The sequence below is a fragment of the Pseudomonas sp. fls2-241-TYG-175 genome, assembly GCF_030209155.1.
Lineage (GTDB): Bacteria > Pseudomonadota > Gammaproteobacteria > Pseudomonadales > Pseudomonadaceae > Aquipseudomonas > Aquipseudomonas viridiflava.
On the sequence record NZ_JARVSO010000007.1, the window covers coordinates 1 to 55199 of the forward strand.

Here is a 55199-nt window from a genome sequence, read left to right on the forward strand (position 1 = left end):
GGCAAGCCGCCTCCCACGGGGTATGCATTCAGTCAGTCACTTTCGTTTTGCCCCCCCCGTTTTGCGCGTCTTGCGGACTTGTGCATAACGATGAGCGCAGGAGCGTGGGAATGATCCCTGGATCTGTACGCTTCCAGCTGCGCCTCAATCCCTTTCCAGCAACACCGGCAACTGCGCCACCAGCTTCTGCGCGTTCAGTGGCGAGCGGATGAAGCCGCGCTGTCTGCCATCCGGCCCGATCAGGGCCAGGTTGCCGCTGTGATCGACGGTGTAGCCCGGCTTGCTGGTGTCTGCCGGAATGAACGGAATACTCAGTGCGCTGGCCAGTTTCTGGATGTCTGCAACAGGCGCAGTCAGGCCGATGTAGCGCGGGTCGAAGTAGCCCAGGTACTGCTTGAGCTGCTGCGGCGTGTCGCGGTTGGGGTCGACGCTGACCAGCACAACGCGCATGTTGTCCACGGCTTCCTGAGGCAGCTTCGTTCTGATGTCCCGTAGCTGTGCCAGCGTGGTGGGGCAGATGTCGGGGCAGTAGGTGTAGCCGAAAAACACCAGCGTCCATTTACCCTTCAACTCGTCCACGGCCACCGGTGCGCCGTTCTGATCATTCATGCTCAACGAAGGCAGGCTGCGGCTTTGCGGCAACAGGATGACGCCTGCGTCGATCAATGCCGTCTGATCCCCCGGTCCTTTGCCGGACAGCACGCGGTTGATGGTCAGGCCCATGATCAGGGCAACGACAGCGACAAGGATGAAGACGGTTTTCTGGGTTCGGGTCATGGCATCAACAGTAGGTAATGATCGGCGAGCAGCGCGATGAACAGCAGGAACAGGTACCACACAGAGTACTTGAACGTGTCGATCGCGGCGTGCGGTCGAGTGCCACGGTACAGCACCCAGCTCCATTGCAGGAAGCGCAACCCCAACGCCAGCGCGCAGAGCAGATAAAGCAGGCCGCTCATGTGAATCACGTACGGCAGCAGACTGACCGCCAGCAGGATGCAGGTGTACAGCACGATATGCAGCTTGGTGTAGTGCTCGCCGTGGGTCACCGGCAGCATCGGGATCTCGACGCGGGCGTACTCGGCCTTGCGATGGATGGCCAGCGCCCAGAAGTGCGGCGGCGTCCAGGCAAAGATGATCAGCACCAACAGCAAGGGCTCGGCGCTGACCTCACCGGTCACCGCCACCCAGCCCAGCAATGGCGGCGCAGCCCCGGCCAGCCCGCCGATGACGATGTTCTGCGGCGTGACACGCTTGAGAAAGCCGGTGTAGATCACCGCGTAACCCAGCAGCGATGCCAGTGTCAGCCAGGCGGTCAGGGCGTTGATGAAGATGAATAGCAACGCCTGACCCGACAGCGCCAGCAACAGCGCAAAGCTCAGCGCCGCGACAGGCGGGACGCGTCCCTGAGCAATCGGCCGATGATGAGTGCGCGCCATCTGCGCATCGATACGCCGGTCCACCACATGATTCACCACAGCCGCGCCCGCCGCGCACAGACCGATGCCCAGATTGCCGACGATCAGCGTCATCCATGGCACCGCCGTGTCAGTCGCCAGAAACATGCCGATCATGGACGTGATCAGCATCAGCAGGACCACCTTGGGTTTGGTCAGCTCAAGGTAGTCCTGCCACAGGTTGTACAGCGAACGCTGGCGGGTCAGTGAAGTCATTTCAGGGCATCTCTCGATCGCAGTCCGGTACCGGCGATCTTTACCAGCGCATCGTGTTCGATGCGCGGCAATGACCACGGCACAGCGACGCGATAGTTGATCAACGTCACGCACAGCATCAGAACCGCGCCGCCCGCACTGTGTGCCACCGCAAGGACCAACGGCAGGTGCAATAGCACGTTGCCCAGCCCGAACAGAAGTTGCACCCCGAGCGCCGCCACCAGCAGCACCGCCAGCCTGTTGAGACCGACACGCCTGAGCTGCCAGGCCAGCGCAAGCAGGGTCAGCGAGACAAGCACCGCGCCCATCCGGTGCGTGAGGTGGATGGCCGTACGCGCCTCACTGTCGAGATGGCCACCCTGATAGTTCGGGCCGATGTGCTGGGTCAGATGAAACGCATTGCTGAAGTCTGCCTCCGGCCACCAGCGGCCCTGACACATGGGCAGATCCGTGCAGGCCATCGCCGCGTAATTGGCGCTCACCCAGCCACCCAGCGCGATCTGCAAGGCCACGACGATGAGCCCGAGCACTGCCAGCATTCGCAGGCGCGCAGGTATCCGTTGCAGAGCAGGGCGGACGCCGCTCAGGCGCAGACTCAGCAGGAACGACAGGCTCAAGGTTGCGACGCCACCCAGCAGATGAACTGCGACCACGGGCGGCCAGAGCTGCAGCGTAACGGTCCACATGCCAAACGCTGCCTGCGCGGCCACGATGCCCAGCAGTCCCGCCGCCAGCTTGAACGGATGCCCCGCCAGATGCCGGTGCCTCCAGGCCTGCGCCGCCAGCAGCAGGATGAGCAGCGTCAGGCCGCCCGCGAAATAACGATGGGTCATCTCGCTCCAGCCTTTGTCCGCCTCCACGGGCGTATCCGGAAAACTCAGCTGCGCATGCTCAAGCTGCCGCTCGGTACCGGGCACGCCGATGAAGCCGTAGCACCCCGGCCAGTCGGGACAGCCCAGTCCCGCGTGGGTCAGTCGCGTGTAGGCACCGAGCATCACGACCACCAGCGCGAGGACGGTAGCCATTAACGCAAGACGAAATCCGGGGCGGATCATGACCATCTCCCTTCAGCCGATGTTCGAGAGTTTCAGCAGGCGGCGCAGGTCTTCGAGCAGGTCCTTGCCGTTGACGTTTGCGTCGTAGCGCAGCACCAGATTGCCGTGCGGATCGATGATCCACAGGTAAGGCGTATGCAGGTCCGGCGCGAGCATACGGTAGCGCGACAGGTCCAGCGGGTAACGCAGCAGGCGCGGGTATTCCCGGTTCAGCTTCGCAGCGTAGTCAGCGTCGAGCGGCTGAGCACCGGCCAGCGCATGACTGGCACGGGCCGCGTCCCGCCCCAGCCCGATCTGCACCTGCCGCGCCAGATACACCAGTTGCTGACACGTCGTCTCGCAGCGACCGGGCGCGCTGACCAGCAGTTGCCAGCGCCGTTCTCCAGCCGACACACCCAGATCCATACGGCCCTGGCCATTGCCGATCAGGTAACCGTGATAACTGCGACTCTCGGGCACCCAGAACCCGAAGACATACATGCAGGTGGCCAGAACCATGGGTGCAAAGGCGATCAGCACCACCAACAGCAATTGCAGACGTCCTTTGCGCCGACGCCTTGCATCAGGCATGTCGATGGGGTTCATGGCGGCTCCCATGCTTGTCCTCCTGCGCGGTTCGGCCTAGCACCCGGCCTCGGTACAGATAAAGGCACAGCAGCGCGGTGGACAGCGCAAACCACTGCACGGCATAGCCCACATGCTTTTCAGGGCTGATCGCTACCACCGGCCAGTCGACCCGGAAAGCCATAGGGCCAGGCTCCAGCCTCATCTCATGGGAATAACCTTCACGGCCCAGCTGGCTCCACAGCTGATCGGCAAAGACTGCGTTTACCAGCCTTGGCCAGGAGCCTTGTGGCGCATCAGGCTCCAGTTGAAAGGGCGCACGGGCGGGCACATAGACCCACGCGTCCAGCGCCTGCAAGTGATTGGGCGTATTGACGACCGGCCTCGTGCGTCGGTCCTTCCAGGGCAGCCAGCCGCGATTGACCAGTACCCAGAGCCCGCTGGCGTGATCCATGAAGGGCTGGAGCAGCTCGACGCCCGCACGGCCGTCGCGAATGCTGTTGTCCAGCAACACGCTATGGGCTGAATCGAAGTGGCCACGAATGTGCACACGACGCCAGGCGGGGTCCTCGGCGTACAACAACTCGCCGATGTTGACGGGAGCGGCGGCGCGGCGCTCGGTGAACTGACTGAGCATGGAACGCTTCTGTTCGCCCCGTTCCAGTTGCCAGAACCCCAGAGCAATCAGAACCGGTAGCAGGAGCAACACGATCAACGTCGGCCACAGTCCCGGTGCGAAGCGCTTCATCACAGCCTCCGGTCCGGCATGACGGCCGGACCTATACTCCACTGCATCATCGCGATTGCTCCTGGAGTCCTCTCATGCTCAAAGCAGCGATTGTTCTAATGCTGGCTGCCACGGTGGCCAGCCTGTTCAGCGGCCTGTTCTTTCTGGTCAGGGACGACGATCACTCGACCCGTCTGCTCAAGGTTCTGGCGTTGCGCGTCATCCTCGCCGGGCTGACCCTGATTCTGATCACCTGGGGGTTCTACAGCGGGCAACTGCCGTCACCCTGACGATGATCGTGTCCATGCTCGCATGGGCATGCAGCCTGTGACTCTCTGCGTCACAAAGCGGACGCGGAGCGTGGGAACGATCAGAGCCAGCCGCGTACACAATCGGAAGGCGCTCTAAATCACGTACACGAACACAAACAGCCCGACCCACACCACGTCCACGAAATGCCAGTACCAGCTCGCCGCTTCGAAGCCGAATTGATGCTCGGCGTCGAAATGCCCGCGCAGGATGCGGATCAGCATCACCAACAGAATGAGCGTGCCCATCGTGACGTGGGCGCCGTGAAACCCGGTCAGCAGGAAGAAGGTCGCGCCGTAGATGCCGGATCCCAGTGTCAGACCCAGTTCCTGAGAGGCATGGATGTACTCTTCGACCTGAAAGAACAGAAAGGTACAGCCCAAAAGGATGGTCAGCGCCAGCCAGCGCTTCAGCGCGGAGCGGTGTCCTTTCTTCAGGGCATGATGGGCGAACGTGATCGTCACGCTGGAGCTGACCAGCAGCACGGTGTTGAGCAACGGCAGTTTCCACGGATCAACAATGCCGCTGGGTGCCGGATAGAGTTTCGGGTCCGGCGTATCGAGCATCGGCCACGTGTATTGGAAGTTCGGCCAGAGCATGTTCGAGATCCCGTTCGCCCCTTCGCCGCCCAGCCACGGCCCCACCCAGATGCGCACGTAGAACAGTACGAAGAAGAACGCCAGAAAGAAGCTCACCTCGGAGAAGATGAACCAGGCCATGCCCCAGCGAAACGAGCGGTCCATCTGCGCGCTGTACAGACCTGCCCGACTTTCCTTCACCACTGCGCTGAACCAGCCATACATCATGTACGCCACCAGTAGCGCGCCGATGAAGAAGATCAACGGACCATTGGAATCGGGCCGCTCGGCTTTCATGTCGTTGAACCAGGTACCAAGCCCGAACATCGTGATCAACAGCGCCACGGTGGCAATGATCGGCCATTTGCTCTGGGCCGGAACGTAGTAATGCTCGTGGGGCGTTGCCATTTCAGTCTCCTTTGACCACCGCTCTTTCGAGCCTTTTGGCCACTGGCACAGCGGGCGTGCGGCGCTCGGTGATGTCGAACAGCGTGTAGGCCAGCGTGAGGTTCTTCACCTCTGCGGGCAGGTCGCGATCGACGATGAAACGCACCGGCATCTCGATACGCTCACCCGGTTGCAGCACTTGTTGGGTGAAACAGAAGCACTCGGTTTTGTGAAAATAGGCCGCGGCCTGACCCGGCGAGATACTGGGTACGGCCTGGGCTTTCATCGGTTGGTCGGTCGGGTTCTGCGCCACGAATATCATCTCGTTGACCGCACCCGGATGAACCTCTATCTGGTCCGTCCGGGGATAGAACGCCCAGACCATGCCAGCCGAATTGGATGACAGGAACTGCACTTTCACCTGACGTGTTTCATCGATGACTTGCGTGCCCTGATACTGATCGCCGGTCTTGCCATTGATGCCAAAGGCCTTGCACATCACGTCGTAAAGCGGCACCAGCGCGAAGCCGAAGGCAAACATGACCAAAGCCATCAGCAGCAGGCGGGTGATGAGTCGTTTGAGAGGCAATGTCTGGTTCATGCGCAACTCACTTCACGTCCGGCGGTGTACTGAAGGTGTGATACGGCGCAGGCGAGGGCAGGCTCCACTCCAATCCCTCGGCACCGTCCCAGGGTTTGGCCGGTGCCGGTGCGCCGCCCCGGATGGTTTTGATCACGATAAACAGAAACAGTAGCTGGGTTGCGCCAAAGGTGAAGGCACCAACCGACGAGAGCATGTTGAAATTGGCGAACTGCAGGTTGTAATCGGGAATCCGGCGCGGCATGCCGGCCAGACCGACAAAATGCATGGGGAAGAACGCCAGGTTCATGCCCACGAAAGACAGCCAGAAATGCAGTTTGGCCAGGGTTTCGTCGTACATGTGCCCGGTCCACTTCGGCAGCCAGTAATACGCCGATGCAAAGATCCCGAAGATCGCTCCCGGCACCAGCACGTAATGAAAGTGCGCAACCACGAAGTAGGTGTCCTGATACTGAAAATCCGCAGGCGCAATCGACAGCATCAGCCCGGAAAACCCGCCGATGCTGAACAGGATCACGAACGCCACGGCAAACAGCATCGGTGCTTCAAACGTCAGCGACCCTTTCCACATGGTGCTGACCCAGTTGAACACCTTCACGCCGGTCGGCACGGCGATCAGCATGGTGGCGTACATGAAGAACAGCTCGCCCACCAACGGTACGCCGACCACGAACATGTGATGCGCCCAGACGATGAAGGACAGAAACGCAATGGCCGCAACTGCATAGACCATTGAGGTGTAGCCGAACAGCGGCTTGCGCGAGAACGCCGGGATGATCGAACTGACTGCTCCGAAGGCAGGCAGGATCATGATGTACACCTCGGGATGACCGAAGAACCAGAACACGTGCTGGAACAGCACCGGATCACCGCCGCCTGCCGCGTTGAAGAAACTGGTGCCGAAATGAATGTCCATCAGCATCATGGTCACGCACCCGGCCAGCACCGGCATCACGGCGATCAACAGAAAGGCGGTGATCAGCCAGGTCCAGACGAACAGCGGCATTTTCATCAGCGTCATGCCGGGCGCGCGCAGATTCAGGATGGTCGCCACCACATTGATCGCACCCATGATTGAGCTGATACCCATCATATGAATGGCAAAAATGAAGAAGGTCACGCTTTCGGGTGCATAGGTCGTGGACAACGGGGCGTAGAAGGTCCAGCCGAAATTGGGTCCGCCGCCGGGCATGAACAGGGTTGAAACCAATAACAGGAACGCCGCAGGCAGCAACCAGAAGCTGAAGTTGTTCATGCGCGGCAGTGCCATGTCCGGCGCGCCGATCATCAACGGGATCATCCAGTTGGCCAGTCCGACGAAGGCAGGCATCACGGCGCCAAAGACCATGATCAGGCCATGCATGGTCGTCATCTGATTGAAAAACTCAGGTTCGACGATCTGCAGACCCGGCTGGAACAGCTCGGCGCGAATCACCATGGCGAACGAACCGCCCAGCAGGAACATGCTGAAACTGAACCACAGGTACATCGTGCCGATGTCCTTGTGATTGGTGGTCAGCACCCAGCGCATCAGGCCCTTGGCAGGACCGTGGGCATGCTCATGGCCAAGGTCGTCAATCACTGCACTCATGTCGGTCTCCCGAGGCAAAAAATGTGCTGAATGGACACTGCTTTTGTGGGACGCACCCCATTCATGGCTGTACCTGCTTGAGCGTCAGCACTTCCCTGGGCGTGACCATGTCGCCCTTGTTGTTGCCCCAGGCGTTGCGCTCGTAGGTCACGACGGCGGCGATATCCACCTCTGACAGCTGTTTGCCGAACGCCGCCATGGCTGTGCCCGGCTTGCCGTTGACGACGATGTTCAGGTGATCGGCAATCGGACCAGTGGCAATTTTCGAGCCTTTGAGGGCCGGGAACATCGGCGGCAGGCCTTGCCCTTCGGGCTGATGACAGGCCACGCAAACGGTGTGATAGACCTTGTCGCCCTGGGCGATGAGCTCTTCGCGGGTCCAGTCCTTGCTGGTCAGCTCCTTGAGCCTCGCGGCCTCCTGCTTGCGCTCGGCCAGCCAGTTTTCATAATCGGCGGGCGAGCGGGCATCGACCACGATGGGCATGAAGCCGTGGTCCTTGCCGCACAGTTCGGTGCATTGACCCCGGTAGATGCCGGGCTTCTCGATCCGCGTCCAGGCTTCGTGAATGAACCCGGGTACCGCGTCACGCTTGACCGCAAACGCTGGCACCCACCAGGAGTGGATCACGTCGGCGCCGGTGACCAGAAAGCGGACCTTCTCGCCGACGGGCAGCACCAGAGGCTGATCCACTTCCAGCAGGTAGTGCTCGCCCTTGTCGTCACGGTTGTGGATCTGATGAGTGGTGGTGGCGAGGTTGCTGAAGAACTCGACGTCCTGTCCCAGGTACTTGTAGTGCCATTTCCATTGATAACCGGTGATCTGGATATCGACGTCCGACTCGCTGGCGTCGTACATGCTGATCAGCGTGCGGGTGGCCGGGATGGCCATGGCGACCAGTATCAGGAACGGAACGACGGTCCAGAGGATTTCGACCGTGGTGTTTTCATGGAAATGCGCAGCCTTCTGGCCTGAGGAGCGACGATGCGCAACTATCGACCAGAGCATGGCGCCAAACACCACCACGCCGATCACCACGCAGATCCAGAAGATGGTCATGTGCAGATCGAACACAGCTCCGCTGACCACTGACGCGCCGGGTGACATGTTGGTCGTCCAGTCTGCGTGTGTCTGCTCGAACGCTGACCACAGCAGCAGGCCCATCCAGACCCTTGGATGCCGCATTTCGGGTTCCCCCCACACACTCTTGTTCTACGCGGATCACGCCGCGGGCAAGGCAGTGGGCTACCGACTGCAGGACCGTGACCAGAGGCCACAAGCCGACTTCCTCAGACATCGAGTATAGACACGGCACGAGGAGCGCAACGCAGCGCCGGATGAGTGCACCGTGTCAGACAGCGGGCGCAGTGACCGGTCAAACCTTCCGAAAACGCTCAAAAAGACGGTTTTTAGAGCGAAAGCATATAAATGTGAATCGGTTATGACAAAAACGTCTGAGGTATTTAGTTAATCAAGCTAACGTATGACTTTGATCAATAACACCCACCTGGTTATATGCTTTCAGGAGCCCATACCGTCATGAACACGGCCGCATTGCGCGAGCAGATACAACGAGCACAACAGCACGAGGCCGAGACAGGCCAGCTGCTGCAACAGCTGAAAACTCAGCTTCCGCACCTTCATCCTGCCATCCACCTGCCCGAAGTTGACGCACAGGGCGCATTGACGCGTTTTGTCACCGCTTATATCGACCTGGTCCCCGATCTGCTGGACGCCGCTCACGAAGTGGCGATCGAGGCAGGCATCGAAGGCCAGATCAAACCGGTACTCAAGATTGCCGAGCACTTTTTCACCGCACCCCCTGAAATCATGCAGGGCCACGAAGGACTCGACAGCCTGCTGGATGAGGCCTATCTGGCGCATCGTCTGGTCGAGGAAGTGAACGATCTTTACATCAAGCACTTCGGCCAGCCGCTGATTCCGTCCAATACGACGGTTGCCAGCGTGATTGCTCACCAATTGATCGGCGAACAGTTTGCCAATCAACTGGACGAGGCTGTCCATCACGCGGTTGATCAATTGCTTGATGATGAGGATTTCGCGCTGGACTCGGTCGAAGCCTATCGCGAAAAACTGAGCAGCCCCGACACCGAAGCCGCCTGGAAGCGCTGGCCGAGTCTGTCACGTCAATTGGGTATCGGTCTGGAACTGGAACGTTCCGCGGGCTGATTCGCCACCGAATTCATGTCTTCGCCGCAAAGGAAGGAGCCGGATGATGCTCCGCTGCGCGAAGACCCATCCGGCTCCCTTGTGTCGATCAGCACTTGCACCGATCAACAGCAGATTGAATCAGGCGGCGCCTGAGCCAATCCCCGTGTTGGTGTACACCCTTCCTTCGAGTCGACGCTTCAAGCCCCGAGGTTCAATCACCAGCTTCGTCCCGTGAGCGGCATTCGCACGCCCCCAGTCCTCAAGCAGCTCCAGACAGGAGTGATCGATGTAGGACAGGTTGTTCAACGGCACATGCAACGTGGTACCGACCGGAACAGTGCCCAGCACCTGAGTCAGCGCCGGCACTTTCAGGAACGTCGCAGCACCCACCAGACGCAGCTCGTACTCGTTCTTGCCCGGCAGCTCGACCAGATTGATCTTCAGTCGCGAAGCCTTGAGCGCCAATTTGACGAGGGTCAGACCGAAGCCCACCAGAACGCCGGTCAACAGGTCGGTGAAGATGATCGCGCCCGCAGTTGCAGCGTAGGTGAACATCGGCATGCGACCGTAGCGACCCAGCCCCTTGAACGTCTTCAGATCGACCAGCTTCAGACCGGTGTACACCAGCACACCTGCAAGGCTCGCGACCGGAATGCTTTGCAGCACGCTGGACAGCAGCAGGACGAACGCCAGCAGCCACAGGCCGTGGAAAATCGTCGAGAAGCGGGTGGTCGCACCGGCCTGAACGTTGGCCGAACTGCGCACGATCACACCCGTCATAGGCAGGGCACCCAACAGGCCGCACAGCATGTTACCCACGCCCTGGGCACTCAGTTCCTTATCGAAGTCCGACCGCACGCCGCTGTGCATGCGGTCCACCGCTGCGGCAGAGAGCAGTGTTTCGGCACTGGCGATGAAGGCCACGGCGATGGCCGCGATCAGGATCGCAGGATCGGCCAGGTTCATCAGGTCGGCAGGGCGCAGCCAGTCGATGGCTTCGGAGAGGTTTTCAGGAACCTGCACACGCTTGACGTCCAGCGCCATGAACAGGCTGATGGCGGTCGCAATACCGACCCCCAGCAGGGCACCCGGAACGAAGCGCAGCGACGCAGGGCGAATCTTGTCCCAGCCCCACATGATCAGGATGGTACCCAGGCCCAGCATACCGGCTTGCATACCCGATCCCGGCCCAAAGGCCTGGACCAGCGTCGTCGGGAAACCGATCAGGTTATCCAGCCCGGAGGGTTTCGGTCCGCTGTCGAACATCACATGGGCCTGTGACAGCACGATCAGGATACCGATACCGGCGAGCATGCCGTAGACCACGGCCGGTGCCGTGACACGGAACCAGCAACCGAGCTTGAAGCGGCCGGCCAACAATTGAAGCAGACCTGCCAACAGCAGAATCGGCCCCAACATCGCCATTCCATGCTCGCGCACCACTTCGAAGACCAGTACCGCCAGACCTGCGGCCGGACCGCTGACCTGCAAAGGCGAGCCGGCCAGCCAGCCGACGACTAGACCACCGATGATGCCGGTGATCAGACCCTTGGCTGGTGGCATGCCGGATGCGATTGCGATCCCCATGCACAAGGGCAGGGCTACCAGGAACACGACCACGGAAGCGAGCAGCTCCCGTGGTAAAACGGATTTCAATGCTGTAGCACCCATGACACTTCTCCGGGATTCTTCAGACGAGGCAAAGCTGGCGGCGCGCTCCATGCGCAGCCGCCACCAGCTAAAGAAGGGTGTGCCGTCAGTCGTGACTGATATCAGTCAGCTGAAAAGCGTGCTTTCGGGGAAGCCATCGGTGTCGGGCCCGAGCCGTCGAGCGGCACGAAGCGGTCACTTTCAGCGTCATAGGCCAGGATTTCACTGGTTTCGATGCTGTAGACCCAGCCGTGAATGAACAGCTGACCGCTGGCCATCTTGGCTGCAACCGAAGGGTGCGTGCGCAAGTGATGCAACTGGGAAATCACGTTTTCCTGAGTCAGGACCTGCATGGTTTCCAGCTCGCCACTGCAACTGCAATTCTGTTCAACGACGGTACGGGCAACCTCAGCGTGGCGCAGCCAGGCTTTTACCGTCGGCATCTTGTCCAGGCTGTCGGGATTGAGCACCGCTCGCATGGCACCGCAGTCAGAGTGACCGCAGACGATGATGTGTTGTACGCCCAGCGCAACGACCGCGTATTCCAGAGCCGTGGATACACCACCGTTCATCTGGCCGTACGGCGGAACGACGTTGCCGACGTTACGGGTCACGAAAAGGTCGCCCGGCGAGCTTTGAGTGATCAGCTCGGGAACGATGCGCGAATCCGCGCAGGTGATGAACATGGCTCGCGGCGATTGCGCGGTAGCCAGCTTTTTGAAGAGTTCTTCCTGTTGGGGGAAGACTTCCTTACGAAAATGTACGAAGCCATCGACGATGTGTTTCAACGCTACGTCGGCGCTATCCGAGTGGCTATGTGTGCTGGCCGACGTAGCCGACGGCTGTTTATCCATGTCTCTCATGTCTTCATCCTCTCTGACGGATTGATGTGGATTTCTCATGCGTGCTTAACCAGAGCCGGATGTGATCCCTGTTGTTTGGCCTCACGAACAAATCCTTTGAACGCTACCGCTGGTGTCACTCCGAGTTACAGACTAAACGCCCAAGCTTAAGTGAAACTGAATGCGACCGCTCTGGCATGCGGGTTTGCACGATAGTCCCAAGTTCGTTACAGCAATGACATCTGCCCGCCCGGAGGGCAAAACGCGTCGCAATCGAGCACGAAACTCTCACGCCTGTTCAATCCCAATCGCTTGATCGACATCGCATAACGTTGAGCAAGCAGGTCTGCAAATGGACCTTCACCGCGCATGCGAGTGCCAAACTGGCTGTCGTACAGCGCACCGCCCCGGCTCTGGCGGATCAGACTCAACACATGATCGGCGCGCTGGGGGTAATGCGTCTTCAGCCACTCGTCGAACAAGGGCGCCACTTCAAGTGGCAGACGCAGCATCACATAACTTGCGCTCAAGGCACCTGCCGCTTTCGCCTCGCTCAGCATGGCTTCCAGCTCACTGTCGTTGATCATTGGAATGATCGGCGCGCACAGCACGCCAACCGGCACACCGGCCTGACGCAACACCTTGATCGCCCTCAACCGTGCCTTGGGTGCTGCGGCCCTCGGCTCGAGGATGCGCTTGAGCTCGTCGTCCAGCGTCGTCAGGCTGATGAACACCGACACCAGCCGCAGCCTGGCCATTTCCGCCAGCAGATCCAGGTCACGCAGGATCAGCGAGCCTTTGGTAATGATGCTGACCGGGTGACGATAGCGCAGCAATACCTCCAACGTGGCCCGAGTGATTTTATGCTCACGCTCGATGGGTTGGTAAGGATCGGTATTGGCACCCAGCGTGATTGGCGCGCAGCGGTAACCGGGCTTGGACAGCTGTTGTTCCAGCAACGCCGCCGCGTTGGTCTTGGCGATCAGCTTCGTCTCGAAATCCAGGCCCGGCGACATGTCCCAGTACGCATGGCTGGGCCTGGCGAAGCAGTAGATGCAGCCATGCTCACAGCCTCGATAAGGATTGATCGAGCGATCAAACGGAATGTCCGGAGAGCTGTTGCGAGTGATGATGCTCTTGGCGGTCTCGAAGGAGACTGTCGTGCCCTGAGTCATCGGCACTTCCTGATACCAGCCGTCGTCCTCGGCAAAGGAACGACTGGGTGCAAAGCGGTTGTGCGGGTTGGTGGCGGTTCCGCGGCCGCGAATCGGAGAGGAACTGGACATGGATTGACGCCTGAAATACTGTTTTTATATACAGTACAGCACCAAGCAAATGGCCACTCATTAAATACCCGTCACCCTGACAAACGGCACAGCGGGCAGTTGATGGGCGACGCCCGTTTTCAAATCCGGTAACAGGAAAGCGTTTCCCTTGCCGACGCCATTCCGTTATCACTCGTCCCCGGACGGCTTATGGAAAAGCCCGTCCAGTCTCACTATCCGCACTGAAAAGGATTTCAGGCATGCACACTGTTTTTTCCGTAGCGGCCCTGACAGGCGCTTCAATGTTATCGCTCTCCTTCATGCAGGCCCATGCGGCCGGGCTTTCTGACGGCAGCAAGCCATTTGATCAGTACCACTGGGTCACGACCCACAATTCGTACGAAAAAATAAACCAGAACCTCAAGGAAATGCCCCAGCAGTTATCAGATGGCGTGCGGGGCTTCATGCTCGACCTTTACACGGATCACAAGCAGAAGGGTTTCAACCGAATAATCGTGTGTCACAAGAGCCTCGCCTGCTATGGACCTTGGGGCAATCATCTGAAAAATGAATTCATTCCATTCCTCAAAGCCAATCCAGCTGAAGTGGTCACGCTGTTCCTGGAAAGCTACGTAACCCGCGACGACCTTCAGCAGGTCTTCGCCAGCGTTCCTGAACTGGCCGATTACTCATTCGATCCTGACAACTTCGCGAACGAACAGTGGCCGACGCTGGATGAAATGGCGCGTAGCAACAATCGCCTGATTCTGCTGACAGACCGATCGGAACTGGAAGGCAACTACGCCGTGGGGAACAAAGCCGTCAAAGTGCTTTATGACCAGGACTGGCTGGTACAGAACCGCTGGGACACGCTGGGGGCGGTGGCCACAAGCCTGTTGGCTTTTCATGACTTTTCGTGCCCGACACGCTGGAGCGATGTGCCGCTGAATACCCGAACAGTGGCTCGGGAAACAGGCAAGCGCTGGAACCGGCTGTTTCTGATGAATCAGTTCCACACCGCCACCTCCACGACCTTCGACTCTGGCTCCTTCGACAACAACCTGACCTACCTCAGGCACCGCACTGATAACTGTGGCGTCACGCCAAACTTCATTGGCATCAACAACTATCAGAATGGCGACACACTGGCCTACACACAAGCGCTGACCCAGGGCGGGATCTACTTGTGGGAAGGCCATGGTGCCGACAGGACGCAAGACACGGTGTGCGTGATCCCCAACGGTACACAAACACTGCTTCTGCCCGAAATGGGTTGCGAGAACGATGAGGCTCAATCGCTTTCGCTGTCGGGTATCGCAAAAGGCACACGGATTACCGTTTTCGACAGTCCCCACGCCAGCACTGACGACGACTACGCCACGGTCGACGTCAAACGGGACATCGGTATTTCCGAGCACGTTATCGTTCATGAGTTTGAACGTACGCTTGAGACCGACGACTACCGCGTGAACTACTTCAAGTACAACGGGCTTAATGGCAAGGTTTCCCGGGTGGAAATCCAAGTGCCTTGAAGTGGGCGCTGGAACAAAGGCTCGTCTGATCAGGCGAGCCCTTGATACATGGAAACCAGACTGGCAGCCGCGTACATATTGCCACCTGTCACTTTTGTCAGTAGACGATTTTTTCAGCGAGGACTAGCGTAACTGGACGCCAGATTCAATCCGACGCTGGCCCTTTACCTGACAGCGAGGTGGGTAATGGCCAAGTATGAAATTCGCCTGTCTACCGAGAATATCGAAACGCGAGGCTCCGTCAAAATAGCGATCCGGTTTTATGAAGAAGATGAGCTTCAAGACAAAGCCTTGATCACGTTGGTTACCCGAGAAGATTACAAAATAAAAGGCAGTCTGGGCCAGGATGAGCAAGCGCTCATTGATTTGGCGACGGCATTTGAAAGAAAGATTCTTGAGTTGACTGATGGCTGATAAATACACCGTCCAATACATTTTATGCTGCAAGACCAGATAACATGGAGAAAAAACTATGGCCAGCCGTGAAGTTCGACTTTCAGTCGAAGATTTTGAAAACGATAAAATCCCGGAAGTCGTTATAGAGTTCTATAAGGAAGACGAGCTTCAGTACGCGGCGTATGTCACTTCGTCTGGCAAGCTCGACACCGTCGGAAGTCCGGCTGATGTAGACGGCCAAGCGGGGACTGATCAACGAGATGACGCCATCCTCATTGAACTGGCCAACGCTTTTATAAAAATGAAGCTCGATTGATGCGTTTACCTGCCATGAACAATGAGCGCTTTTCTTCACGTTTGTTCATGGCAGATACCGTTCCACTCAGCTCGGATCAACCGGCTTTTTCAACTTCGGATTCGGAAAGAACTGCACGCCCTGCACCTTCGGATCAGCCGGCTTGACCACCACCTTGTTGACCCGTGTGCCCAGCTCTTTCGGCACCGAAAGCCCCTGCTCGTTGAGCGTATCGCTGTAGCCGCAGTGCACGCATTCGCGGTGCGGCACGTCGTCTTCGCTCCACATCATCAGCTTGTCAGGCTCGCTGCACGCCGGGCAGACAGCCCCGGCGATGAAGCGTTTTTTGGTAACGACCGCAGGTGTATCGGTCATGCTGCCGCGTCCTCACTCAGACCACTGTGGCGCAAGAGTGCGTCAATCGACGGCTCGCGTCCGCGGAAGTCGACGAACAGCACCATCGGCGCCTGCGAACCGCCACGGGCCAGAATGGCTTCGCGGAAAGCACGACCGGTTTCGGCATTGAGCACGCCGTCTTCCTCAAACTTCGAGAACGCATCGGCCGACAGCACTTCAGCCCACTTGTAGCTGTAGTAACCCGCTGCGTAGCCGCCCGCGAAGATGTGCGCGAAGCTGTTCGGGAAACGGTTGTAGGCCGGTGGACGCATGACCGACACCTCGTCACGAATGCCCTCCAGCACCTGCAGCACACTGCGGCCGTCGCCGTGAGTGGCGTGCAGTTCGAAGTCGAACAGCGAGAACTCCAACTGACGCACCATCATCAGGCCGGAATGGAAGTTACGCGCAGCGAGCATCTTTTCCAGCAAGTCCTGGGGCAGCGGTGCACCGGTTTCGTAGTGACCGGAAATCAGCGCCAGGCCTTCCGGCTCCCAGCACCAGTTTTCCATGAACTGACTTGGCAGTTCGACCGCGTCCCATGCCACACCATTGATCCCGGATACACCCGCGTGATCGATACGGGTCAGCAGGTGATGCAGACCGTGGCCGAACTCGTGGAACAGCGTGGTGACTTCGTCGTGGGTCAGCAGTGCAGGCTTGCCACCGACGGCCGGGGTGAAGTTGCAGACCAGATTGGCCACCGGGCTCTGCAGGGTGCCCTCGGCGGTGCGGCGACGGTCGCGAGCGCCGTCCATCCAGGCGCCGCCACGCTTGTTGGCGCGGGCGTACAGGTCGAAGAAGAAGCGGCCGACGTGCTGACCGTTTTCCTTGATTTCGAACAGACGAACGTCCGGATGCCAGCTGTCGAAGCCTTTCTGCTCGGCGATTTCGATGCCATACAGACGCTGAACGATGGCAAACAGGCCGCTCAGTACCTTGTCGATGGGGAAGTAAACCCGCAGGGCTTCCTGGGAAACGCTGTAACGCTGCTCACGCAGCTTTTCGCTGTAGAAGCCGCTGTCCCAGCTTTGCAGATCCGGGCAACCCTGTTCGGCGGCGTAGGCCTTGAGTTCTTCCAGATCCTGCACGGCAAACGGCTTGCTGCGCTTGGCCAGATCGCGCAGGAAGCTCAGCACCTGATCGCTGGACTCGGCCATCTTGGTCGCCAGGCTCAGCTCCGCGAAGTTCGCGTAACCCAGCAGTTGGGCCAGTTCCTGACGCAGGTCGAGGATCTGCTCCATGACCGGGCCGTTGTCGTTGTTGCCGGCATTCGGGCCTTGATCGGACGCACGAGTGCAGTAGGCCGCGTAGACTTCTTCACGCAGCGCGCGGTCTTCGGCGTAGGTCATCACCGCGTAGTAACTCGGGAACTCCAGTGTGATCAGGTAGCCATCCAGCCCCTTGGCCTTCGCTGCGGCCGCCATCTGCTGCTTGGCCGAGTCGGTCAGGCCAGCGAGGGCGGACTCATCGGCGACCAATTTGGTCCAGGCCTGAGTGGCGTCCAGCAATTGGTTGGAGAACTGGCTGCCCAGTTCCGACAGCTTACTCTGCACTTCGGCATAACGTTTCTGCTGCTCGGGCGGCAAGTCGATACCGGACAGGCGGAAGTCACGCAGCGACTGCTCCAGAATGGTCTTCTGGCCGACATCAAAATTCGCCGCTTCAGGACTGTTGGCCAGCGCTTCATAGGCCTGGAACAGCTCGCGGTTCTGGCCCATCTCCGTGGAGTAGGCGCTCAATGCCGGCAGGCAGGATTCATAGGCTTCGCGCAGCTCGGCGCTGTTGCACACGGCATTCAAGTGGCTGACCGGGCTCCAGGCGGCGCCCAGGCGATCATTCAACTCGTCCATGGTCAGCACCAGTCCGGCCCAGGTCGGAGTCGATCCCTGTTTGGCGAGAATATCGGCAATTGCAGCGCGGTTGTCCGCCAGAATCTGTTCGATGGCAGGTTTGACATGCTCGGCACGGATCGCCGAGAAGGGTGGCAGGTCGTACGATTGCAGAAGCGGGTTGTTCGCGCTCACGGTTTTGCACCTTGGCTGGAAGAAACACTCCTGCATCTTAATTACAATCGACGCCGACCGCAGCATCGAAACCCGCTTCACTCACCTATCACTGCCAAAGAAGGAGCCTATCGTGGCCATTCGCAAGTTCCAGGACCACACACCATCGCTCGGCGAACGGGCCTTCGTCGACCATTCGGCGGTGGTGATCGGCGATGTGGAGATCGGTGCCGACAGCTCCATCTGGCCACTGACCGTGGTGCGCGGCGACATGCACCGCATTCGCATCGGTGCGCGCACCAGCGTGCAAGACGGCAGTGTGCTGCACATCACCCACGCCGGGCCGTTCAATCCCGACGGTTTTCCCCTGCTGATCGGCGATGAAGTGACCATCGGCCACAAGGCCATGCTGCACGGCTGCACCATCGGCAACCGGATCCTGATCGGCATGGGCTCGACCATCATGGACGGCGCGGTCGTGGAAGATCAGGTGATCATTGGTGCGGGCAGCCTGGTGCCGCCGGGCAAAGTGCTGGAAAGCGGCTTTTTGTATGTAGGCCGCCCGGTCAAACAGGTGAGGCCGTTGACCGAAAAGGAAATCGCATTCTTCCCTTACAGCGCGACCAACTACGTGAAACTCAAGGATCAGCACCTGGCGGAAGGCTTTGACCAGCCATGCTGAAGAATCTGCAGTTCGAGGCCCCCATGCATTACCAGAACATTCTTTTCGACCTCGACGGTACGCTGACCGATCCGCGTCTGGGCATCACCCGATCGATCCAGTTCGCACTGGCAAAACTAGGTATCGACGAGCCGGATATCACCAGACTGGAACACTTCATCGGCCCACCGCTGTTGCAAGCGTTCATGCAGTTTTACGACATGGACGAAGCCCGCGCGTGGCAAGCCGTCGGCTTCTACCGCGAGCGCTTCCGTGTGACCGGGCTGTATGAAAACGAAGTGTTCGATGGCATTGCCGAAATGCTGGAAACCCTGGGCGGGCAGGGCAGACGTCTGTACATCGCCACGTCCAAACCGTGGGAGTTCGCCCGGGAAATCGCCCGGCACTTCGATTTCGCCAGACACTTCATCGTGATCTACGGCAGCGAACTGGACGGCACCCGCACCGACAAGGTCGAACTCATCGCCCACCTGCTCGCCGAAGAAAAGCTCGACCCGGCGCACACCCTGATGATCGGCGACCGCAAACACGACCTGATCGGCGGCATCCGCAACGGGCTGGACGTTGCTGCGGTGGGATACGGGTTTGGCAGCCATGAAGAACTCACGGCGGAAAACCCGACGTATCACTTTGCGACCGTGGCCGAGTTGCATGAGGCCTTTATGGGCAGATAAACAAAATGTAAGCGTGCCTGGGTTGACGCTCTCGCTATCTGCTCTACACTCTGCTTTGTAGCTACATTGTTGCTACAGAACTTGAAGGTGACACCATGGCAACAATATTGAAAAACACCGACGTCCGGTGCCGTATCGATGTGGACTTGAAAGAGCGTGCCACAGCGATACTGGACGCTTGTGGGCTGAGCGTAAGCGAGGCGATGCGCCTTTTCTTTCGCCAGGTCGTCGAGGTAGAAGGGCTCCCCTTCGAGGTTCGTGTGCCGTCGGCACGGACCGCAAAAGCGTTGCAAGAGGCTCGCGAAATTCGCCAGCAGTACGAGTCCATGGATGAGATGTTGAGTGACCTGAATGGCGAAACCTCTGAAAAAACCCAACCCAAAGCGCGCAGAAAGGCCTAAGCGTTGCGCTTACACAAACACGTTCAACAAAGCCTGGGATCGATACAAACGAGCCGGCATACGCGACATGGCGGCAGCCTCGGACGTTATGGCAATGATATTCCAGGGCAAGACATTGCCAGCGCACTATCAGGATCATGAACTGACGGGCAATTGGGACGGGGCCAGGGAATGCCACATTGGCGGAGATTTCCTGCTGGTTTATCAGCTATCCGCAGACTTGGTCACGTTTGTGGATCTCGGCAGCCATTCCGAGCTGTTTGGCTGAATGTCCAGAGACGAAAAGGTGACTGGAGTCATGCGCTCGGCTCACTGAATTCTCAGTCTGTGCCATGTGTGACGCGGAGCGTCACGGGAGGCAGCCCACGCGGAGCGATGGGCACGATCAGTGTTGAGGCTGACTTGTGCACAACGACGAGCGCGGAGCATGGGCACGAACAGTGTGCTTGAGACCATGATCGTTCCCACGCTCCAGCGTGGTAACGCCGCTCAGGACGCTCCGCGTCCGGCCGTGATGCGAAGCAGCGCGGCGTGGCGCGCTCACGGCATCAATCGCTGCAGAGCCGCCTTGCGTGAATCGGCAGGCAAGCCACCGAGCTTCTCCACTGCCTGGAAGAACGCTTCCCAGTCGCCATTCACTTGCTTGAACAGCGCCTCGAATGCAGGCACCCACTGGTCATAGAGCCCGAAGGGCAGCAGCTTGGCGTTGTTCATCGGGCTGTTGATCCAGCCATCGAAGCGTTTGTCGCCGCCCCATTGCTCATCGCGCAACGTCCGATAGTCACGGCGCATGCGCTCGAACTCGGCCGTCTTGCGTTGGCGCATGACTTCAGGCGTCAACGGCTGGCGATAAAGCGCTTTCAGACGCTCACGCGTATCGAGCACCAGTTGAATGAACTGATCGCGCCGTCTGGACTGCGAAACGCTCTCAGGCGGCAACCCACGTGCCGCACGCCACTGACGCGTACCTTCCTGCTCGACGAAGCTGGCGTACGATTCGTTGAATTCCGTATCGTCCTTCACATAGAAACGCTGATGCGCCAATTCGTGAAAAATCAGCGTGGCCAGCCTTTCATCGCCCCAGCCCAGCATCGAACTGAGGATCGGGTCGTTGAACCAGCCCAATGTCGAATACGCTTCTACGCCACTGAGGTACACATCCTTGCCTGCCTGACGCTGCAAGGCTGCTTCACCGCGAGCGCCACCCGGGCTGTAATAGCCGCGATAAGCCACACAACCGGCAATCGGAAAACAGTGGGTCACCGGATCCAGAGAGAACTCATCTGTGGCAAACACGTTCCATACCACGTAAGGACGGCCCAGATCGGCATACAGGCGATAGCTCTTGTTGTCCGGCAGGTGCAGGTGTTCGCTGGCGAAGGCCCGGGCCTTTTGCGACTGGGCCAGGTGTGCCCGAAGCGTTGGATCGCGACCGGGATCGGCAATGATCTCGTCCACCGGTTCGCGGGCCTGCAACAGCTCCCATTGCCCCTGCGCCAACTGACCGTAATAGGCCACGCTGGAACAGCCACTCAGCAACAAGACCGCCACTACCGGCAAAGCCTGCCAAAGGCGTAAAACAAGGAGTCGTGGCATACACAGCCTTAAAATCGGAACACAGTGCTGTTATGCAGGACAGACAAGACCGACGCAACTATCATCGCCGCCGGTTCAGAAATGGAGCACAGCATGCGCGTCATGACACTGATTCTCGCCCTGACAACCCTTGCAGGTTGCGCCGGTCCATTGCCTGCCGTTGACCCGAACATGGCCTGGGTCGATCTGCGCACCATCACCGGCAAAGTGGTCATGGCGGACAAGCTCGACGGCAAGAACACCTATGACGGCCGCTATTTCCAGGTCACACCCGGCAGCCATTCGCTGCAAGTGCGTTACGACTATGAGTATCGATACGGAAGTCTCGGCCTGATGGGCGACGACTACACCGAAATTACCTGCTTCGTTGAAGTCGACTACGCGCATTTCGCTGCCGGGCAGCGATACGTGCTTGAGGTGAGGTCACTGACCAATGATGTCGATGCGTGGCTGTACGACGCCGAGCGAAAAACGGTCGCGCAGGAGGGGAATATTCACTGCATCTGATCAGCGATCATTGCGCTGATAAATGATTTTTTTTGTGCCGTTCTCACAGCTGCCCACGACCATGTTCTGATCCGTGACTTCGTCATTGGTGACGATTTCCAGCGTGTAGGACGTGACATTGTTCGCCTGGATCCGTGCCTCGATTTCGTCCTTGAGCTCATCACAGGACTTCGGGGCCGCCACAGCATTTACAGCCAGCAGGGTACAGGCCACTGCCAAAGCAAAACGTTTCATGCTTGACCCTCTTCCAATACACATAACCGGCGAAAGGAACACTGTTGTGGGAGGCGGCTTGCCGGCGAATCAATAGCCCATCCAACCTGGCAACGACTGGAACAACGCTATTGTCGGCCAGCCACCTCACACGAAATCTAAACTACCGAATCAGCTCAGCAGGGTAGCGTCGAGCGTGATGTTGGCGTTCAGCACCTTGGACACGGGGCAGCCTTCTTTGGCTTTATTGGTCAACTCGTTGAACTGCTCCTGAGTCGCGCCTGGCACCTTGGCTTTCAGTATCAGATGCACAGCAGTGATCGCGAAACCGCCTTCCACCTGGTCGAGCGTGACTTCAGCCTGGGTATCGATGCTGTCGGCTGTGAAGCCTGCGTCGCCCAGAATCATCGACAGCGCCATCGAGAAGCAACCCGCATGGGCCGCGCCGATCAGTTCTTCGGGATTGGTGCCTTTGCCGCCTTCAAAACGAGCCTTGAAGCCGTATGGATGCTCGCGCAGTGCTGCGGTTTCAGTCGAGATGCTGCCGATACCGGTTTTCAGATCACCAGCCCAGTGTGCCGATGCTTTCTTGACGATGCTCATGGTCGCTCCTTGAAGGAATGGATTGAGTCTTTTGCACGTGACAGGATTCTGAGGATAGACGGCACCGGAAAGTTCAAATCGACTAAAGACCTAGTATTTAAGTAGGTTTTTTTCCGCGTCATCTATTGAAACACCAGGCTTGTGCCCGCACTGTTGTTTCATCGTGGGCAGCTCCTTGAGCCGACCCAACACAATTCGAGGAGCTACCCTGGCCTATGAAACGTCTGGCAGATGTAAAGATTTCCACCCTTGATCTGGTGCCCGTGCGCCACGATAAAGGCCCCGCCGACTCTCTGCGCAACTCGCTGAATCTGGCGCAACACGTCGAAAAACTGGGCTACAACCGCTTCTGGGTCGCCGAACACCACAACATGGACGGCATCGCCAGTTCGGCAACGTCGGTGCTGCTGGCGTATCTGGCAGGCGGTACTTCGACCATCCGGGTCGGCGCGGGCGGCATCATGCTGCCCAACCATGCGCCACTGGTGGTGGCCGAGCAGTTCGGCACCCTGGCGAGCCTGTATCCGGACCGCATCGATCTGGGCCTGGGCCGTGCGCCCGGTTCCGATCAGATGACCGCCCGCGCGCTGCGCCGCGAACGTTCCGGCAGTGCCGATGACTTCCCGGATGACGTGACCGAACTGATGGAGTACCTGGGACCGCGTACACCTGATCAAAAAGTGATCGCCGTTCCAGGTTCAGGCACCAATGTGCCGATCTGGCTGCTGGGCTCAAGTCTGTTCAGCGCTCAGCTGGCAGGGATGCGCGGTTTGCCTTACGCCTTCGCCTCGCACTTCGCGCCGCGCTACATGCACGAAGCGATTCGCGTCTACCGCAATCACTTCCAGCCTTCGGCAGTGCTCGACAAGCCTTACGTGATGCTGGGCGTGCCGCTGTCGGCCGCAGAGACGGACGAGAAGGCCGAATACCTGGCGACGTCGGTGTACCAGCGTATTCTGGCGCTGATGCGTGGTCACAGCCTGATGCAACGTCCACCGGTGGAGTCCATGGACGGCCTGTGGCTGCCGCACGAACGTGAAGCGGTGGCGAGCTTTCTGGGGCTGGCGATGGTCGGCGGCCCGGACAAGATCCGCGCCAAACTGGACGTGCTGCTGGAGCAGACCGATGCCGATGAGCTGATCTTTACCTGCGACATGTACGAGCACGAAGACCGTCTGCGGTCCTACGAAATCCTGGCTCAGGTCGCACACGGCTAAACGCTTGCTGCACAGACACGAAAAAGCCCGCACCATTCGCTGAATCACTGTTCAGCGTAGGGTGCGGGCTTTTTTTTACAGCTTGAACACGGGGTCTGGCACGGGCTGGATTTACATCGAGCCGGCCTGACTATCAACCGCGCTTATAAACGATTTCCTTGGCGCCACCTTCGCAGGTGCCAACCACTTGCAGATCAGCAGCACTGCCTTTCTCGACCACTTCAAGCGTGTAGGAAGAAACACCCTTGGCCTGAAGCTTGGCGTCGATTTCGCTTTTCAGCTCTTCACATGGCTTGCCTGCCGCCAGGGCGGTGCCCGCGATGCTCAACAAACCTACTGCCAACAAAATCTTCTTCATGGGTATCCCCTTTCGTCCGGCCAAATGCAGACGCCATCGGAACAGGCGCCCATTGAACATCCCTACGCCCACCTGTGAGCCATGATGGCTCATGTCAGTGTGTAGCGCAGGTTATGGCAATCGGCCAGCCGAAAGGTTCAAGGACGATCAGCTGCGTTCGATGCGAAAGCCCACTTTCAAGGTGACCTGATAGTGGCCAACCTTGTTGTTGTCCACGATATGGCCGCGGGTTTCGGTCACTTCGAACCATTCAAGGTTCTTGATGCTTTTGCTGGCTTCGGCCAAAGCGTTCTGGATAGCGTCTTCAACGGTGGTGGTGGACGATCCGACGATTTCGACTTTCTTGTACGTGTGATGATCACTCATGGCAGTTCTCCTGAAGGTCTTTGAACACGTCGTTAAAACCAACGCTCCAGACTTCTGTCAGGAAAAAGCAGGTAAAAGTTCAGACTTTGCAAAATGGCATCGCACTTTCCAATGAGCCCGCAGTCGGAATCATCACACGCCCACTCACCATTGCAGGAGAAACACCATGGCTAGTACTTCACTTCGCAAGGCCTCGTTGCAGAGTATGGAAGCGGAGATCGAGAGTCTCTTGAAGTCGCTCGAGGGCCTGAAAGCCGATGCTTCCGACGAGTCGCGCAAAACCCTGAAAAACCTCAAGGCCAATGCTGAAAGTGCTCTGAGCCATTCGCGCAGCCTGCTCAGCGATGTCTACGAAGACGTCAAAGAGAAGACCCGTGAAAATGCGCTGGCCACTCGTGACTACGCTCAGGAACACCCTTGGACCACCGCAGGCGTTGCTGTGGGTGCCCTCGGCCTGCTGGCAGCCTACCTGCTGTGCAAGCGCGGCAACTGATCAGTTTCTGATCGGGTCTTCAGACCGCAGCAGCTCATTTTTCAACCATTGAGCCAACTGCTGTGCGCGGCCATCGGCCATACGTCTGGGCACCCATAACGCCAGTTGCGCCGGGGTTTCGCTGAAACCCCATGGCGCAACCAGGCGTCCGGCCCTGAGGTCATCGACCACCAGCGGCTCGGGCGCAATCGCGATCCCAAGGCCTGCCACGGCCGCCTCCAGCAAATAATACAAATGCTCGAAGCCCTGTCCGAACCGCAATGACTGCGGGTCGATGCCGTTGTGTTGCGCCCAGCTTGGCCATGCCTGCGGCCGCGAGGTGGTCTGCAGCAGGGATTCGTCCAGCAGCGCTTCGGCGGGCGCATTGCACAGGCTGTCGAAACGCGCAAAGCGTGGGCTCAGTACCGGGCCGATTCGTTCGCTGGCCAGCTCGAACACCTGCATGTCGGCAGGCCAGGGCGGTTCGGCGAACACCAGCAGGGCATCCAGACCGGGACGGCGAGGGTCCAGATCGCCCTCGCCTGCCGACAGGTGCAGGCGCAGATCCGGCAACTCCGCATTCAAGCGACTCAGGCGTGGAATGAACCAGCGCGCCAGCAGGCTCCCGGAACATCCGAGCACGAACGGTGCATCGGCGCTGCCCTGGCTCAGCTCGGCACAGACACTGCGCAGCCGGTCGAACGCTTCACCACTGGCGTCACGCAGCCGGATACCCGCATCTGTGAGTTTCAGGCCGCGTCCATCCTTACTGAACAGATTGACGCCCAGGTGCTCTTCAAGAAGCTTCAACTGACGACTGACGGCGCCATGTGTCACGTGCAGATGCTCGGCAGCCTGACTGACACTGCCAAGCCGGGCAGTGCTTTCAAAGGCACGCAAGGCATTCAACGGGGGAAGATCGCGGCTCATGATCTGTGAGTTTTCCTGACAGGTTGTGGCGATCTTATCGGTTTTCATCCGGGCGTGCGCTGGTTAAAGTGGACTCATTGCCAGACCGGCTCACCTCATTCGTTCGATAGACCCACTGGAGCACTTCATGACCCAGACCAATTTGCGCAACGGCCCTGACGCCAACGGCCTGTTCGGCTCGTTCGGCGGCCGCTACGTCGCTGAAACCCTGATGCCGCTGGTTCTCGACCTGAACCGCGAGTACGAAGCCGCCAAGGCCGATCCTGAATTCATCAAAGAGATGGCGTACTTCCAGCGCGATTACGTGGGCCGTCCGAACCCGCTGTATTTCGCTGAACGCCTGACCGAGTTCTGTGGCGGCGCGAAGATCTACTTCAAGCGCGAAGAGCTGAATCACACCGGCGCGCACAAGATCAACAACTGCATCGGCCAGGTGCTGCTGGCCAAGCGCATGGGCAAGAAGCGTCTGATCGCTGAGACCGGCGCCGGCATGCACGGTGTTGCCACGGCGACCGTGGCTGCACGTTTCGGTCTGCCTTGCGTGATCTACATGGGTGCGACCGACATCGAGCGCCAGCAGGCCAACGTATTCCGCATGCGGCTGCTGGGTGCCGAGATCGTTCCGGTCACTTCCGGCACCGGCACCCTGAAAGACGCCATGAACGAAGCTCTGCGTGACTGGGTAACCAACGTCGACGACACCTTCTACCTGATCGGTACTGTGGCTGGCCCACACCCGTACCCGGCGATGGTGCGTGATTTCCAGGCCATCATCGGCAAGGAAACCAAAGAGCAGATGCTGGAGAAGGAAGGGCGCTTGCCCGACAGTCTGGTCGCCTGTGTTGGCGGCGGTTCCAACGCGATGGGCCTGTTCCACCCGTTCCTGGATGACGCCAGCGTGGAAATCATCGGTGTGGAAGCGGGCGGTCATGGTGTCGAGACCGACAAGCATGCGGCCAGCCTGAACGGCGGTGTGCCGGGCGTGCTGCACGGTAACCGCACTTACCTGCTGCAGGACAAGGATGGGCAGATCACTGATGCACACTCCATTTCCGCAGGTCTGGACTACCCGGGTATCGGTCCCGAGCACGCTTTCCTGCACGAAGTGAAGCGCGTCGAATACGTCAGCATCACCGATGAAGAAGCCCTGGACGCTTTCCATCAGTGCTGCCTGCTCGAAGGCATCATCCCGGCACTGGAAACCGCTCACGCCCTGGCTGAAGCCATGAAGCGCGCCACCAACCTGCGCGACGATCACTTGATGGTCGTGTGCCTGTCCGGGCGCGGTGACAAAGACATGCAGACCGTCATGAGCCACATGGCCGCTGCCGAAAAGACTCAGGAGATGCTGGTATGAGCCGCCTCGAACAACGTTTTGCCCAGCTGAAAACCGAAGGTCGTGCGGCACTGGTCACCTTCGTCACTGCGGGCGATCCCGGCTATGACACCTCACTGAAAGTTTTGAAAGGCCTGCCGGCTGCCGGTGCCGACGTGATTGAACTGGGCATGCCGTTCACCGACCCGATGGCCGACGGCGTTGCCATTCAGCTGGCAACCCTGCGTGCGCTGGATGCAGGTCAGACCCTGCCGAAAACCCTGCAGATGGTTCGTGAGTTTCGTGTCGACGACCAGACCACGCCTATCGTGCTGATGGGTTACTACAACCCGATCCACCGTTTTGGCGTCGAAGCGTTTGTGGCTGAAGCCAAGGAAGCAGGCGTAGACGGTCTGATCATCGTCGACCTGCCGCCTGAGCACGACGCCGAGCTGGCAACGCCCGCACAGGCGTCGGGCATCGACTTCATTCGCCTGACCACGCCGACCACCGACGATGCGCGCCTGCCACGCGTGCTGGAACGCAGCTCCGGCTTCGTTTACTACGTGTCGGTTGCAGGTGTGACAGGTGCAGGTTCGGCGACCACTGAACACGTGACCGAGGCCATCGCACGCCTGCGTCGTCATACCGATCTGCCGATCAGCGTCGGGTTTGGTATCCGTACGCCGGAGCAGGCAGCGGCCATTGCACGTCTGGCAGACGGCGTGGTGGTGGGTTCGGCACTGGTCGACCAGATTGCCAACGCAGGATCGCCGGAGCAGGCCGTCGATGGCGTACTGACCTTGTGCGCGGCGCTGGCCGAAGGCGTACGTAACGCCCGCGTCAGCTAAGGGTAAAGTTTCTGGTACAGAGGAATCAAAGCGCCAGCAGCGGTTCTATCATGCAGTAAGACACGAGGGGTTCATGACTAGGTCATGAACCCCTTTTTGCTGCATCGCGTAGTGCTGAGGAGCACCCCCATGAAACTGCCAAACCGCATCATCACAGGCTTGGGCATCCTGATGATCAGCGCCAGTCCGCTGCTCCAGGCCGCGCCGCCCGATCAGCGCGGCAACGGCCCGGACGACAACCGTGGCGGCCACCAGCAAGGCCCGCGCGACAATGACGGCCCGGGCAATCGCGGCAACGGCAAAGGTCCGGGGCCATCCCATCAGGACAATCGCCGTGGCCCGCCTCAGGACTTCGGACCGGTGCGCGAGACGTTCCAGCAACACCGTGACGTCATTGGCCGTGGTCAGCCGTTGCCGCCGGGTATTCATATCGTCAAAGGCCGGCCATTGCCACCGGGTTACGGCAAACGACTGGACCGTCGCTCGCTGCAATATCTACCGCATTACGAGGGATATGAGTGGCGTCGCCTTGGCACCGATGTCGTGCTGATCGCCGTCGGCACAGGGATTGTGTACGCGATTCTGGATGGCGTGCTGAATTGATTATCGCCTTGCCGGATTGCCGCTCAGAATAAGTCGGCTATCGACAAGCCCTGCGCAAACCTGTTGAAAATCGCGGTTTTTGTGGGAGGCGGCTTGCCGGCGATTCGGTTTTCTCAGGCGCCATCTCAGCGACTGACATGCCGCCATCGCGGGCAAGCCCCCTCCCACAGTTTCGTGTTTGCTGCCCGACTGCGGGGTGTCGGAAACGCAGAGACTTTAAGCCGTCCTCTGATGCAACCCGGCCAGAAACGCCATCAGGGCACCTGACACAAACTCCGGGTTTTCCAGATTGGCGATATGCCCGGCCTCGGGCACCAGCACATAGGGGCAGCCAATCAGGCGAGCCATCTCGCGGGTTTCCGTTGGCGGCCTTGGAATGTCGGCATCGCCGCACATAATCAAGGTGGTGTCGGCGTCCAGTTGATGCAGAAGCCCAAGCCGGTCCTCGCGTCCGAAAATGATGCGACCGACCGGCACAACAGTCTGGCGCAATTGTTCGGAGCTCATGCTGGCCAGCGCCGTTCGCAGTCTCTGGCAGACAGGTGACTGCGGGTCGATGCCGGGACGGAAGAAGATCGGCACCACCACGTCCAGCAGCTGTTCGGAAAATCCTCCTGCGGCTTCCACCTTGTCGAGCAGAGAGAAATAGTAGGCTTTCATGGCCTCTGATTCATTGCCCAGATAGGTGTCCATCAGCACCAGCCCGTTGATACGTTCAGGCGCGGAAAGCGCAGTGATTGCGCCCCACATGCCTCCGACTGACAGGCCGATGATGGTGCAGCGTCTGATGTTCAAGTGGTCGAGCAACGCCAGCGCGTGGCGGGCGAAATCGCTCAGGTTCCGGGTTTCGTCAGGAAACGCACCGGATTCACCATGCCCCCAAAGGTCCGGCACGATCACACGATAATGGCTGGCAAGAAGGTCAATCTGCGCGCTCCACATGTTTCGGTCCCAGAGATAGCTGTGTCCGAGTAAAAGAACCGGCCCGCTGCCCTGATCAGAATAGTGAAGCTTCTTGCCTTCGATGATTAGATCCGGCATCTCTCATGATCCTCTGTCTTGGTCTCTCAGCATTCAGTGCAAGCCCGAAAACGCGAGCTGCGACTGCATCTGATGCCTGATATTCAGGCAAATGAATGATCACTTTTCGCTGATCTGCACTTCAACGGACCAATCGGTCACGTTTTGGCGGGGCAATGTTACACCGCTGATTTTGCCTGTCGTTCGACATAGCATCATGCGGAGGAGGCTGGGTGAGGCTTGTCAGTCTTAGAAGACACTCCCTGAATACCCGACATGAGGTCCTCACTGACCTGGAAATAATCCGATCACACTGCAATGGACGGTAATGGTCTGCCCGCCAGTGAAACGCCGCTCAACGCCTGCTCGCTGGCCAGCCAGTCGACAAACTGCTGAACGATCTGCACGCGGCGTTTACGCTGGGGCAGCACCACGTAATACCCGTAACCGGAAACTGCCGAAGCTGCGACAGGACGGCACAGAAGGCCTTGCTCGAGCAGATCATCGACCAGATGCCGCCAGCCGATGGCCACGCCCTGACCGCCGATCGCAGCCTGGATCAACAGCGTGTAATTGTCGAAACGCAATTGTCCGGGTGCCGGTGACTGAGGAATGTCCAGCGCCCGAAATACGCCGCCCCAGTCGAACCAGTTATTGTTGCTTTCACCGCGCAAGTGCAGCAGCGGAAACTCACGCAAGACATCGTTGGGCAACGGCAGTGCTCGCCCCGCAGTCAGTTGCGGACTGCACACAGGAAACACTTCTTCGCTGAACAGCCAATGGCTTTCGCCCTGCTTGAAGCGCCCGTCCCCAAACAACACCGCGACGTCGATATCCGGGCGCAGCATGCTGTGGGTGCGCTCGCTGGTCACCAGGCTGACGTCCACATCCGGGTTGAGCTTGTGAAAACGGTGCAGCCGGGGCATCAGCCAGTAGGAAGCAAAGGCAAAATCCGTGGCGACCTGAAGCACCTCATGCTGGCGCTGGTCGGTGATCGCCACCAGACCGCTCTCGATGGACTGCAGGCCGGTCTGCACATGACTGAACAGGACCTCGCCCGCTTCGGTCAGCTCGATACCCCGGTAGATGCGGTCGAACAGCCGCGTTGCCAACTGCTCCTCAAGCCGCTTGATCTGCTGGCTGACGGCGGGCTGCGTGGTGCCCAGTTCGATGGCCGCTGCCGTGAAGCTGCGCAAGCGGGCAGCCGCCTCGAACGAGCGCAACAGATCCAGTGACAGCTCACCGAGGGATTCATACATAAGCGCAGCTTATCCTAGGTATTTCTTCATATGGGCTTTACCACAGCTACTATGGCCTTCATTCTCGTTACCAGCACTTTCGCATAACTGTTCACTATGGGATGCCGCGATTACATGAAGCGCAAAAATATTCTGTTCATCATGGCCGATCAAATGGCCGCGCCAATGTTGCCGTTCTACGCCCCCTCTCCGATTCTGATGCCGAACCTGTCCCGCCTTGCCGCTCAAGGCGTTGTGTTCGACTCGGCGTATTGCAACAGCCCGCTGTGCGCACCCTCGCGGTTCACGCTGGTCAGCGGCCAGTTACCCAGCAAGATCGGTGCGTACGACAACGCCGCCGACTTTCCGGCGGACATTCCGACCTACGCTCACTACCTGCGTGCCGAGGGCTACAAGACTGCACTGGCCGGCAAGATGCATTTCTGCGGCCCTGACCAGTTGCACGGCTACGAAGAGCGCCTGACCAGCGACATCTACCCGGCGGATTACGGCTGGTCCGTAAACTGGGACGAGCCGGACGTACGCCCGAGCTGGTACCACAACATGTCGTCAGTGCTGCAGGCAGGGCCATGCGTGCGCACCAATCAGCTGGATTTCGATGAGGAAGTGGTCTTCAAGGCCCAGCAGTACCTGTACGACCATGTTCGCGAAGACGGTAATGCGCCGTTTTGCCTGACGGTCTCGATGACTCACCCCCACGATCCGTACACCATCACCCGACCGTTCTGGGACCTTTACGACGACGTCGAGATCCCGATGCCGCCCCTGCACGCCAACCAGAACGCGCTGGACCCGCACTCGCAACGTCTGCTCAAGGTCTACGATTTGTGGGACAAGCCCATGCCGACGCACAAGATTCGTGATGCGCGGCGTGCGTACTTCGGCGCCTGCAGCTACATCGATCTGAACGTCGGAAAACTGATGCAGACGCTGTCTGAAGTCGGACTGGCCGAAGACACCATCGTCGTGTTCTCCGGCGATCACGGCGACATGCTGGGCGAGAAGGGCCTCTGGTACAAAATGCACTGGTTCGAGATGGCCGCACGTGTGCCGCTGGTGGTTTACGCGCCGGGCCAGTTCAAACCGCGTCGCGTGAAGGCCTCAGTGTCCACCGCCGACCTGTTGCCGACCTTTGTCGATATGGCCAATGGCAAGCTGGACAAAGGCCTGCCGCTGGACGGCCGCTCCCTGATGCCGCATCTGAAAGGCAAGGCCGGTCACGATGAAGTCTTTGGCGAGTACATGGCCGAAGGCACGACGAGCCCGCTGATGATGATCCGCCGCGGCGCCTACAAATTCATTTATTCGGAGCAGGATCCCTGCCTGCTGTTCGATGTGAAGAACGATCCGAAGGAACTGGAGGACCTGAGCCAGTCACCCGACTATCAACAACTGTTCAACGACTTCCTGGCCGAGGCTCGGGCCAAATGGGACATACCGGCGATACACCATCAGGTGCTCGCCAGCCAGCGCAGACGGCGCTTCGTCGCCAAATCGCTGGCAACCGGCAAGCTGAAGAGTTGGGATCACCAGCCACTGGTCGACGCCAGTCAGCAATACATGCGCAACCACATTGATCTGGACGATCTGGAGCGCAAGGCACGTTATCCACAACCCTGACACTGCCCACACCAAAAAAACCAAAAGGGGTAAACCGAATGAGAAAGCTATTCACCGCACTGGCGGTCAGTGTCATGACGTTGGGCAGCGTTGCGGTACACGCCGCAGATGCCAGTTGCAGCACCGTGCGGATGGCAGACCCGGGCTGGAGCGACATCGCAGCCACTAACGCAATCACCAGCGTTGTGCTCGAAGGCCTAGGCTACAAGACCAAGATCGACACCCTGGCGGTGCCGATTGCCTACGGTGGCCTGAAAGACGGGCAGCTGGATGTGTTTCTGGGCAACTGGATGCCGGCGCAGCAGGGCTTCTACGACAAATTTGTAGCCACCGGTGACGTCACGCAACTGGCGAAAAACCTGGAAGGCACCGAATTCACTCTGGCAGTGCCGGACTACGTCTGGGACGCGGGTGTGCACACCTTTGCCGACCTGAACACATTCGCCGACAAGTTCAGCAAAAAGATTTACGGCATCGGCTCCGGCGCGCCCGCCAACCTGTCGTTGCAGGAAATCATCAAGAAGAACGAGTTCGATCTGGGCGGCTGGAAGCTGGTGGAGTCCAGCGAGCAGGCGATGCTGGCCGAGGTCAATCGCAACGTGAAGCGTAAGTCCTTCGTGGTGTTCCTGGGCTGGACGCCACACCCTATGAACGTGCAGATCAAGGGCATGCATTACCTCAAGGGCGGCGAGAAATACTTCGGTGACACCGGCTCGGTCTTCACCCTGACCCGCAAAGGCTACGCCGAAGCCTGCCCGAACGTGGGCAAGCTGCTGACCAACCTGAGCTTCACCCTGGACATGGAAAACACCATCATGGCCGATGTGGTGAACAAGAAAGTCAGCAATAACCAAGCCGCCAAGGCGTGGATCAAGGCCAACCCGGCGGTGCTGGAGAAATGGCTGGATGGGGTGAAAACCATCGACGATAAGGAAGGGTTGGCAGCGGTGAAGGCGAAGCTTTAAGCAGGGGTTTTCGCTGCGTCACAAGGCAGGTAGCGACAGATTAAGTTTTCCTCACGTTTCTTCAGCGTGCGCGGGTACGTGCTAAATACGGTCGTCGCTGTACTCCATGGACACTCATGAGCCGTACGGCACCTAACGGCTGAACTGGAGAATACTGATGAATAAACTACTGATGTCGCTTCCGCTGGCTTTGGTCCTGATCACGACTTTTGCCTCGGCAGCGGGCTGGCCGCCAGAGACCGGGGCCAAAGTGGTGGGCAACGCACTGGAAGTTCCGACCAAGCTGGAAGCGACCGACGTTTCGCTGGAGAAGATGCTCAATGACGGCGCCCACGTGGTCTCTTCCTACGTAGCACAGGACGGCCCGGTGGTGACGGTGCTCAACAAGAAACACTATGCCATCTGCATGCTCAAAGGTGCCGGCATGGGCTCGGACCAGAACGTCGCGACGTCGAAGTGCTATGTGATGAATTAGGTTGTGGCAGTTGCTACCCGTCCACGGTTTATGAAACATAGGAGCGGACCGGGCGGCGTTCCGCTTGTCCGCGAAGAGGCCGGTACATCCGACGCATATGCAGTGGCTGAAATACTGCATTCGCGGACAAGTCCGCTCTTATCAAACAACCTGTAAGCCACTGAAGAAACTGGATTTTGTGGGAGCGGACTTGTCCGCGAAAGGCCAGTACATCCGACGCATATGCGGTGGCTGAAATACTGCATTCGCGGACAAGCGGAACGCCGCCCGGTCCGCTCCCACCTAGTTTGCTGCGCGACAGCGCTACGTCGAAGACCTGGTGAGGCATCCCACAGGCTCCGCAGTCATGCACTGAAAACGAACACAGGATATGGGTACAACCGGGTCCGGCCACAGACGTGTAATCTGACGGCAACCCACCAATCACGAGGGACCGATGCGCTGGCTCAACCGCCATAAATTCCTGCCTTTTCTGGCCTGGCTTCCTCAGCAGACCCGCGTCAGCGTCGGACGTGATGCGCTGGTGGGGTTGAGCGGTGCCATTCTGGCCCTGCCGCAATCCATCGCCTACGCGCTGATCGCCGGATTGCCTCCCGAGTACGGTCTGTATGCCGCTATCGTTCCGGTGATCATCGCCTGCCTGTGGGGCTCTTCCTGGCACCTGATCTGCGGCCCGACCGCCGCCATCTCCATCGTGCTGTACGCCAGCGTCAGCCCCCTTGCGGTTCCGGCCAGTCAGGATTACATCACCCTGATCCTGTTGCTGACGTTCATTGCCGGGGTCTTCCAGTTGTTGCTTGGCATGGTGCGCTTTGGCGCACTGGTGAATTTCGTCTCGCACTCCGTGGTGATCGGATTCACGCTCGGTGCTGCTGTCGTGATCGCGCTGGGGCAGATGCCCAATCTGATGGGCATTGACCTGCCCAGCCAGACCACAGCTCTCGACAGTCTTACAGCGCTGCTCGAGCACCGGGGCGAGGTTGACACGGTGTCGCTCGCGCTGGGCCTGATGACGCTGACACTGGGCATCGTGCTGAAATCGCTGGTGCCGCGCTGGCCCACGCTGTTGATCGCGCTGGTCGCGAGCAGCCTGCTGGTCTGGTTGTGGCCTGCAATGTTCGGCCACGTCAGGCTGGTCAGCGCCTTTGCCGGAAGCCTGTCACCCTTCGCCCCTCTGCCGCTGGATGCCGAGTTGATCCTCAAACTGCTGCCGACGGCCGTGGCAGTCGGCATGCTCGGGCTGGTCAACAGCCTGTCGATTGCCCGCTCGCTGTCGACGCGCTCGCAGCAGATGCTCAACGCCAACCAGGAAGTTCGGGCACAGGGTCTGTCGAACATGATCGGTCCGCTGTTCTCGGGCTATCTGTCGGCAGGCTCGTTCACCCGTGCGGCACTCAACTACGAAGCCGGTGCCCGCTCACCACTGGCCGGGGTGTTTTCGGCTTTGTGGGTCGCGTTGTTTGCGGTTGCCGGGGCCTCGGTGATCGCGCACATCCCGATCCCCAGCATGGCGGCTTCCATTCTGCTGATCTGCTGGGGACTGATTGATCGTCGCGGCATCACTGCGTTGTTCCGGGTCAGCCGCTCGGAGTTCTTCGTGATGGCGCTGACTTGTCTGGCCACCTTGCTGCTGGAGCTGCAGACCGCGATTTATGCAGGCGTGCTGGCGTCTCTGTTCTTCTACCTCAAACGCACTTCACAACCTCGCGTGCAGCAATTGCGTGAAGGTGACGAGGACATTCTGCGGGTCGGTGGCTCGATCTTCTTCGGCGCCAGCCACTACCTGCAAACCCGCCTGCAACGCACCCAGGGCCAGCGCGTGGTGATCGAGGCGCAGCAGATCAACTTCATCGATTACTCGGGCGTTGAAATGCTGCATCAGGAAGCGCGTCGACTGAACAGACAGGGCAGGGCGCTGGTGCTGCGCCACGCAAGACCGCAAGTGATCGAGGAACTGCACAAGCTGGAAGGGGCTGATCAATGCCCGATTGTGTTTGAGGATTGAAGTCGATCAGTGTCGGGATCATTACGTGCCTCAGCCCGCCAACTGCCTGCGCAACTCAGCCAGCACCGGCGCTGAATCCGGGCGGACACCGCGCCACAGCAGAAAGGCTTCGGCAGCCTGTTCGACGAGCATCCCCAGGCCATCGACCGACTGCGCAGCGCCCTGCTCAGTGGCCCAGCGGCAGAATGCAGTGGGCTCCTTGCAGTACATCATGTCGTAGCAGAAGGTCTTGCCCGGCTCGATCAGGCTGGGCGAGATCGGCGGCAGTTCACCGGCAAGGCTGGCGGAGGTGGCGTTGATGATCACGTCCACGGACTCCTGAAGCCAATCGAAACTGCTGGCAAACACCGGGCCCAGGTCCGCGAATTCCTGAGCCAGTCTTTCGGCTTTTTCCACCGTGCGATTGGCGATTACCAGCGCCAGCGGCTGTTGTGCAAGCAACGGTTCAAGCGCGCCTCGAACGGCCCCGCCCGCACCCAGCAGCAGAATGCGCTGCCCGCGCAGACTGACGCCGCAATTGATGGTCAGATCGCGCACCAGACCGGCCCCGTCGGTGTTGTCGCCCAGTACCGAGCCGTCGTCGAGCTTGATCAACGTGTTAACCGCACCTGCCCGCTGGGCACGCTCGGTCAGACGGTCGGCAAGGCGAAAGGCTTCTTCCTTGAACGGCACCGTGACATTGGCGCCACGTCCCTGCTGAAAAAAAGCCTGGGCAAACGCAGTGAAATCGTCCAGCGGTGCAAGCGACGCCTGATAGTCAAGCGCCTGCCCGGTCTGCTCGGCAAACGAACGATGAATCAGCGGCGACTTGCTGTGGCCGATGGGATTACCGAAGACGACGTACTGGTCCATTGGGGTTCCTGTTGATGTATTGCAGCGCTCGATCTGGCAAACCACGTCCAGCCTGCTGAAGAAACGCTATCTGACGTGGGAGGCGGCTTGCCGGCGAAGGCGTCGTGTCAGTCACTGAAGGGGCGCCTGGAGATTGCATCGCCGGCAAGCCGCCTCCCACATTTTCTGTTTGCTGCCAGACACCGCTATGTCAGAGAAAAAGAGGCATGTTCCACAGTCTTTCACTCACTGCACCATGCAATCACTCGTCGGCCAGCCAGTCCCGATCCGTCAGGAAGTATTCGGTCAGGCGAGCTTCTTCGCTGCCCGGCGCGGCTTTCCAGTCGTAGCCCCAGCGCACTTGCGGCGGCAACGACATCAGGATCGATTCGGTACGACCGCCTGATTGCAGACCGAACAATGTGCCGCGGTCGTACACCAGGTTGAATTCCACATAGCGCCCACGGCGGAATTCCTGAAATTCGCGCTGCTGCACGGTGTAGGCGTTGGCCTTGCGGCGACGCACGATCGGCAGATAGGCGTTGATGAACGCATCGCCAATCGCCCGGATGAACGCAAAACTGGTGTCGAAATCCCATTGGTTCACATCATCGAAGAACAGACCGCCAATCCCGCGCGGTTCATCGCGGTGCTTGAGGTGGAAGTAGCTGTCGCACCAGGCCTTGTAGCGCGGGTAGACGTCTTCGCCAAACGGCGCACAGGCCCGCTCGGCAACCCGGTGCCAGTGAATGCAGTCTTCTTCGACGCCGTAGTAGGGCGTCAGATCGAAACCGCCACCGAACCACCAGACCGCCTCTTCGCCTTCTTTCTCGGCGATGAAAAATCGTACGTTGGCGTGGGACGTTGGCACATGCGGGTTGTGCGGATGGATGACAAGTGACACACCCAACGCCTCGAAACCACGTCCGGCCAATTCGGGACGATGCGCGCTCGCCGAAGGCGGCAGGTTGCTGCCAAAGACGTGGGAGAAATTCACGCCGCCTTTCTCGATGACCGCGCCGTTTTCGATCACACGCGTACGGCCACCGCCGCCTGCCGGGCGAGTCCAGGCGTCTTCGACGAAGTGCGCGTTGCCATCTTCCTGCTCAAGCGCAGTACAGATGCGATCCTGCAGGTCGAGCAGGTAAGCCTTCACGGCCTCGGTACGGGTACTCATGGCGATCCCTTACGGCTGACTTCAAACGGCTGAGCCCATGGAACACAAGCGGCGCAGGCAAATTGGCGCGTAGCATACCATCGGCGGGCGGGCGTGGCAGTTGACGAGGGTCTGGGGAAGGAGTTGGATAGGCGCTTTGCAGTCAGTTTAATCATCATGGAGAGAACAATGGCAAAGCGTATCCAGTTCAGCACCGTCGGAGGACCCGAGGTACTTGAATACATCGACTTCGAGCCCGAAGCGCTCGGTCCGAAGGAAGTGCTTGTGCGCAACAAGGCCATCGGCCTGAACTTCATTGATACCTACTACCGCAGTGGTCTGTACCCGGCGCCCGAATTGCCATCCGGTCTGGGCACCGAAGGGGCTGGCGTGGTCGAGGCTGTGGGTGATGAAGTGACGCGCTTCGCGATCGGTGACCGGGTTGCCTACGGCACGGGACCGCTCGGCAGTTACAGCGATGTTCATGCGCTGCCTGAAGCCAATCTGGTGAAGCTGCCCGACGCGATCAGCTTCGAACAGGCCGCCGCTGTGATACTCAAGGGACTGACCGTTCAATACCTGCTGCGCCAGACGTATCAGGTAAAGCCAGGCGAGATCATTCTGTTCCATGCAGCGGCTGGCGGCGTGGGCTCGCTGGCCTGCCAGTGGGCCAAGGCGCTGGGCGCAAAACTGATCGGCACCGTCAGCACGCCGGAGAAAGCGGCGCACGCCAAAGCGCTGGGCGCCTGGGAAACCATTGATTACAGCCATGAAGACGTTGCCAAACGGGTACTGGAGCTGACCGACGGCCAGAAATGCCCGGTGGTCTACGACGGCGTGGGCAAGGATACCTGGCTGACGTCGCTGGATTGCGTCGCACCGCGCGGTCTGATGGTGAGCTTCGGCAATGCCTCGGGAGCGGTCTCCGGGGTGAACCTGGGCATTCTCTCGCAGAAAGGCTCGCTCTACGTCACGCGCCCGACGCTGGGCAGCTACGCCAACAACGCGCAGAACCTCCAGACCATGGCCGACGAACTGTTCGACATGCTCGCCAGCGGCAAACTCAAGGTTGGCGAGATCAAGCAGTACGCGCTCGCTGATGCTGCCCAGGCGCACATCGAGCTGTCTGCCCGCCGCACCACGGGATCGACGATTCTGATCCCGTGAAGCGTGCCTCCGTTCGCGCCTGGCTCAGCCTGCGCGAACGACCTGCGCTGTCGCAATATCACGAATCACGCTGGGGTTTCGGCGGCCGCCCAGGCTGCCGCCGAGCACCAGATCGATCTGGCCACGGAAATACTGCTCAACGCGCAGCCGCGACTTGGCAGCAGGCCGACCCGCAGGGTTGGCGGACGTGGAGATCAACGGACCGACCAGCGCACACAGTTCACGCACCGTCGGGTGATCCGTCACGCGCAAGGCGACGGTCTCGTGAATACCAGTGATCCACTCCGGCAACAGATTCTGATGGGGAACCAGCCAGGTGTTGGGGCCGGGCCAGGTGCTGGCCATACGGTCCAGCCACAGCTCGGGAAAGTCCTCGAACAGAAAGTCGAACTGGCGAATGTTGTCGGCGATCAGAATCAGGCCTTTTTCCACAGGCCGTGACTTGATTGCCAGCAGGCGATAGACCGCCTCTTCGTCCCACGGGTCGCACCCCAGCCCCCAGACAGCTTCGGTCGGGTAGGCGATGACCGCTCCGGCTCGAATATCACGAGCGGCTTGTTGCACACGCCAACTGCTGACCATTGTCATCTCTCCACGAAATCCTGGCGGCAGTTTAACCTCAGGGCGCTCTGGCGAACCATCGTCCGGCTTCACTGCTGATCCGTCCATCGAGTTCCAGCTCGGTCAGGGCTGCCAGCACCTTGGGCAGCGGCCAACCGATCGATACCGACAAGCCTTCGCTGGTGTGAGGAGCCGCGTGCAGCAAATCGAGCAGGGGATGATCGCAAACGGGGAGCGAGGCAGACTCAGCGGTGTCGGGTGCGGTCACATGCCAGTGCTGCAAGCCTTCCAGAATGTGATCGACCGTTTCGACCAGTGTCGCGCCATCCCGAATCAACTGGTGACAGCCTTTGGCACCTGGGTGATGGATCGAGCCCGGAATCGCATAAACCTCGCGCCCATGTTCCGCCGCAAGACGTGCCGTGATCAGCGAGCCGCTGGCGACACTGGCTTCGACCACCAGCACACCAAGAGACAAACCGCTGATGATCCGGTTGCGCCGCGGGAAGTTGCTGGGCTGCGGTCCCGCGTCCAACGGAAACTCGGAAATCACCGCCCCGCCCTGCGCGGCCATCTGCGCGGCGAGTGTCCGATGCTGCTGTGGATAAAGTTTTTCGAGTCCCGTGCCCAGGACGCCGATTGTAAGGCCTCCGACATCCAGCGCGCCCTGATGCGCGGCACCGTCGATGCCACGTGCCAGACCGCTGGTGATCACAAAACCGGCGCCGGCCAGACTTCGGGCAAACGCGGCGGCGGTGTCCAGCCCAGGTCTGGACGCACGCCGACTGCCGACCATTCCCAGCTGCGGGCGGTCAAGGATCGAAGGGTCTCCAACGATGAACAGCAGGGGCGGTGGATCAGCGATCTGCGCCAGCAGGGCGGGGTAGTCAGGGTCGTCCCACATCAGCAAATGCTGGCCGGGACGCTCCAGCCAGGCCATTGCAGCGCTTGCACCATCGCGTACCGAGGGATCGCGGCGAGCCTCTGCGCTGGCGGTAGGAAGACCCAGTGCCCGCCATGCGCTGGCCGGTGCAGCGAGTGCCGCTGAAGCACTGCCGAAGGCATCAATGAGGCGGGAGAAGCGTTTCAGTCCGACCTCTGGCAAGCGATGCAAGCGAAGACGCGCTTCCAGTTCCGAAGGAGACGGAACGGCTTTTTCGAACAGCGGCATGAGATCGTCCTTGATCAATTGTGCGCCTCAAGCAGCGCACAAACCTGTGGATAACTCTGTTGACAACAATTTGATAAGTGAGCGCCTCTCAGGAAAATTCCGTATCAAAACTGCAACATGGCGCTATGGGTTACGGACCTTGTCCATAATGGCCAAAGATCGGTTCGCGTGCAGGACCAAGGCGTAACTAAGCTTGTCGTAGGTGCGGAACACCATCAGCAGCCCCGACCGCTCGTCCGGGATTTTCACCGACTCGCCGGTTACCCGGTCACGTACCTTTTCGCCGGTCTTGTAGATCGCCAGCACGTTGCCTTCGGTCAGGCCGTCACGCCGTCCTGTGTTCAACGTCACCACGTCCATGACACCGATCTGGGTCACGCCGCGTGGCACATCCAGAATCAATCCTTCGACCTGCGTTTGCGGCGCGCTGGGCATGAAGGTCGAATTGATCGCGCGCTCTTCGCTGGCAAACAGGCGGTCGCCCAGCCTCACTTCCTGCGTCGAGCGCTGAAGCATCAGGGTGGAGACATCGCCCTCGGTGGCCACGACTTCGCCGCCGCCGATGTCGTCGGCGTTGATGCCCAGCACCTCGTCAGTATCCGGGTCGGTGTAGACCTTGCCCTGACGAAAAATGCCGTAAACGGTATGGGCCGGATCCAGCGTGCCGCGTGCGTAAACCCGGTCGCCACTGCCGCTGAGCACGCGCTCGGCATTACCGGCAACGATATAAGGGGCCTGCTGGAACTGCTCGGCGTTATCGACGATCCGGTTGCTGATCAGAAAGGCATTGATGGCGCCCAGCGGGATGCTGGGGATCGCTTCGACCACGGGCGTGCTGCGCACACGCGGTGACAATTTGATCGTGCCGCGGGATTCGCCCCGGTTCAGAGTCACGCGTGGCTGACCATCGACGTAGGAGAGCGACAGCGTGTCGCCCGGATAGATCAGGTCGGGATCACGCACCTGCGGGTTGGCGCGCCAGATCTCGCGCCATTTCCACGGTTCACGCAAAAACTTGCCGGAGATATCCCAGAGCGTATCGCCTGCGGCGACGGTATAACTCTGCGGATGGCCTTCCCTGAGTTGCACCTGCGCCTGGACAAGACCGCTGGCGGTCAACAGCAGCAAGGCGAGTAGTGATTTCCTCATGCGGTGAATCCCTTTATCATGTTGCCTCGCGTGAACAATAGAGTCCCATCATGGGCTGCCCGCTTTGACGTCCGAGCCCGCAGCCGACATTGACTTTACCTTAACAGTGCAGCTCTTACGTATATGGCTATTTTAAACATCCTCGAATTTCCCGATTCGCGCCTGCGCACCATCGCCAAACCTGTGGCGATAGTAGACGACGGCATTCGCCAGTTGGTCGACGACATGTTTGAAACCATGTACGAAGCGCCTGGCATCGGGCTGGCAGCGACCCAGGTCAACGTCCACAAGCGTGTGGTCGTCATGGACCTCAGCGAGGATCGCAGCGAGCCGCGCGTATTCATCAACCCTGAAATCGAAATGCTGACCGATGAAATGGATCAGTATCAGGAAGGCTGCCTGTCGGTGCCCGGTTTCTACGAGAACGTCGACCGTCCGCAGAAGGTTCGCGTCAAGGCGCTGGGCCGCGATGGCGAGCCTTACGAACTGGTAGCTGAAGGTCTGTTGGCGATCTGCATTCAGCACGAGTGCGATCACCTGAACGGCAAGCTGTTCGTCGACTACCTCTCCAACCTCAAGCGTGACCGGATCAAGAAGAAGCTGGAAAAGCAGCACAAGCTCAACGCCTGATCCGTCATCACCCCGAAAAGGCCTGTCGAAGGCCTTTTTCTTTTTTCAGAACGAGAAAGTCCATGACTGAGCCACTGCGCATCGTCTTCGCCGGCACTCCGGAATTCGCCGCCGAACACCTCAAGGCCCTGCTCGACAGCCCTCATCGTATCGTTGCGGTCTACACCCAGCCTGATCGCCCGGCCGGTCGCGGACAAAAACTGATGCCCAGCCCGGTCAAGCAACTGGCGCTCGAGCACAACGTGCCCGTCATGCAGCCACCGACGCTGCGAGCCCCCGAAGCTCAGGCAGAACTGGCGGCCCTCAAGCCGGACCTGATGGTGGTGGTCGCCTACGGCCTGATCCTGCCGCAGGTGGTGCTGGATATCCCGCGTCTGGGCTGCATCAACAGCCACGCTTCGCTGCTGCCACGCTGGCGCGGTGCCGCGCCTATCCAGCGCGCCGTTCAGGCAGGTGATGCCGAAAGTGGCGTGACGGTGATGCGCATGGAGGCCGGTCTCGACACAGGCCCCATGCTGCTCAAGGCCGTCACGCCGATTACGGCGCAGGACACTGGCGGCACACTGCATGATCGTCTGGCTGAGCTTGGCCCGCCTGCGGTGCTGCAAGCCATTGCCGGTCTGGCAGACGGTTCGCTGATCGGCGAGGTTCAGGACGACAGCCTGGCCAACTACGCCCACAAACTGAACAAGGACGAAGCGCGTATCGACTGGTCGCGTCCGGCCGATGAGCTGGAGCGTCTGGTCCGTGCATTCAATCCATGGCCGATCTGTCACAGCACGTTGAACAGCGAAGCGCTGAAAGTCCTGGCCGCCGATCTGGCCGAAGGGCAGGGCGCACCGGGCACGATTCTGAGCGCCAGCAAGGAAGGCCTGACCGTTGCCTGCGGCGAGAACGCCCTGCGCCTGACACGTCTGCAAATGCCGGGCGGCAAGCCGTTGAGCTTCACGGATCTGTTCAACAGCCGTCGCGAGAAATTCGCCGTTGGCACGGCGCTCGGTCAATGAACCCGCGTCTGGCCGCCGCCAAGGCTCTGGCTGCCGTACTCAGCGGCAAGGCATCGCTCAACAGCTCGCTGCCCACGCAACTGGACAAGGTCGAGTTGCGTGATCGCGGCCTGACTCAGGATCTGGCATTCGGCACCGCACGCTGGCAGCCACGCCTGTCGGCGCTCGCGGCCAAACTGCTGCAAAAGCCGTTCAAGGCTGCCGATGCTGATGTCGAAGCCTTGCTGCTGGTCGGCCTGTATCAACTGTTCTACAGCCGCATACCTGCTCACGCCGCCATTGGCGAAACCGTGGGCTGTGCCGACAAGCTGAAAAAGCCTTGGGCGAAGGGTCTGCTCAACGCGGTATTGCGCAACGCCCAGCGCGAAGGCGAGGCGCTGCTGATCGAACTGGAACACGACCCCGTCGTCCGCACCGCTCACCCGCGCTGGCTGCAGAAAGCCCTCAAAGCCGCATGGCCCGAACAGTGGGAAGCGATCTGCGCTGCCAACAACGCGCATCCGCCGATGATCCTGCGCGTCAATCGTCGCCACCACAGCCGCGATCAATACCTTGAGCTGTTGAAGGCAGAAGGTCTTGAAGCCAGCGCCTGCACGTTCAGTCAGGACGGCATCGTGCTGGCCGAGCCTTGTGATGTGCGTTCACTGCCCGGTTTTGCCGAAGGCTGGATCAGCGTTCAGGACGAAGCCGCGCAACTGGCCGCCGACCTGCTGGAACTTGCGCCCGGCCAACGCGTGCTCGACGCCTGCTGCGCACCGGGCGGCAAAACCTGTCACCTGCTGGAAGTCCAGCCGCAGTTGAGCGGCGTGGTCGCCGTGGATCTGGAGGCCAAGCGTCTGGTGCGTGTTCGCGAGAATCTCGACCGCCTCGGTCTGGATGCCGAATTGATCGCCGCCGATGCGCGGGAAACCGCGCAGTGGTGGGACGGCAAGCCGTTCCAGCGCATCCTGCTCGACGCGCCCTGTTCGGCAACCGGCGTGATTCGTCGCCATCCGGACATCAAGCTGACGCGTCAGCCAGACGACATCGTCGCCCTCGCGACACTGCAAGGCGAGCTGCTCGACGCCCTGTGGCCTACGCTTGAGGTGGGCGGCATGCTGATCTACGCGACCTGCTCGACATTGCCGACGGAAAATACCGAAGTGGTCGAAGCCTTTCTGGCACGCACCTCAGGGGCAAGGGAGCTGGACATCGCCAGCGAGGCAGGTATCAAGCAGCCGCATGGTCGCCAACTGCTGGCCCAGCAGGGCGGTCATGATGGTTTCTACTACGCCAAACTGATCAAGATCGCCGCAACGCGGGCTTGAAGATGCAACGGGCAACAGTGCCCAGGAATTTCCACGGAGTGAACGGTTGAAAATCATCATCCTGGGTGCAGGTCAGGTCGGCGGCACGCTGGCCGAGCATTTGGCAGGCGAAGCCAACGACATTACCGTGGTCGACACAGACGGTGACCGGTTGCGCAACCTGGGCGACCGGCTGGACATTCGGACCGTGCAGGGCAAAGGCTCGTATCCGGCCGTGTTGCGCCAGGCCGGGGCCGACGACGCCGACATGCTGGTTGCCGTGACCAGCAGTGATGAAGCCAACATGATTGCCTGTCAGGTCGCGTACACGCTGTTTCATACGCCGACCAAGATCGCCCGAGTGCGTGAAGCCGCGTACCTGACGCGCTCTGAACTGTTCGACAACAGCGCCATTCCGGTGGACGTGCTGATCAGCCCGGAGCAGGTGGTCACCAATTACATCAAGCGTCTGATCGAGTACCCCGGCGCGCTGCAAGTGATCGACTTTGCCGGGGGCAAGGCTCAGCTGGTCGCGGTCAAGGCGTACTACGGCGGGCCGCTGGTAGGTCAGCAACTCCGCCAGCTCAAGGCGCACATGCCAAACGTCGAAACCCGCGTCGCCGCCATTTTCCGCCGCGACCGTCCGATCCTGCCGCAGGGCGACACCGTGATCGAAGCCGACGACGAAGTGTTTTTCGTTGCCGCCAAGGCTGACATTCGTGCGGTGATGGGCGAGATGCGCCGTCTGGACGAGAGCTACAAACGCATCGTGATCGCGGGTGGCGGCAACATCGGCGAGCGCCTGGCAGAAGCCATCGAGAGCCGCTATCAGGTCAAGATCATCGAGATGAACCCGGCACGCTGCCGTTACCTCTCGGAGAACCTGGACAACACAGTCGTGCTGCAGGGCAGCTCCTCGGATCGCGATCTGCTGATCGAGGAAAACATCGGCAACACCGACCTGTTTCTGGCCCTGACCAACGACGACGAAGCCAACATCATGTCATCGCTGCTCGCCAAACGGCTGGGCGCACGCAAGGTGATGACCCTGATCAACAACTCGGCGTATGTGGATCTGGTGCAGGGCGGGGAGATCGATGTCGCGGTCAGCCCGCAACTGGCAACCATCGGCACCCTGCTAGCCCACGTGCGACGCGGCGATATCGTCAGCGTCCACTCCCTGCGCCGGGGTGCAGCCGAAGCCATCGAGATCGTGGCCCACGGCGACTCGAAATCCAGCAAGGTCATCGGCCGCGCCATCAAGGACATCAACCTGCCGACCGGCACCATGATTGGCGCAATCATCCGCAACGAAGAGGTGCTCATCGCCCACGACATCACCGTGATCGAATCCGGCGATCAGGTGATCATGTTCCTTGTGGATAAAAAGTACATCCGCGACGTAGAGCGGCTGTTTCAGGTGGGGTTGAGCTTTTTCTGATCTGGCAGATATTTCGCTGCAGATGTCGCCGGGACGCGGAGCGTCCCAAGCTTCATTCCCACGCTGGAGCGTGAGGAACGATCACCTATCCTCCGAACACTGATCGTGCCCATGCTCCGCGTGGGCATGCCGCCCGGGACGCTCCGCGTCCCAGTGGGTCGGATCACGCAAATCTGCGAAGTTGAAGCGCCAGATCAATACCAGCGCTTCTCACCCTCAGGACGCTTCTTGAAGCGCTTCATGGTCCACATGTACTGGCTCGGGTAGGCGCGCACGTACTTCTCGACCACTTTGCTCATGGCCGCTGCCGAGGTTTCGGTATCAGTGCTGTACATGGCTTCAGGGGCCGCTTCCAGAACGACCTTGTAACCGGAACCGTCCGGCAGGCGCATGGCATGCAGGAAGACGCCGACGGCCTTGCCGCCTGCCAGCATGTTCGGCACGAACTTGCTGGTCAGCGCCACGGTGCCGCAGAAGGGCACGAAGATGCCTGCGGACTCTGCCGGTTCAGGGTCAGCCGGAATACCCACCGATCCGCCCTTACGGACTTCCTTGATGACGCTGAGGATGCCTTCCTTGGTGGACGCCGCCACGCGGTTGCCCAGCTGAACCCGCTGTTTGCGCAGCAGGTCATCGACGGCCTTCAACTTTGGCGGACGGTAGAAAATGATCGGTTTGCACTGGCTGCAGTAGAAGTGATTGAGCACTTCCCAGTTGCCCAGGTGGCTGGTGATGCCGACCACGCCCTTGCCGGATGCCAGCGCGTCCTTGAGCACGTGGAGGCCTTCGACCTCGCGCACCAGATTGATGGATTTCTGAGCAGGCCAGATCCACGCACAGGCGCTTTCGGTCAGCGTCTTGCCGATGTCCATGAGGCTTCTGCCCACCAGCTTTTCAAGCTCGGGCTCGCTCAGTTCGGGAAAACACTTGGACAGGTTGATCCGCGCCACTTCGCGCGAACGGTTGGGAAGCTTCCACATCAGCCAGCCGATGGCGGTGCCGACCCACTGCACGGCACGCCAGGGCAGGAGGGCAAACAGGCGTAACGCCCCGACCATCATGGCGCCTTTGAACTTTTCCACAGATCACTCCCGGATTCTTGAGGCAGGCATTGTACCGTCAGCGGCTCAGGATCGCGTACCGATCACAGTCAACGGTGTGGTCCATGACCATTCCACTGGCCTGCATATAGGCATAACAGATGGTCGGACCGACGAAGGTGAAGCCGGCTTTTTTCAGTGCCTTGCTCATGGCTTCGGCTTCAACGGTGATGGCGGGCACCTCGCTGCGGTCCTTGAAATGGTTGATCTTCGGCTGACCGCCGACAAACGACCAGAGCAGGTCAACCGGATCCTTCAGCGCCAGCCAGGCCCTGGCGTTGGTGCGCACGGCCCTGAGCTTGAGGCGATTGCGGATGATAGTCGGATCAAGCATCAATGCATCGATTTCAGTGTCGGTCAGTTGCGCCAGACGCTCGGCATCGAAACCGAACAGCACCTCGCGATATCGGGCCCGGCGTTTGAGAATCGTGATCCAGGAAAGGCCGGCCTGGAACCCTTCGAGCAAAAGCAACTCGAAGAGCTTCTGCGCGTCGCGCAGCGGCACGCCCCACTCCTGATCGTGATAAGCGATGTAAAGGGGGTCTTCGTTGCACCAAAAGCAGCGTGTCATAGGGCTCCCAAGGGTGGACGTGCAGCCGAATCGGGTATACTCCCGCTCTTTGAATCGCAGCCCAGCACAGGTGAAATTTGTGAGCCAGCCTACGCCAGCCGTGCGTACCTTCCAAGACTTGATCCTCGCCCTCCAGCAATACTGGGCAGAACAAGGTTGCGTGGTACTTCAGCCCTACGATATGGAAGTAGGCGCCGGCACCTTCCACACCGCCACGTTTCTGCGCGCCGTAGGCCCGGAAACCTGGAATGCCGCCTACGTTCAACCAAGCCGTCGTCCTACAGACGGCCGTTATGGCGAGAACCCCAACCGCCTGCAGCACTACTACCAGTTTCAGGTGATCCTGAAGCCGAACCCGGACAACTTCCAGGAACTGTACCTGGGCTCGCTCAAGCACATCGGCCTCGACCCGCTGGTGCACGACGTACGTTTCGTCGAAGACAACTGGGAATCGCCGACGCTGGGTGCCTGGGGTCTGGGCTGGGAAATCTGGCTCAACGGCATGGAAGTGTCGCAGTTCACTTACTTCCAGCAGGTCGGCGGTCTGGAATGCTATCCGGTGACCGGTGAGATCACCTACGGTCTGGAACGTCTGGCCATGTATCAGCAGGGCGTGGACTCGGTCTACGATCTGGTCTGGGCTGACGGTCCGTTCGGTAAAGTCACCTACGGCGATGTGTTCCATCAGAACGAGGTTGAGCAATCGACCTACAACTTCGAACACGCCAACGTCGACAAGCTGTTCGAGCTGTTCGATTTCTACGAAAGCGAAGCGGCCCGCCTGATCGAACTCGAGCTGCCATTGCCGGGTTACGAGATGGTCCTCAAGGCCTCGCACACCTTCAACCTGCTGGATGCCCGTCGCGCCATTTCCGTGACTGCGCGTCAGCAGTACATCCTGCGCGTGCGCACACTGGCTCGCTCGGTGGCTCAGGCTTATCTGCAAGCCCGGGCAAAACTCGGCTTCCCGATGGCGCCGCCCGATCTGCGCGACGAAGTGTTGGCTAAGCTGGAGGCTGCACAATGAGTGCTCAAGATTTTCTCGTAGAACTGGGCACCGAAGAGCTGCCGCCCAAGACCCTGAGTTCGCTGGCCGACGCGTTTCTGGCCGGCATCGAAAAGGGCCTGCAGAGCGCTGGCCTGACTTACAGCGCCAAACAGGTCTACGCCGCACCGCGTCGTCTGGCTGTGCTGATCACCGAGCTGTCCACACAGCAACCGGATCGTGCAGTCAATCTGGACGGCCCGCCACGTCAGGCAGCGTTCGATGCTGATGGCAACCCTACACAGGCTGCCCTGGGCTTCGCCAAGAAGTGCGGCGTTGACCTGAGCGAAATCGATCAGAGCGGCCCGAAGCTGCGTTACAGCCAGAACATCGTCGGCAAGCCGACCGTGTCGCTGCTGCCGACCATCGTCGAAGACTCGCTGAACGACCTGCCGATTGCCAAGCGCATGCGCTGGGGTGCTCGCAAGGAAGAGTTCGTGCGTCCGACCCAGTGGCTGGTGATGCTGTTCGGCGATCAGGTCGTCGATTGCACAATCCTGGCTCAAACCTCGGGTCGTCATTCGCGTGGCCACCGCTTCCATCATCCGGAAGACGTGCGCATCTCCTCGCCTGCCGGCTACCTTAGCGACCTGCGTGCAGCCAATGTACTGGCTGACTTCAACGAGCGTCGTCAGATCATCAGCAAACGCGTCGAAGAGCTGGCCACCCAACAGGAAGGCACCGCCATCGTGCCGCCAGGCCTGCTGGACGAAGTGACCGGTCTGGTCGAATGGCCAGTGCCGCTGGTGTGCTCGTTCGAGGAACGTTTCCTTGAAGTGCCTCAGGAAGCGCTGATCACCACCATGCAGGACAACCAGAAGTACTTCTGCCTGCTGGACGCCGACGGCAAGCTGCTGCCGCGCTTCATCACGGTCGCGAACATCGAGAGCAAGGATCCGGCACAGATCATCGCCGGTAACGAGAAGGTGGTTCGCCCACGCCTGACCGACGCCGAGTTCTTCTTCAAGCAGGACAAGAAGCAGAAGCTGGAGACCTTCAACGAGCGCCTGAAGAACGTCGTGTTCCAGGCTCAGTTGGGCAGTGTCTACGACAAGGCCGAGCGCGTTTCCAAGCTGGCCGCCTACATCGCACCACGCATCGGCGGCGACGCTCAGCGTGCAGCGCGTGCGGGTCTGCTGTCCAAGTGCGACCTGTCGACCGAAATGGTCGGCGAGTTCCCTGAGATGCAGGGCGTGGCGGGTTACTACTACGCCAAGGCCGACGGCGAAGCTGAAGATGTGGCGCTGGCGCTGAACGAGCAGTACATGCCGCGCGGCGCAGGTGCCGAGCTGCCGACCACCCTGACCGGCGCGGCCGTTGCCATCGCCGACAAGCTCGACACGCTGGTGGGTATCTTCGGTATCGGTATGCTGCCCACTGGCAGCAAGGACCCCTATGCACTGCGTCGCGCAGCGCTGGGTATCCTGCGCATCCTGATCGAGAAGAAGCTGGACCTGGACCTGATCGAGACCGTGAAATTCGCAGTCACTCAATTCGGTGCCAAGGTGAAGTCGGCCGGTCTGCCGGAGCAGGTGCTGGAGTTCATCTTCGACCGTCTGCGTGCGCGTTACGAAGACGAAGGCGTCGAAGTGGCCGTGTACCTGTCGGTCCGTGCGCTGCAGCCAGGTTCTGCGCTGGACTTCGATCAGCGCGTGCAGGCTGTTCAAGCTTTCCGCAAGCTGCCACAGGCGGCCGCACTGGCAGCGGTGAACAAGCGCGTGTCGAACCTGCTGAGCAAGGCGGAGGGCAACATTGCCCAGACCGTCGAGCCCAAGTACTTCGACAACGCCAACGAGTTCTCGCTGTATTCCGCGATTCAGCAGGCCGACCACGCTGTGCAGCCAATGGCCGCCGAGCGTCAGTACAGCGAATCGCTGGCGCGTCTGGCCAGTCTGCGTGAGCCGGTCGATGCGTTCTTCGAAGCGGTGATGGTCAACGCTGAAGACGCCAACGTACGTGCCAACCGCTATGCGTTGCTGGCCCGCCTGCGTGGCCTGTTCCTCGGCGTAGCTGATATCTCGCTGCTGGGCTGACAAGGAGTCCATGGTGAAACTGCTGATACTGGATCGGGACGGGGTGATCAACGAGGACTCCGACGCTTATATAAAGTCGGTGGAGGAGTGGATTCCAATTCCCGGCTCGATCCAGGCGATCGCAGCGCTGAGCAAGGCCGGCTGGACAGTGGCGATTGCCACCAACCAGTCCGGCATTGCCAGAGGTTATTACGACCTGGCCACTCTGGACGCCATGCACGCGCGACTGCGCGAGCTGGTGGCAGAGCAGGGTGGCGAGGTTGGTTTGATCGTCTACTGCCCGCATGGGCCAGACGAAGGCTGCGACTGCCGAAAGCCCCGGCCCGGCATGTTGCAGACCATCGCCCGACATTACGCAGCCGACCTGAAGGGTCTATGGTTTGTGGGCGACAGCAAAGGTGACCTGCTGGCGGCTTTGGCCGTCGATTCTCAGCCTGTTCTGGTGAAGACCGGCAAAGGTCAGAAGACCCTGGCCGGCGGCGTGCCGACCGGCACTCTTGTTTTTGACGATCTGGCGGCGGTTGCCGCAGAACTTATCCACACCAGCGTTGCGCAGAACAACCACTGAGTTCGGTCCGCAGCGCTCAAGGAGCGGGCACCTGCCCGTACGGTAAACGTAACTATGTCGATCATGCAGGCAATCAGGACTTTCTTCTTCTACCTGTTGCTGGGCACCAGCTCGCTGCTGTGGTGCACCTTGAGCTTTTTTATCGCACCGTTCCTGCCGTTCAAGGCTCGTTATCGATTCATCAACGTCTACTGGTGCCGCTGCGCTATCTGGCTGACCCGTGTGTTCCTCAACATCAAGGTTGAAGTCACTGGCGCCGAGAACGTCCCGAAAACCCCGTGCGTGATCATCTCCAACCATCAGAGCACATGGGAAACCTTCTTTCTGTCGGCTTACTTCGAGCCACTTAGCCAGGTGCTCAAGCGCGAACTGCTCTATGTGCCGTTCTTTGGCTGGGCCATGGCCATGCTTCGTCCTATTGCGATTGACCGTGATAACCCCAAGGCTGCGCTCAAGGCAATCGCCAAGAAGGGCGACGAACTGCTCAAGGATGGGGTCTGGGTCCTGATCTTCCCGGAAGGCACTCGCGTGCCGTATGGCCAGGTCGGCAAGTTCTCCCGTGGCGGCACGGCGCTGGCAGTCAATGCCGATCTGCCTGTACTGCCGGTAGCTCATAACGCAGGCAAATACTGGCCGAGAGACGGTTGGGCGAAAAAGCCCGGAACGATACAGGTTGTGATCGGCGAACCCATGTACGCCGAAGGCACAGGCCCCCGCGCCATCGCCGCACTGAATGAGCGCGTTCAGACGTGGAATGAAGAGACTCAGCGTGCACTGGGTTCGCCGGCTGCACCGGTATCGAGCGGCGAAAAAGTCCCAGCCTGATTTTGTGGATAACCTGTGTACGCTTTTTTGATAAACGGCGAAAAACGCACGTAACGTATTGATCGGACTATTTATTTCTTTAAGCCATTAACAACCCCAAAACGTGCATAAGTTTTGGTGATACAAAAAAACCGACCTGTTTCAGGTCGGTTTTTTATTGCCTTTCAAATGACGATTTTCATAAAAGCCAAGCGTCCCTGGTTTGTGCAAACAGTTGCCGACTTTCGCCTCGAATGAGGCCTGTGTACTATCCATCCCACTCAGGCCGATGCTGCCCGCCGCTCGCTCCGCAAGGAAAGGTGAAAGCATTGCGACTCCCAACCCCACTGCATCGTTATCGACCGGTCGAGGCTTGGCAACGCGGGCACCAGCATGCTTCGACTCAGGGAGAAATGATGTCATCCATCGAGAACGCCAAACAGTTGGCCAAGGCGCTACGTACCGCGCTGGCAGCGCACGATCAGCACGTGTCCCACTCTGAAGCGCTGGAACTGGTTTCCCGGCAACTGGGTTACAAGGACTGGAACACCGCCTCGGCCCAGTTGCCGCGAGAAACTTCCCAGCCCACAGCCGTCACCTTCAAAAGCCCCATACCAATACTGAGGATGTTCGACGAAGCCAAGGCCCGTGAGTTCTACCTGGACTTTCTAGGCTTCAGCGTCGAGTTCGAGCATCGCTTCGAAGCTGATCTGCCGTTGTACCTGGGCATCATCAGGGACGGTTTGCGGCTTCACCTCTCCGAACATCATGGCGACAGCAGCCCTGGTTCGACGGTGTTTGTCCCGATGCAAAACATCGAAATGCTGCGCGATGAATTGCAGGCCAAGCGTTACGGATATGGCCGTCCCGATATCGTGGAGCAGGGGTGGGGGAGAGTGCTTGAGGTTTATGATCCGTTCGGGAATCGGATTCGGTTTTGTGAGAGTTGAAGTGGCGCTTGCCTGATCCTGTAACCCCGTAACCCGTCCAGAACGCGTACAAACAAAAACCCCGGCTTTCGCCGGGGTTGATGGTGAAGCATGCGTTCTGGATGTCGAGGGGGGCATATTAAGTGCCGTGGCTATTCTAGGTGGAAGCAGGGTTCCACGTGGAACAGGGGCACGATAACTGTCACATCTGAGCCACAATTAGTGTCGTACTGCGGGCTATTGACCTTACTAGATGTCGATTCCACAACCAGCTTCCTCACCTCATGAAGGAGCTTGCTGGCGGAATCCAAAAAGGAACCGTTCTGCTAGAGCAAGTCCATCGTGGCTAGGGAGTCAGCCATTCGATAACCCATCGCTTTGTACCCCGCCTGCCGTTTATCCCACATCCTCATCAAAGCAGCATTGCCCGCGTCAACGAAGTCGATCACTCGAACGTCGACCTTATCGGCATGTGATCGATGCAACCGCCCCGCATATTGCTGAAGAATGCCCTTCCATGAGATGGGCATTGCCAGCACCAGCGTATCCAACGGAGGATGATCGAAGCCTTCACCTACTAGTTTTCCTGTTGCCAGCAGCACTCGTGGTGTATCGGGGGGAAGGGACTCAAGCTCATGCATACGTGAAATACGCTGTCTCTTAGGCACTCGCCCATGAAGCGTAAAAAGGTTATGCACGCGCTGCTTCAATTCTAATTCAAGGGCACCCACATGTTCCGTCCGCTCCGTTAGCACTAGAATTTTTCGGCCCTCGTTGTACGCCAGCTCAATATCCGAGACGATTTTGGCTGTCCGCTCAGAGTCTTCGGCTAGACGCCGAAAAACGTCCTGAATCCCAAAGCCCTCGGGGACCACTATTGGTTTGGGCAGCAATCGAGGCACGACAGATAGGTCATGGGGCGCACTCGCTGGTCGAGCAGCAGAATGTCGGATCGGTCCGCACTGCATGAAAATAATGGGCTGCTGCCCATCTCGGCGCACTGGGGTTGCTGTGAGTCCCAGTACGTACCGCGCGGTCGCGCTCCTCAGTAGCGCCTCGAATGACACTGCTGATAGGTGATGGCACTCATCAACGAAGACCTGGCCGTAATTTTTTACCTGATCGCTGATCTCGCCTTTTCGCGATAGCGACTGCATTACGGCAATGTCGATGATGCCTGTGAGCTTCGCTTTTCCGCCCCCAAGAATACCAACGACACCATTCCCGACTCCCAAGAACGCCTGCAAACGCTCTTGCCACTGCCTTAACAGTTCCGTCCGATGCACAAGCACCAACGTGTTAATACCACGTGCGGCAATCAACGCAGCAGCACTCACCGTTTTACCGAAAGCTGTCGGCGCGCAGAGGATACCGGTGTCATGACTTAGCATTGCGCTGACAGCAGCCTCTTGGTCAGAACGCAGGGTCCCGAGAAAGCTCACGTCGATGGGGGAGCCCCCGAAGCGTTCGTCTTTAAGAATAGGGGTAATCCCGCTTTCCTCTAAAAGCTCCAGCGCAGCATCCAGACAGCCACGTGGTAACGCAATATGTTTGGGGAAGTTCTGGGCACAACCGATAATC

At 59.6% G+C, this 55199-nt stretch carries 59 protein-coding genes and 1 pseudogene (1 of these 60 running past the window's edge); 29 read left to right on the forward strand and 31 right to left on the reverse strand.

The window, feature by feature from the left end; all coding sequences use genetic code 11:
• Positions 1-144 precede the first annotated feature (144 nt).
• The 5 genes from QRN20_RS06885 to QRN20_RS06905 are packed head-to-tail and all read right to left on the reverse strand — an operon-like array spanning position 145 to position 4040.
• The gene (locus QRN20_RS06885; RefSeq protein ID WP_004882524.1) at positions 145-777 is read right to left on the reverse strand and encodes an SCO family protein; all 633 of its coding nucleotides are present in this window, start codon (positions 775-777) and stop codon (positions 145-147) included.
• Positions 774-1673 carry a heme o synthase gene (cyoE, locus tag QRN20_RS06890; RefSeq protein ID WP_029243067.1) on the reverse strand — a complete coding sequence of 300 codons (900 nt, stop codon included), beginning with the start codon at positions 1671-1673 and terminating at the stop codon, positions 774-776. The genes QRN20_RS06885 and cyoE overlap by 4 nt, the downstream gene beginning before the upstream one ends.
• Positions 1670-2728 (reverse strand): COX15/CtaA family protein, encoded by a 1059-nt coding sequence (locus QRN20_RS06895; RefSeq protein ID WP_285360045.1) that lies wholly within the window; start codon positions 2726-2728, stop codon positions 1670-1672. Before QRN20_RS06895 ends, cyoE begins: the two co-directional genes overlap by 4 nt.
• Before the next feature lie 12 nt (positions 2729-2740).
• On the reverse strand, positions 2741-3325 hold the full coding sequence (locus QRN20_RS06900; protein ID WP_122412684.1) for a PA_0111/PP_0108 family redox-active disulfide protein: 585 nt from the start codon (positions 3323-3325) through the stop codon (positions 2741-2743).
• Positions 3291-4040: an SURF1 family protein gene (locus QRN20_RS06905; RefSeq protein WP_122606244.1), complete on the reverse strand. Its 750-nt coding sequence runs from the start codon at positions 4038-4040 to the stop codon at positions 3291-3293. Before QRN20_RS06905 ends, QRN20_RS06900 begins: the two co-directional genes overlap by 35 nt.
• Positions 4041-4114: 74 nt before the next feature.
• Here QRN20_RS06905 and QRN20_RS06910 point away from each other — a divergent pair, with 74 nt between their 5' ends.
• Entirely contained in the window at positions 4115-4309 is a 195-nt protein-coding gene (locus QRN20_RS06910; RefSeq protein WP_004882519.1) for a twin transmembrane helix small protein, read from the forward strand.
• Positions 4310-4423: 114 nt separating this feature from the next.
• Here the strand turns inward: QRN20_RS06910 and QRN20_RS06915 are convergent, their stop codons facing one another.
• The 4 genes from QRN20_RS06915 to coxB form a co-directional block, all read right to left on the reverse strand.
• Entirely contained in the window at positions 4424-5314 is an 891-nt protein-coding gene (locus QRN20_RS06915; protein ID WP_122606246.1) for a cytochrome c oxidase subunit 3, read from the reverse strand.
• Between the two features lies 1 nt (position 5315).
• On the reverse strand, positions 5316-5894 hold the full coding sequence (locus QRN20_RS06920; RefSeq protein ID WP_069142639.1) for a cytochrome c oxidase assembly protein: 579 nt from the start codon (positions 5892-5894) through the stop codon (positions 5316-5318).
• A gap of 7 nt (positions 5895-5901) precedes the next feature.
• On the reverse strand, positions 5902-7485 hold the full coding sequence (gene ctaD, locus QRN20_RS06925) for a cytochrome c oxidase subunit I (protein ID WP_029243072.1): 1584 nt from the start codon (positions 7483-7485) through the stop codon (positions 5902-5904).
• Positions 7486-7546: 61 nt separating this feature from the next.
• Positions 7547-8668: a cytochrome c oxidase subunit II gene (gene coxB / locus QRN20_RS06930; RefSeq protein ID WP_122606248.1), complete on the reverse strand. Its 1122-nt coding sequence runs from the start codon at positions 8666-8668 to the stop codon at positions 7547-7549.
• A gap of 354 nt (positions 8669-9022) precedes the next feature.
• Here coxB and QRN20_RS06935 point away from each other — a divergent pair, with 354 nt between their 5' ends.
• Positions 9023-9673, forward strand: coding sequence for a hypothetical protein (locus tag QRN20_RS06935; protein ID WP_025996479.1), 651 nt, complete (start codon positions 9023-9025; stop codon positions 9671-9673).
• 120 nt (positions 9674-9793) lie between these two features.
• On the opposite strand, the gene QRN20_RS06940 is transcribed toward QRN20_RS06935, so the two are convergent.
• From QRN20_RS06940 to QRN20_RS06950, 3 genes are all read right to left on the reverse strand, one after another.
• Positions 9794-11326 carry a SulP family inorganic anion transporter gene (locus QRN20_RS06940; RefSeq protein ID WP_058430482.1) on the reverse strand — a complete coding sequence of 511 codons (1533 nt, stop codon included), beginning with the start codon at positions 11324-11326 and terminating at the stop codon, positions 9794-9796.
• A gap of 101 nt (positions 11327-11427) precedes the next feature.
• A complete protein-coding gene (locus tag QRN20_RS06945) occupies positions 11428-12168 on the reverse strand; it encodes a carbonic anhydrase (RefSeq protein WP_025996481.1) in 741 nt (246 codons plus the stop codon).
• A 206-nt stretch (positions 12169-12374) separates the two neighbouring features.
• Entirely contained in the window at positions 12375-13433 is a 1059-nt protein-coding gene (locus QRN20_RS06950; protein WP_122559000.1) for a PA0069 family radical SAM protein, read from the reverse strand.
• Positions 13434-13672: 239 nt separating this feature from the next.
• Between QRN20_RS06950 and QRN20_RS06955 the strand changes: the two genes are divergently transcribed.
• The 3 genes from QRN20_RS06955 to QRN20_RS06965 all read left to right on the forward strand — a co-directional run bounded on the left by QRN20_RS06955 (position 13673) and on the right by QRN20_RS06965 (position 15656).
• Positions 13673-14944 (forward strand): phosphoinositide-specific phospholipase C-related protein, encoded by a 1272-nt coding sequence (locus QRN20_RS06955; protein WP_058430484.1) that lies wholly within the window; start codon positions 13673-13675, stop codon positions 14942-14944.
• 186 nt (positions 14945-15130) lie between these two features.
• Positions 15131-15358, forward strand: a complete 228-nt coding sequence (locus tag QRN20_RS06960) for a hypothetical protein (protein WP_029243077.1) — start codon at positions 15131-15133, stop codon at positions 15356-15358.
• A gap of 58 nt (positions 15359-15416) precedes the next feature.
• Positions 15417-15656 carry a hypothetical protein gene (locus tag QRN20_RS06965; protein WP_029243078.1) on the forward strand — a complete coding sequence of 80 codons (240 nt, stop codon included), beginning with the start codon at positions 15417-15419 and terminating at the stop codon, positions 15654-15656.
• A 66-nt stretch (positions 15657-15722) separates the two neighbouring features.
• Here QRN20_RS06965 and QRN20_RS06970 read toward each other — a convergent pair whose 3' ends face one another.
• Together QRN20_RS06970 and prlC are read right to left on the reverse strand one after the other, a co-directional pair.
• Entirely contained in the window at positions 15723-16010 is a 288-nt protein-coding gene (locus QRN20_RS06970) for a YheV family putative zinc ribbon protein (RefSeq protein WP_004882506.1), read from the reverse strand.
• On the reverse strand, positions 16007-18058 hold the full coding sequence (prlC, locus tag QRN20_RS06975) for an oligopeptidase A (RefSeq protein ID WP_285360046.1): 2052 nt from the start codon (positions 18056-18058) through the stop codon (positions 16007-16009). Before prlC ends, QRN20_RS06970 begins: the two co-directional genes overlap by 4 nt.
• Positions 18059-18170: 112 nt before the next feature.
• Between prlC and QRN20_RS06980 the strand changes: the two genes are divergently transcribed.
• The 4 genes from QRN20_RS06980 to QRN20_RS06995 all read left to right on the forward strand — a co-directional run bounded on the left by QRN20_RS06980 (position 18171) and on the right by QRN20_RS06995 (position 20062).
• Complete coding sequence (locus QRN20_RS06980; protein WP_029243080.1) at positions 18171-18719, forward strand: gamma carbonic anhydrase family protein; 549 nt, start codon at positions 18171-18173, stop codon at positions 18717-18719.
• Between the two features lie 23 nt (positions 18720-18742).
• Positions 18743-19393: an HAD family hydrolase gene (locus QRN20_RS06985; RefSeq protein WP_058430512.1), complete on the forward strand. Its 651-nt coding sequence runs from the start codon at positions 18743-18745 to the stop codon at positions 19391-19393.
• Between the two features lie 95 nt (positions 19394-19488).
• A complete protein-coding gene (locus tag QRN20_RS06990; RefSeq protein WP_122416127.1) occupies positions 19489-19794 on the forward strand; it encodes a type II toxin-antitoxin system RelB/DinJ family antitoxin in 306 nt (101 codons plus the stop codon).
• Positions 19745-20062: a type II toxin-antitoxin system RelE/ParE family toxin gene (locus tag QRN20_RS06995; RefSeq protein WP_032651078.1), complete on the forward strand. Its 318-nt coding sequence runs from the start codon at positions 19745-19747 to the stop codon at positions 20060-20062. Before QRN20_RS06990 ends, QRN20_RS06995 begins: the two co-directional genes overlap by 50 nt.
• A gap of 272 nt (positions 20063-20334) precedes the next feature.
• Here QRN20_RS06995 and QRN20_RS07000 read toward each other — a convergent pair whose 3' ends face one another.
• A complete protein-coding gene (locus QRN20_RS07000) occupies positions 20335-21390 on the reverse strand; it encodes an aminopeptidase (RefSeq protein ID WP_122544761.1) in 1056 nt (351 codons plus the stop codon).
• A 93-nt stretch (positions 21391-21483) separates the two neighbouring features.
• Here QRN20_RS07000 and QRN20_RS07005 point away from each other — a divergent pair, with 93 nt between their 5' ends.
• Positions 21484-21897: a PA0061/PA0062 family lipoprotein gene (locus QRN20_RS07005; protein WP_029243083.1), complete on the forward strand. Its 414-nt coding sequence runs from the start codon at positions 21484-21486 to the stop codon at positions 21895-21897.
• Here QRN20_RS07005 and QRN20_RS07010 read toward each other — a convergent pair whose 3' ends face one another.
• Together QRN20_RS07010 and QRN20_RS07015 are read right to left on the reverse strand one after the other, a co-directional pair.
• Positions 21898-22131: a DUF1161 domain-containing protein gene (locus QRN20_RS07010; RefSeq protein WP_004882498.1), complete on the reverse strand. Its 234-nt coding sequence runs from the start codon at positions 22129-22131 to the stop codon at positions 21898-21900. It lies immediately after the preceding gene.
• Between the two features lie 150 nt (positions 22132-22281).
• Positions 22282-22713 carry an OsmC family protein gene (locus tag QRN20_RS07015; protein WP_025996492.1) on the reverse strand — a complete coding sequence of 144 codons (432 nt, stop codon included), beginning with the start codon at positions 22711-22713 and terminating at the stop codon, positions 22282-22284.
• Positions 22714-22928: 215 nt separating this feature from the next.
• Between QRN20_RS07015 and QRN20_RS07020 the strand changes: the two genes are divergently transcribed.
• Positions 22929-23930 (forward strand): LLM class flavin-dependent oxidoreductase, encoded by a 1002-nt coding sequence (locus tag QRN20_RS07020; protein WP_004882496.1) that lies wholly within the window; start codon positions 22929-22931, stop codon positions 23928-23930.
• 133 nt (positions 23931-24063) lie between these two features.
• Here QRN20_RS07020 and QRN20_RS07025 read toward each other — a convergent pair whose 3' ends face one another.
• Both QRN20_RS07025 and QRN20_RS07030 read right to left on the reverse strand, forming a co-directional pair.
• Entirely contained in the window at positions 24064-24288 is a 225-nt protein-coding gene (locus QRN20_RS07025) for a DUF1161 domain-containing protein (protein WP_004882495.1), read from the reverse strand.
• A 147-nt stretch (positions 24289-24435) separates the two neighbouring features.
• Positions 24436-24654: a dodecin gene (locus tag QRN20_RS07030; protein WP_004882494.1), complete on the reverse strand. Its 219-nt coding sequence runs from the start codon at positions 24652-24654 to the stop codon at positions 24436-24438.
• 166 nt (positions 24655-24820) lie between these two features.
• On the opposite strand from QRN20_RS07030, the gene QRN20_RS07035 reads away from it, so the two are divergent.
• Positions 24821-25147, forward strand: coding sequence for an ElaB/YgaM/YqjD family protein (locus QRN20_RS07035; protein WP_004882493.1), 327 nt, complete (start codon positions 24821-24823; stop codon positions 25145-25147).
• Here QRN20_RS07035 and QRN20_RS07040 read toward each other — a convergent pair whose 3' ends face one another.
• On the reverse strand, positions 25148-26104 hold the full coding sequence (locus tag QRN20_RS07040; protein ID WP_088234254.1) for a LysR family transcriptional regulator: 957 nt from the start codon (positions 26102-26104) through the stop codon (positions 25148-25150). It abuts the gene before it with no gap.
• A 79-nt stretch (positions 26105-26183) separates the two neighbouring features.
• On the opposite strand from QRN20_RS07040, the gene trpB reads away from it, so the two are divergent.
• The 3 genes from trpB (at position 26184) to QRN20_RS07055 (ending at position 28825) form a co-directional block, all read left to right on the forward strand.
• Positions 26184-27413 carry a tryptophan synthase subunit beta gene (gene trpB, locus QRN20_RS07045; RefSeq protein WP_029243085.1) on the forward strand — a complete coding sequence of 410 codons (1230 nt, stop codon included), beginning with the start codon at positions 26184-26186 and terminating at the stop codon, positions 27411-27413.
• Positions 27410-28222 carry a tryptophan synthase subunit alpha gene (gene trpA, locus QRN20_RS07050; protein WP_004882490.1) on the forward strand — a complete coding sequence of 271 codons (813 nt, stop codon included), beginning with the start codon at positions 27410-27412 and terminating at the stop codon, positions 28220-28222. The genes trpB and trpA overlap by 4 nt, the downstream gene beginning before the upstream one ends.
• A gap of 129 nt (positions 28223-28351) precedes the next feature.
• On the forward strand, positions 28352-28825 hold the full coding sequence (locus QRN20_RS07055) for an anti-virulence regulator CigR family protein (RefSeq protein ID WP_029243086.1): 474 nt from the start codon (positions 28352-28354) through the stop codon (positions 28823-28825).
• Between the two features lie 216 nt (positions 28826-29041).
• On the opposite strand, the gene QRN20_RS07060 is transcribed toward QRN20_RS07055, so the two are convergent.
• The gene (locus QRN20_RS07060) at positions 29042-29866 is read right to left on the reverse strand and encodes an alpha/beta fold hydrolase (RefSeq protein WP_029243087.1); all 825 of its coding nucleotides are present in this window, start codon (positions 29864-29866) and stop codon (positions 29042-29044) included.
• Positions 29867-30153: 287 nt separating this feature from the next.
• Positions 30154-31104: a choline sulfate utilization transcriptional regulator gene (locus QRN20_RS07065; RefSeq protein WP_029243088.1), complete on the reverse strand. Its 951-nt coding sequence runs from the start codon at positions 31102-31104 to the stop codon at positions 30154-30156.
• Positions 31105-31218: 114 nt separating this feature from the next.
• Between QRN20_RS07065 and betC the strand changes: the two genes are divergently transcribed.
• The 4 genes from betC (at position 31219) to QRN20_RS07085 (ending at position 36169) form a co-directional block, all read left to right on the forward strand.
• Complete coding sequence (gene betC, locus QRN20_RS07070) at positions 31219-32724, forward strand: choline-sulfatase (protein WP_029243089.1); 1506 nt, start codon at positions 31219-31221, stop codon at positions 32722-32724.
• Between the two features lie 38 nt (positions 32725-32762).
• Positions 32763-33689, forward strand: coding sequence for a choline ABC transporter substrate-binding protein (locus tag QRN20_RS07075; RefSeq protein WP_088234253.1), 927 nt, complete (start codon positions 32763-32765; stop codon positions 33687-33689).
• 157 nt (positions 33690-33846) lie between these two features.
• The gene (locus QRN20_RS07080) at positions 33847-34164 is read left to right on the forward strand and encodes a hypothetical protein (RefSeq protein ID WP_057409863.1); all 318 of its coding nucleotides are present in this window, start codon (positions 33847-33849) and stop codon (positions 34162-34164) included.
• A gap of 436 nt (positions 34165-34600) precedes the next feature.
• The gene (locus QRN20_RS07085; RefSeq protein ID WP_122431323.1) at positions 34601-36169 is read left to right on the forward strand and encodes a SulP family inorganic anion transporter; all 1569 of its coding nucleotides are present in this window, start codon (positions 34601-34603) and stop codon (positions 36167-36169) included.
• A 30-nt stretch (positions 36170-36199) separates the two neighbouring features.
• On the opposite strand, the gene aroE is transcribed toward QRN20_RS07085, so the two are convergent.
• Together aroE and hemF are read right to left on the reverse strand one after the other, a co-directional pair.
• A complete protein-coding gene (aroE, locus tag QRN20_RS07090; protein WP_029241190.1) occupies positions 36200-37021 on the reverse strand; it encodes a shikimate dehydrogenase in 822 nt (273 codons plus the stop codon).
• A gap of 241 nt (positions 37022-37262) precedes the next feature.
• Complete coding sequence (gene hemF, locus QRN20_RS07095; RefSeq protein ID WP_004882481.1) at positions 37263-38177, reverse strand: oxygen-dependent coproporphyrinogen oxidase; 915 nt, start codon at positions 38175-38177, stop codon at positions 37263-37265.
• A gap of 168 nt (positions 38178-38345) precedes the next feature.
• Here hemF and QRN20_RS07100 point away from each other — a divergent pair, with 168 nt between their 5' ends.
• Entirely contained in the window at positions 38346-39323 is a 978-nt protein-coding gene (locus QRN20_RS07100) for an NADPH:quinone reductase (protein WP_029241189.1), read from the forward strand.
• A 24-nt stretch (positions 39324-39347) separates the two neighbouring features.
• On the opposite strand, the gene tsaC is transcribed toward QRN20_RS07100, so the two are convergent.
• The 3 genes from tsaC to QRN20_RS07115 all read right to left on the reverse strand — a co-directional run bounded on the left by tsaC (position 39348) and on the right by QRN20_RS07115 (position 42204).
• Positions 39348-39905, reverse strand: coding sequence for an L-threonylcarbamoyladenylate synthase type 1 TsaC (gene tsaC / locus QRN20_RS07105; RefSeq protein WP_004882479.1), 558 nt, complete (start codon positions 39903-39905; stop codon positions 39348-39350).
• Between the two features lie 37 nt (positions 39906-39942).
• Positions 39943-41055 carry a DNA-processing protein DprA gene (dprA, locus tag QRN20_RS07110; protein ID WP_029241188.1) on the reverse strand — a complete coding sequence of 371 codons (1113 nt, stop codon included), beginning with the start codon at positions 41053-41055 and terminating at the stop codon, positions 39943-39945.
• A 123-nt stretch (positions 41056-41178) separates the two neighbouring features.
• Positions 41179-42204 carry a LysM peptidoglycan-binding domain-containing protein gene (locus QRN20_RS07115; protein WP_285360047.1) on the reverse strand — a complete coding sequence of 342 codons (1026 nt, stop codon included), beginning with the start codon at positions 42202-42204 and terminating at the stop codon, positions 41179-41181.
• A gap of 123 nt (positions 42205-42327) precedes the next feature.
• Between QRN20_RS07115 and def the strand changes: the two genes are divergently transcribed.
• From def to trkA, 4 genes are all read left to right on the forward strand, one after another.
• Positions 42328-42834, forward strand: a complete 507-nt coding sequence (gene def, locus QRN20_RS07120) for a peptide deformylase (RefSeq protein ID WP_004882476.1) — start codon at positions 42328-42330, stop codon at positions 42832-42834.
• A 62-nt stretch (positions 42835-42896) separates the two neighbouring features.
• Positions 42897-43841 (forward strand): methionyl-tRNA formyltransferase, encoded by a 945-nt coding sequence (gene fmt, locus QRN20_RS07125; RefSeq protein ID WP_122864534.1) that lies wholly within the window; start codon positions 42897-42899, stop codon positions 43839-43841.
• Entirely contained in the window at positions 43838-45148 is a 1311-nt protein-coding gene (gene rsmB / locus QRN20_RS07130) for a 16S rRNA (cytosine(967)-C(5))-methyltransferase RsmB (protein ID WP_029241185.1), read from the forward strand. The genes fmt and rsmB overlap by 4 nt, the downstream gene beginning before the upstream one ends.
• Before the next feature lie 46 nt (positions 45149-45194).
• Positions 45195-46568 (forward strand): Trk system potassium transporter TrkA, encoded by a 1374-nt coding sequence (trkA, locus tag QRN20_RS07135; protein WP_004882473.1) that lies wholly within the window; start codon positions 45195-45197, stop codon positions 46566-46568.
• A 194-nt stretch (positions 46569-46762) separates the two neighbouring features.
• On the opposite strand, the gene QRN20_RS07140 is transcribed toward trkA, so the two are convergent.
• Together QRN20_RS07140 and QRN20_RS07145 are read right to left on the reverse strand one after the other, a co-directional pair.
• Complete coding sequence (locus QRN20_RS07140) at positions 46763-47650, reverse strand: lysophospholipid acyltransferase (protein WP_025996512.1); 888 nt, start codon at positions 47648-47650, stop codon at positions 46763-46765.
• A gap of 37 nt (positions 47651-47687) precedes the next feature.
• Positions 47688-48239 (reverse strand): DNA-3-methyladenine glycosylase I, encoded by a 552-nt coding sequence (locus QRN20_RS07145; protein WP_004882470.1) that lies wholly within the window; start codon positions 48237-48239, stop codon positions 47688-47690.
• Between the two features lie 79 nt (positions 48240-48318).
• Between QRN20_RS07145 and glyQ the strand changes: the two genes are divergently transcribed.
• The 4 genes from glyQ to QRN20_RS07165 are packed head-to-tail and all read left to right on the forward strand — an operon-like array spanning position 48319 to position 52710.
• Positions 48319-49266 (forward strand): glycine--tRNA ligase subunit alpha, encoded by a 948-nt coding sequence (gene glyQ, locus QRN20_RS07150; protein ID WP_004882469.1) that lies wholly within the window; start codon positions 48319-48321, stop codon positions 49264-49266.
• Positions 49263-51317 carry a glycine--tRNA ligase subunit beta gene (glyS, locus tag QRN20_RS07155; RefSeq protein WP_025996514.1) on the forward strand — a complete coding sequence of 685 codons (2055 nt, stop codon included), beginning with the start codon at positions 49263-49265 and terminating at the stop codon, positions 51315-51317. Before glyQ ends, glyS begins: the two co-directional genes overlap by 4 nt.
• A gap of 10 nt (positions 51318-51327) precedes the next feature.
• Positions 51328-51885, forward strand: coding sequence for a D-glycero-beta-D-manno-heptose 1,7-bisphosphate 7-phosphatase (gene gmhB, locus QRN20_RS07160; RefSeq protein WP_162868329.1), 558 nt, complete (start codon positions 51328-51330; stop codon positions 51883-51885).
• 54 nt (positions 51886-51939) lie between these two features.
• Positions 51940-52710 (forward strand): lysophospholipid acyltransferase family protein, encoded by a 771-nt coding sequence (locus QRN20_RS07165; RefSeq protein ID WP_004882466.1) that lies wholly within the window; start codon positions 51940-51942, stop codon positions 52708-52710.
• Positions 52711-52851: 141 nt separating this feature from the next.
• On the opposite strand, the gene QRN20_RS07170 is transcribed toward QRN20_RS07165, so the two are convergent.
• Positions 52852-53019: a hypothetical protein gene (locus QRN20_RS07170; RefSeq protein WP_155400954.1), complete on the reverse strand. Its 168-nt coding sequence runs from the start codon at positions 53017-53019 to the stop codon at positions 52852-52854.
• 86 nt (positions 53020-53105) lie between these two features.
• On the opposite strand from QRN20_RS07170, the gene QRN20_RS07175 reads away from it, so the two are divergent.
• Positions 53106-53639 carry a glyoxalase superfamily protein gene (locus tag QRN20_RS07175; RefSeq protein ID WP_122415258.1) on the forward strand — a complete coding sequence of 178 codons (534 nt, stop codon included), beginning with the start codon at positions 53106-53108 and terminating at the stop codon, positions 53637-53639.
• Positions 53640-53944: 305 nt separating this feature from the next.
• Here QRN20_RS07175 and QRN20_RS07180 read toward each other — a convergent pair.
• Positions 53945-55199 (reverse strand): annotated as a pseudogene (locus tag QRN20_RS07180) (TOTE conflict system archaeo-eukaryotic primase domain-containing protein) (it continues 1117 nt past the right edge of the window).

Bases quoted from the DNA above. Each gene is read 5' to 3' on its own strand.
- glyS (WP_025996514.1), top strand. From the start codon at position 49,263: ATGAGTGCTCAAGATTTTCTCGTAGAACTGGGCACCGAAGAGCTGCCG.
- QRN20_RS07000 (WP_122544761.1), bottom strand. From the start codon at position 21,390: ATGCCACGACTCCTTGTTTTACGCCTTTGGCAGGCTTTGCCGGTAGTG.
- cyoE (WP_029243067.1), bottom strand. From the start codon at position 1,673: ATGACTTCACTGACCCGCCAGCGTTCGCTGTACAACCTGTGGCAGGAC.
- QRN20_RS07080 (WP_057409863.1), top strand. From the start codon at position 33,847: ATGAATAAACTACTGATGTCGCTTCCGCTGGCTTTGGTCCTGATCACG.
- QRN20_RS07115 (WP_285360047.1), bottom strand. From the start codon at position 42,204: ATGAGGAAATCACTACTCGCCTTGCTGCTGTTGACCGCCAGCGGTCTT.
- QRN20_RS07030 (WP_004882494.1), bottom strand. From the start codon at position 24,654: ATGAGTGATCATCACACGTACAAGAAAGTCGAAATCGTCGGATCGTCC.
- ctaD (WP_029243072.1), bottom strand. From the start codon at position 7,485: ATGAGTGCAGTGATTGACGACCTTGGCCATGAGCATGCCCACGGTCCT.
- QRN20_RS06905 (WP_122606244.1), bottom strand. From the start codon at position 4,040: ATGAAGCGCTTCGCACCGGGACTGTGGCCGACGTTGATCGTGTTGCTC.
- QRN20_RS07145 (WP_004882470.1), bottom strand. From the start codon at position 48,239: ATGACACGCTGCTTTTGGTGCAACGAAGACCCCCTTTACATCGCTTAT.
- QRN20_RS06995 (WP_032651078.1), top strand. From the start codon at position 19,745: ATGGCGAAACCTCTGAAAAAACCCAACCCAAAGCGCGCAGAAAGGCCT.
- gmhB (WP_162868329.1), top strand. From the start codon at position 51,328: ATGGTGAAACTGCTGATACTGGATCGGGACGGGGTGATCAACGAGGAC.
- QRN20_RS07005 (WP_029243083.1), top strand. From the start codon at position 21,484: ATGCGCGTCATGACACTGATTCTCGCCCTGACAACCCTTGCAGGTTGC.
- QRN20_RS06915 (WP_122606246.1), bottom strand. From the start codon at position 5,314: ATGGCAACGCCCCACGAGCATTACTACGTTCCGGCCCAGAGCAAATGG.
- hemF (WP_004882481.1), bottom strand. From the start codon at position 38,177: ATGAGTACCCGTACCGAGGCCGTGAAGGCTTACCTGCTCGACCTGCAG.
- QRN20_RS07165 (WP_004882466.1), top strand. From the start codon at position 51,940: ATGTCGATCATGCAGGCAATCAGGACTTTCTTCTTCTACCTGTTGCTG.
- trpA (WP_004882490.1), top strand. From the start codon at position 27,410: ATGAGCCGCCTCGAACAACGTTTTGCCCAGCTGAAAACCGAAGGTCGT.
- tsaC (WP_004882479.1), bottom strand. From the start codon at position 39,905: ATGGTCAGCAGTTGGCGTGTGCAACAAGCCGCTCGTGATATTCGAGCC.
- QRN20_RS06985 (WP_058430512.1), top strand. From the start codon at position 18,743: ATGCATTACCAGAACATTCTTTTCGACCTCGACGGTACGCTGACCGAT.
- QRN20_RS06940 (WP_058430482.1), bottom strand. From the start codon at position 11,326: ATGGGTGCTACAGCATTGAAATCCGTTTTACCACGGGAGCTGCTCGCT.
- QRN20_RS07075 (WP_088234253.1), top strand. From the start codon at position 32,763: ATGAGAAAGCTATTCACCGCACTGGCGGTCAGTGTCATGACGTTGGGC.
- QRN20_RS06945 (WP_025996481.1), bottom strand. From the start codon at position 12,168: ATGAGAGACATGGATAAACAGCCGTCGGCTACGTCGGCCAGCACACAT.
- QRN20_RS07040 (WP_088234254.1), bottom strand. From the start codon at position 26,104: ATGAAAACCGATAAGATCGCCACAACCTGTCAGGAAAACTCACAGATC.
- rsmB (WP_029241185.1), top strand. From the start codon at position 43,838: ATGAACCCGCGTCTGGCCGCCGCCAAGGCTCTGGCTGCCGTACTCAGC.
- QRN20_RS07175 (WP_122415258.1), top strand. From the start codon at position 53,106: ATGTCATCCATCGAGAACGCCAAACAGTTGGCCAAGGCGCTACGTACC.
- QRN20_RS07065 (WP_029243088.1), bottom strand. From the start codon at position 31,104: ATGTATGAATCCCTCGGTGAGCTGTCACTGGATCTGTTGCGCTCGTTC.
- QRN20_RS07060 (WP_029243087.1), bottom strand. From the start codon at position 29,866: ATGCCGGATCTAATCATCGAAGGCAAGAAGCTTCACTATTCTGATCAG.
- QRN20_RS06955 (WP_058430484.1), top strand. From the start codon at position 13,673: ATGCACACTGTTTTTTCCGTAGCGGCCCTGACAGGCGCTTCAATGTTA.
- QRN20_RS07025 (WP_004882495.1), bottom strand. From the start codon at position 24,288: ATGAAGAAGATTTTGTTGGCAGTAGGTTTGTTGAGCATCGCGGGCACC.
- QRN20_RS07015 (WP_025996492.1), bottom strand. From the start codon at position 22,713: ATGAGCATCGTCAAGAAAGCATCGGCACACTGGGCTGGTGATCTGAAA.
- dprA (WP_029241188.1), bottom strand. From the start codon at position 41,055: ATGCCGCTGTTCGAAAAAGCCGTTCCGTCTCCTTCGGAACTGGAAGCG.
- coxB (WP_122606248.1), bottom strand. From the start codon at position 8,668: ATGCGGCATCCAAGGGTCTGGATGGGCCTGCTGCTGTGGTCAGCGTTC.
- QRN20_RS06950 (WP_122559000.1), bottom strand. From the start codon at position 13,433: ATGTCCAGTTCCTCTCCGATTCGCGGCCGCGGAACCGCCACCAACCCG.
- QRN20_RS07100 (WP_029241189.1), top strand. From the start codon at position 38,346: ATGGCAAAGCGTATCCAGTTCAGCACCGTCGGAGGACCCGAGGTACTT.
- aroE (WP_029241190.1), bottom strand. From the start codon at position 37,021: ATGGACCAGTACGTCGTCTTCGGTAATCCCATCGGCCACAGCAAGTCG.
- QRN20_RS06885 (WP_004882524.1), bottom strand. From the start codon at position 777: ATGACCCGAACCCAGAAAACCGTCTTCATCCTTGTCGCTGTCGTTGCC.
- QRN20_RS07010 (WP_004882498.1), bottom strand. From the start codon at position 22,131: ATGAAACGTTTTGCTTTGGCAGTGGCCTGTACCCTGCTGGCTGTAAAT.
- QRN20_RS06960 (WP_029243077.1), top strand. From the start codon at position 15,131: ATGGCCAAGTATGAAATTCGCCTGTCTACCGAGAATATCGAAACGCGA.
- QRN20_RS06895 (WP_285360045.1), bottom strand. From the start codon at position 2,728: ATGATCCGCCCCGGATTTCGTCTTGCGTTAATGGCTACCGTCCTCGCG.
- QRN20_RS07055 (WP_029243086.1), top strand. From the start codon at position 28,352: ATGAAACTGCCAAACCGCATCATCACAGGCTTGGGCATCCTGATGATC.
- QRN20_RS06970 (WP_004882506.1), bottom strand. From the start codon at position 16,010: ATGACCGATACACCTGCGGTCGTTACCAAAAAACGCTTCATCGCCGGG.
- QRN20_RS06990 (WP_122416127.1), top strand. From the start codon at position 19,489: ATGGCAACAATATTGAAAAACACCGACGTCCGGTGCCGTATCGATGTG.
- QRN20_RS07085 (WP_122431323.1), top strand. From the start codon at position 34,601: ATGCGCTGGCTCAACCGCCATAAATTCCTGCCTTTTCTGGCCTGGCTT.
- QRN20_RS06910 (WP_004882519.1), top strand. From the start codon at position 4,115: ATGCTCAAAGCAGCGATTGTTCTAATGCTGGCTGCCACGGTGGCCAGC.
- betC (WP_029243089.1), top strand. From the start codon at position 31,219: ATGAAGCGCAAAAATATTCTGTTCATCATGGCCGATCAAATGGCCGCG.
- QRN20_RS06900 (WP_122412684.1), bottom strand. From the start codon at position 3,325: ATGGGAGCCGCCATGAACCCCATCGACATGCCTGATGCAAGGCGTCGG.
- QRN20_RS07020 (WP_004882496.1), top strand. From the start codon at position 22,929: ATGAAACGTCTGGCAGATGTAAAGATTTCCACCCTTGATCTGGTGCCC.
- def (WP_004882476.1), top strand. From the start codon at position 42,328: ATGGCTATTTTAAACATCCTCGAATTTCCCGATTCGCGCCTGCGCACC.
- trpB (WP_029243085.1), top strand. From the start codon at position 26,184: ATGACCCAGACCAATTTGCGCAACGGCCCTGACGCCAACGGCCTGTTC.
- fmt (WP_122864534.1), top strand. From the start codon at position 42,897: ATGACTGAGCCACTGCGCATCGTCTTCGCCGGCACTCCGGAATTCGCC.
- QRN20_RS06920 (WP_069142639.1), bottom strand. From the start codon at position 5,894: ATGAACCAGACATTGCCTCTCAAACGACTCATCACCCGCCTGCTGCTG.
- QRN20_RS06935 (WP_025996479.1), top strand. From the start codon at position 9,023: ATGAACACGGCCGCATTGCGCGAGCAGATACAACGAGCACAACAGCAC.
- QRN20_RS06965 (WP_029243078.1), top strand. From the start codon at position 15,417: ATGGCCAGCCGTGAAGTTCGACTTTCAGTCGAAGATTTTGAAAACGAT.
- QRN20_RS07035 (WP_004882493.1), top strand. From the start codon at position 24,821: ATGGCTAGTACTTCACTTCGCAAGGCCTCGTTGCAGAGTATGGAAGCG.
- QRN20_RS07170 (WP_155400954.1), bottom strand. From the start codon at position 53,019: ATGCTTTCACCTTTCCTTGCGGAGCGAGCGGCGGGCAGCATCGGCCTG.